This is a genomic window from Halomonas sp. I1 (genome assembly GCF_032334135.1).
GTDB lineage: Bacteria > Pseudomonadota > Gammaproteobacteria > Pseudomonadales > Halomonadaceae > Halomonas.
The window spans coordinates 56,814-112,360 of sequence record NZ_JAVXUS010000010.1; the positions used below are offsets into that span (position 1 = coordinate 56,814).

Here is a 55,547-nt window from a genome sequence, read left to right on the forward strand (position 1 = left end):
CAGTTCATCGCGCCGGGCGATCCGGCACTCATCAAGTCGCTATGGCTGGCTGGCGTTCATTTCGTCGTTGCCAACCTGTGGCAGATCGGCGTGGTGTTGATGGTGGGCAGCGCCGGTCGCTGGCTGGCCAGCCCCGCTTTCTCGCGTTGGTTGAATGGCCTGACCGGCGGTGTCCTGATCGGCTTCGGCGTCAAGCTCGCGTTGACGAGGAGTCCCTAAGAACCACGAGCTTCGAGCTGCGCGGTGCTAACATACTGCTCGCCTCTCGCCTCTCGCCTCTCGCCTCTCGCCTCTCGCCTCTCGCCTCTCGCCTCTCGCCTCTCGCTCAATTCCTCGCCTGCAGCGATCCATCGTATCGCCCTTGTCGTTCCGCTGGGGTGAGCAGGGCTACGCCTTTGGTGTCCCCGCCCCGAGCGAGGCTTTCGAAGATCACTCGATAGGTCATCACGGCCTGCACGTAATGTCGGGTTTCGCGGAAGGGAATGCTTTCGACGAAAAGGTCGAAAGCCTGTGGGGCGTCGCGCAGCCAACGGTCGACACGGTGTGGGCCGGCGTTGTAGGCCGCCGTGGCGGCCAGGCGGTTGCCGCGATAGCGGTCGAGCATTTCGTCGATATAGGTGCTGCCGAGACGAATGTTGAGTGCCGGCTCGAGCACGCCGTAGGGCCCCGGGTCGGGCAGGCCCAGCTTGCGGCTGACGCTGGCTGCGGTACCGGGCATCAGCTGCATCAGGCCTCGTGCACCCACCGGCGACAGGGCGTCGGGGTTGTAGGCGCTCTCGCGGCGGGCGATACCCATCAGCAGATAAGGGTCGACGCCGGTCCGTTCGCCCCAGTGCATGAATTGCGCCCGATAGGCTTCCGGGAAGCGCCAGGGAAGTGCGTCCCACAGCTGGGCAGCGATGGTGGTCTGTACCAGTCGTGCATGCCAGCCACGCTGCTGAGCGTAAGAGGCCAGAGCACGAGCTTCCTCGGTCGAGGCGCGGGCGGCGGCGGCATACCATTCGCTGGCAGCCAGTCCGGGTTCGTCGATGCGCAGCAAGGCTTCGGTACGGCGTACGACAGGCCAGTCGGCGACGCGCTGACGCAATGTCGGGTCCACCTGGGTCGATGACATGTCGAGTGTGTAGGGTTGGCCCAGCCGGTCGGCGGCGGCGAAGCCATAGAAGTCGCGCTCGGTGGCAGCGCGTTCGTAGGCGGAGCGAGCGTCGTCGGTGTTGCCAAGCTGCCCTTGGGCGCGGCCCAGCCAATATTGCCAGCGCGCCTTGTCGCGCTGCTCCATCGCCATCCTGCCGATCCAGCCGATTACGCCACGCCAGTCACGGTCTTCCAACGCCACCCGGGTTCGCAGTTCGAGCAATTCGGCATCGGCCAGTCGCGGCATGGCGTCGTCTACCCAGGCCTGGTTCTGACGGATATCACGAACCAGCGAGTAGAAGGCCAGGTCGTGTTCGATCGAGCGTCGATGGGCCTCGTCGATCGACAGGTGTGGAGAGACCTTGCGCCAGGCCTCCAGTGCCGCCTCGGTATCGGCTCGCGTGAAACCGTGCATGGCGGCAGCGAAAAGCGCGCCGCTGCCCCGGCAGCCGGGGCCGACGCAGGTCGGTATCGTGGTGATGGCCGAGTAGTCGGCCTGCAGGCGGTTCATGGCAGCCTTGCCGTCGCCCCAGTCGGGACCGAGCATGCGGCCCAGATAGTTGGCGAGTCCTGTTTCCCCGTTGCGCCAGGCCAGCATCATGCGCTCCCAGATTGCCAGGGAACCGATCTTGCCGCGGGCTCGCAGGGTATTGAACAACGGGTCGCAGGCATCCGGCTGTGAGTGGCCTTCATGCCATAGTTCTCGCCCACCTTGTGCCGCTGCTGCAGGATCGGTATCGAGCAGGGCGGCATAATAGTGGCATTGGCGCTCGGTGTCGTCGGGCACGCCATTGGCCACGGCAAGCAGGTCGGCGTAGTTTCCGACCTTGCCATAGGCCGAGATGGCCTGGCCTCGCATCCAGCCGGCCAGTGGCGAGTCTTCGTGCGTCCCGATGAAGTGCAGGACGCTGTTGGGGCTGGCCTCGGGAAGGCGTGCCTTGAGGCGGTGATAGTCGACGTAGCCGGCCAGTACATGGTTCTCGATGGCGGCCTGGTCGATGGCATGCCATTGCTGGCTGCGTGCCGCCTGAAGCGCATCATGCATGGCGCGATCATCGGCCGGGGCGGCCATTGGCCAGCACAGCAGGGCAGCGGCCAGCCAGATTTTCCAGGAAGCGAGGGACGGGGACCGGAACATCGGGGGATCTCGTTGGTTCGCCGGCGTGAGCCGTGGGTGAATGACGCGAATAGTGTTCGCTATATGTCGATGTCGTCGACAAGACCGGGGCATCCCGTTGAGGATATCCTATCGTCAGGCAGTGCGCTGAGTTTCCTCAGGAGATCATGATGGCTCGATTCAATGGATTGGCGCTTTTCCAGCGTCTGAAGCACCGCTCCCGAGCCCTGGGACGGATGCGCCGTGCCCTGCGTCTGTTCGTCCCGATGCTAGTCGACGTGGCGCGAGGCCGCTACCGTCCAGTGCCATGGTCCGCGATGGGATGGATGTTGTTGGCACTGGCCTATCTGCTGTCGCCGCTGGACCTGATTCCGGATGTCTTGATGCTGCTTGGCCTGGTCGACGACGTGGTCGTGGTCGGCTGGCTGCTGACGCGCGTCGATCATTCTCTGGAGGCATATCGCCGCTGGAAGGAGGATGGAGGAGGTGCCCTATCCTGATGGCGCTTTCGGATAGATGGGGCAGTCGCTAGCAGGGGGCGTTGGCAAGATGGGCGGGATGAGCTAGTTTGAGTCAAACGTTTGATTAATTAAGGCTGTCCATGTCGCTCCCGACTCCTGATGCCGCCGACTGGCGGCGCGCTATCACGCGCTTCGTCACCGTGATTCCCCACACCCGAGGATTCGGCCTGACGGTGCTCGAGGCGGGGCCCGAGCGGGTGTTACTGGGTTTGCCCTGGCACGATGACCTGCTCGGCGACACGACGCGCGGGCTGCTGCATGGCGGTGTGGCGACCATGTTGCTGGACACGGCCTGCGGCTCGGCGGTGCTGCCGGCACTGCCCGAGCCCGAGGTGTGTCCGACCCTTGATCTGCGCGTCGATCATTATCGCCCCGGCGTGGCGGGGAAGAGGCTGCATGTCGAGGCTAGAGTGGTCTCGGTCACGGCCTCGGTGGTGTTCACCGAGGGGCGGCTATGGCAGGACGCCGAGCGGCCGGTGGCTCGGGGCGTCGCCAATTTCATGCGTCTCGGAGCACGCAATACACCGCCGGGATTCACGCAGGCCCTGTTCGCGGCGGAGAATGACAATGACTGAGTCTTTCCATGATATCGAATGGCTGGCGCGTACTCGGCAGCAGGGAGATGTCGCGGCTTGGCTGGAGCGGATTCCCTATGCCCGCCGAATTGGCGTATCCGTCGAGACAGCAACGGATGGCGAGGGCCTGGTGTTTCGGCTGGCACCGCACGAGGCCAACATCGGCAATGTGCTGTTGCCGGCTCTGCATGGTGGCGTGGTGGCGGCCTTCATGGAAACCGCCGCGACCCTGGACCTGATGCTGGCCGCACGCGAGCCGCGTCTGCCGCGTGTTGTCGATGTCTCCATCGATTATCTGCGCACGGCCAGGGTGGTGCCGACGCTGGCGCGTTGCGAGTTGCTTCGCGAGGGTCGGCGCATGGCCAATGTGCGGGTCTGGGCCTGGCAGAGTGATGAAGGAACGCCGGTGGCGACCGCGCGGCTGCATTTTGCATTGGGCGAAATGACGACGCAGGACGCTTGAAAAACGTGCGGTGAGCCCCATATCGACGACAGTTGTTCACTGGTGGCCGTTGCCACCGCCACTGCTGTCATGTCGAGAAAGGGGTCCAAGATAGATGACCACTGCCACCCATGAGGAAACGCTCGGCTTCCAGACGGAAGTCAAGCAGCTGTTGCACCTGATGATTCACTCCCTGTACTCCAACAGGGAGATATTCCTGCGTGAGCTGATCTCCAACGCCGCCGATGCCTGCGACAAGCTGCGTTATGAAGCGTTGGACAATGACGCCATCTATGAAGGCGACAGCGAGCTGCGCGTCGAGATCGAACATGACCGGGATGCCGGTACGGTCACGCTGCGTGACAACGGCATCGGCATGAGCCGCGACGAGGTGATCGAGAACCTCGGCACCATCGCCCGCAGCGGTACCTCCGAGTTTCTCAAGCAGCTCTCCGGCGAGCAGCAGAAAGATGCCAAGCTGATCGGCCAGTTCGGCGTCGGCTTCTATTCCGGCTTCATCGTTGCCGACGACATCACGGTGCGTACCCGCAAGGCGGGCACCGACGCAAGCGCTGGTGTCGAATGGCGCTCTCAGGGCGAGGGTGAATTCAGCGTGGCGGATATCGAGCTCGAGCGCCACGGTACCGAGATCGTCCTGCACCTCAAGGAGGATGCACGGGAGTTCGCCGACGACTTCCGTCTCCAGAGCCTGGTGCGCAAGTACTCCGATCATATCGATGTGCCGGTGCGCATGCCCAAGGTCGAGAAGGCCCGTGACGAAGAGGGCAACGAGATCGAGGGCAGCGAGACCACGACCTGGGAGACCGTCAACGAGGCCACAGCGCTCTGGGTTCGGCCCAAGGCGGAGATCGATGACGACGAGTACAAGGCCTTCTACAAGCATGTGGCCCATGACTTCTCCGACCCCCTGACCTGGAGCCACAACAAGGTCGAGGGAAAGCTCGAGTACACCAGCCTGCTGTACGTACCGGGCCGCGCGCCCTTCGATCTGTACGAGCGTGATGGTGCCCGGGGCGTGAAGCTCTATGTGCAGCGCGTCTTCATCATGGACGATGCCGAGCAGTTCCTGCCGCTCTATCTGCGCTTCATCAAGGGTGTGCTGGATACGCGCGACCTGTCGCTCAACGTCTCGCGCGAGCTGCTGCAGCAGGATCCGCAGGTCGACAAGATCAAGTCGGCGCTGACCAAGCGTTCCCTGGACATGCTCAAGAAGCTGGCCAAGGACGATGAGGCCTACCAGACGTTCTGGAACACCTTCGGCAGTGTGCTCAAGGAAGGCCCGGCGGAGGACCATGCCAACCGCGAGAAGATCGCCGGCCTGCTGCGCTTCTCCACCACCCACACCGACAGCGCTACCCAGGACCAGTCACTGGCCGATTACGTCGGGCGCATGAAGGACGGGCAGGAGAAGATCTACTACATCGTCGCCGACGGCTTCAATGCGACGAAGAACAGCCCGCACCTGGAGATCTTCCGCAAGAAAGGCGTCGAGGTTCTGCTGCTCCACGATCGTATCGACGAATGGCTGATGAGCCATCTCACCGAGTTCGAAGGCAAGTCCTTCGTCGACGTGGCCAAGGGCGACCTGGACCTCGGCGAGGTCGAGGACGAAGACGAGAAGAAGGCCCAGGAGGAGACTGCCAAGGCCAAGGAGGACCTGGTCAAGCGCGTCAAGGAGGCGCTCGGCGAGGAGGTTCAGGAGGTCAAGGTGACCCATCGCCTGACCGACTCTCCGGCCTGTGTGGTGCTGCCCGAGCACGAGATGGGCTACCAGATGCGTCGCATCATGGAAGCCGCCGGTCAGCCGATGCCCGAGGTCAAGCCGATTCTCGAGCTCAACCCCGAGCATGCCCTGGTGACGCGCCTCGAGAGTGCCGATGACTCGGCCTTCGGTGATCTGGCGCGGATCCTGCTTGATCAGGCGATCATCGCCGAGGGCGGGCATCTCGATGACCCGGCAGCCTACGTCAAGCGCCTCAATGCCCTGCTGAGTGCTTGACGTCCACGTCAAGTCGAAAAAATCTTCGGCGACGCACGACCCTGCTTCGGCGGGGTCGTGTCGTGTCTGGGCGGCGGTTCGAGTCGTCGTCCAGGGGCGCCGTCGACGATGGCATCGGCGTCATTCGCCTTGAGAAAGGTTTCCATCTCAGGTAAAGATAGCCGGCTCGAGTCGTGAATAACGATAAACCTGCAAGGGGAGATCCAACGTGAAGATTGGTGCGCCCAAGGAGTGCGCAGAAGGGGAAGCGCGTGTCGCGTTGACCCCGGAGAGCGCCCAGCATCTCCAGAAGCTTGGACACGAATGTCTGGTAGAAACCGGTGCCGGTGCGGCGGCCGGATTCGATGACACGGCCTATCGCGAGGCCGGCGTCGAGGTCGTCGACGGTGCCGAGGCGCTTTGGGAGACGGCGGATGTCGTCATCAAGGTGCGTGAGCCTTCCGAAGAGGAAGCCGGACGCCTGACGCAAGGCAAGACGTTGATTTCCTTCTTCTGGCCGGCCCAGAACGAGGAACTGCTGGAGCGCTGTCGAGCGACCGGTGCCAGCGTCATTGCCATGGACATGGTGCCGCGTATTTCCCGGGCCCAGAAGATGGATGCCTTGTCCTCCACCGCGAATATTGCCGGTTATCGGGCGGTGATCGAGGCGGGCAATCAGTTCGGGCGTTTCTTTACCGGTCAGGTGACCGCCGCGGGCAAGGTGCCGCCGGCCAAGGTGCTGGTGGTCGGTGCCGGCGTGGCGGGACTTGCGGCCATCGGGACTGCGACCAGCCTGGGGGCGGTGGTACGTGCCTTCGACGTGCGGCCCGAAGTGGCCGAGCAGATCGAGTCGATGGGTGCCGAGTTCCTGTTCCTCGACTTCGAGGACAGCCAGGACGGCTCCGGCTCGGGCGGCTATGCGGCGCCCTCGAGCCCCGAGTTCCGCGAGAAGCAGCTGGCGCTGTTCCGCGAACAGGCGTCGGACGTGGACATCGTCATCACGACGGCACTGATTCCGGGCAAGCCGGCGCCGAAACTGTGGCTCGAGGACATGGTCAAGTCCATGAAGCCGGGGTCGGTGATCGTCGACCTGGCCGCCGAGCGTGGCGGCAACTGCGATCTCACCGAACCCGATCAGCGCGTCGTGACGGACAATGGCGTGGTCATCGTCGGCTACACTGACTTCCCCTCGCGGATGGCGACGCAGGCCTCGCTGCTCTATGCCACCAATGTCCGCCACATGATCACCGACCTCACGCCCGAGAAGGATGGCCAGCTCCATCACGACATGGAGGATGATGTCATCCGTGGCGCCACGGTGGCCCATGCAGGCGAGATCACCTTCCCGCCACCGCCGCCCAAGGTGCAGGCCATCGGGGCGGCCAAGCCGAAGCCCAAGGAGAAGGAGCCGACACCGGAGGAGAAGAAGGCTGCCGAGCATGCTGCCTTCGTCACCCAGACCAAGCGCCAGGTGGGCATGCTGGCCGTCGGCGGTGCGCTGATGCTGCTGCTCGGCCAGGTGGCACCGGCCTCTTTCATGCAACACTTCATCGTCTTCGTGCTGGCCTGCTTCGTCGGCTTCCAGGTCATCTGGGGGGTGAGCCATTCCCTGCATACCCCATTGATGGCGGTGACCAACGCGATTTCCGGCATTATCGTGCTGGGGGCAATACTGCAGATCGGCTCGGGCAGCTTCCTGGTAGGACTGCTGGCGGCGATATCGGTACTGATCGCGACCATCAATATCGTGGGTGGCTTTCTGGTGACACGCCGGATGCTGGCCATGTTCCAGAAATCCTGAACCGCGGGGAGACACTATGTTGAGTCAAGGATTCGTGTCCGCCGCGGCGATCGCGGCGAGTGTATTGTTCATCCTTTCTCTCGGAGGGCTGAGCAATCAGGAAAAAGCCAAGCGTGCGGTGTGGTACGGCATTGTCGGCATGGCCGTGGCCGTGGTGTTCACCGCCTTCGGGCCGGGGATCGGCGGCTACTGGTGGATGGTGCCGATGATGATCATCGGGGCCGTGGCCGGCGTCTATCTGGCGAAAAAGGTCGACATGACCGAGATGCCGCAGTTGGTGGCGGCATTGCACAGCTTTGTCGGTCTGGCGGCAGTATTTGTCGGCTTCAACGCCGACCTCGAACGCCGTCGAGTGCTGGCCGCCCAGCTCGCTGAGCAAGGTAGTGAGGGCTTCTCGGCCTTTGCCGCCCTGGTGGCGCACAAGACGCCGGCGGAGCTCACCTTCCTGCAGATCGAGGTGGTACTGGGGGTGTTCATCGGTGCGGTGACCTTCACCGGTTCGGTGATCGCTTTCGGCAAGCTGGCCGGCAAGGTCGACGGCAAGCCTCGTCAACTGCCGGGCGGCCATCTGCTCAATGCCGGTGCGGCAATTCTGTCGCTGCTGCTGGCCGTTCTCTACCTGAATGGCGCCGGTTTCTGGACGTTGCTGCTGCTGGCGGTACTGGCCTTGTTCATCGGCTATCACCTGATCATGGGCATCGGCGGCGCCGACATGCCGGTCGTGGTGTCGATGCTCAACAGCTACTCTGGCTGGGCCGCGGCGGCCATCGGCTTCACGCTGTCCAATGACCTGCTGATCGTCACTGGTGCCCTGGTGGGCTCCTCGGGTGCCATCCTCTCCTACATCATGTGCAAGGCGATGAACCGCAACTTCGTCAACGTGATTCTGGGTGGCTTCGGTGGCAGTCAGGGGCCGGCCGCCGAGATCGAGGGCGAGCAGGTCGCCATCGACACCGCGGGCGTGGCCAGTGCGCTGAACGACGCCGACAGTGTGGTCATCGTGCCGGGTTACGGCATGGCGGTGGCCCAGGCGCAGAACGCGGTCAGTGAGTTGACCCGCAAGCTGCGCAGCGCCGGCAAGAACGTGCGCTTCGGCATCCACCCGGTCGCCGGCCGCCTGCCGGGCCACATGAACGTGCTGCTGGCCGAGGCCAAGGTGCCTTACGACATCGTGCTGGAGATGGACGAGATCAACGATGACTTCACCGAGACCGACGTGGTGATCGTCATCGGCTCCAACGATATCGTCAATCCAGCTGCCCAGGAGGACCCCAACAGCCCTATCGCCGGCATGCCGGTACTACGGGTCTGGGAAGCCAAGCAGGTCTTCGTCTGCAAGCGTGGCCAGGGTACCGGCTATTCCGGTATCGAGAACCCGCTGTTCTTCAAGGAGAACACGCGCATGCTCTACGGCGACGCCCGCTCGAGCATTGATACCCTGGTACCGATGATCGACTGACCGGCCTCGGGGCCCCGGGTCCCGAGTTCTGCACGTCCTATACGCGCCCCCTAACGGGGGCGTTTTTCGATACAATCGCCGGATCACTTACAGTCTCGGGGCGACTATGTCCGACGATCGCAATCCTGATGATCGCAACACCAGAGTGACGGTGCTCGGAGGGGGCAGCTTTGGCACCGCCCTGGCCAGCATCGCCGCCGACAACGGCTTCGAGGTGCGGCAGTGGCTGCGCGACGCTGAACTCGCCTCGCAGATCAATCTCGAGCACCGCAATGGCCGTTATCTGCCCGGCTATGACATCAACCCCGCCGTATCGGCGCATACCCGACTGAGCGAAGCGCTGGAGGGGGCCGGGCTTGTACTGGTGGCAATTCCTTCAAAAGGGTTTCGCGACGTGGTGCGCCAGGCACGTCCATGGTTGAAGCCGGAGCATATCCTGGTCAGTACCACCAAAGGCATCCAGGAAGAGGGGTTCAAGCTGATGAGCCAGATCCTGGAAGACGAGACCGGGGGACGGCACATCGGGGTTCTTTCTGGGCCCAACCTGGCATCGGAGGTCGCCGACCACCAATTGACCGCCACGGTGATCGCCAGCCATGATCCCTTGACGCGGACTCGTGTCCAGACCGTACTGGGCTGCGACTATTTTCGCGTCTATGCCAGCAACGACCGTTATGGCGTGGAACTTGGCGGGGCCCTGAAGAATATCTATGCCATTGCAGCCGGCATGGCGGCGGCACTGGGCATGGGGGAAAACACTCGCAGCATGCTGATGACGCGCGCACTTGCCGAGATGAGTCGCTTCGCCGTGGCCCAGGGCGCCAACCCCATGACCTTTCTGGGGCTCGCCGGTGTAGGCGATCTGATCGTGACCTGCTCGTCGAGTCTGTCCCGCAATTATCGCGTCGGCTTCGCCCTGGGCGAAGGGCGCAACCTCGATGAAGCCATCGAATCCCTCGGCCAGGTAGCTGAGGGCGTCAATACGGTGCGGTTGGTACGAGATATGGCTCGGCAGGAGGGGGTCTACATGCCACTTGCCGAAGGGCTCTACCAGGTTCTGTTCCGGGATGTGCCGGCCAGGGAGATGGCGCGTTTGTTGATGCAGGGAGAACAGAGCAGCGATGTGGAATTCGTGTTATCACGGGAAAACGTGCAACGCGATCACCGGGACTCGAGAGGCGAGAATGGCTGAAACCTTGTTGATCATGCGCCATGGCGAGGCGCGAGCGGGGATGCCCGATGCCGAGCGTGAACTGACGGCTCAGGGCCACCGTGAGGTGGCCCGCATGGCGGCCTGGCTGGCCGGACGTGACGATCTGGATCTGTCGCGCCTGCGATTGCTGGCGAGCCCGTATCGCCGTGCCCAGCAGACCGCCGAGCACATTTCCGATGCACTTTGCGTGGCCGTGGAGCCCCTGTCGTTGATCACGCCCGACGATCCGCCCGGCGCGGTGCTCGACTGGCTGCTGCAGGCGCCGCTCGAAACGCCGGTCATGCTGGTCAGCCACATGCCCTTGGTCGGCGCTCTGGCTGGGCTACTCGTGGAGGGCCGCAGCGATCATGGCCTCGGCTTGCCGACGGCTGCCATTGCCGAACTGGAAGCCGAGGTGCCGGCGGCAGGCTGTGCACGACTGACGCGCTTCACCATGCCCGACGACCTGCCTGACCCGGAGTGAGCCGATCATGAGCTTCATCGTCAATAACCGTGTCCACGTGAATCCCGGTTACGAGGCCGAATTCGAGGAGCGCTTCCGTGCCCGGGTCGGGGAGATCGACAAGCAGCCCGGTTTCATCGCCATGCGGGTGCTTCGTCCGCAGGGCAATCAGGCCCCTTATGTCGTCGAGACCGAGTGGGAGAGTCAGGAGGCTTTCCGTACCTGGGTGGGCAGCGATGACTTCAAACAGGCCCATGCCAACCCGATGCCGCCGGAGGCCACCCGCGAGGGCGGTGGCCTCGAGCAGTTCGAGGTGGTGGAAGGCACCACTAGATCAGTCCTGCCGCCCGCAGGACGAAGACCCCGACAGTGATCGTGATGCTTGCCATCAGGGTCGTCAGGGCGATGATGTTGGCGGTGAGTGTCTCGTCGCCTCCCATGGCCTTGGCCATGACGAAGGCGGCCGCCGCCGTGGGGCTAGCAAAGAACAGGAACATCACGCCGAGTTCACGTCCTTCGAAGCCGAGCCACCAGGCGACCGTCGTGGCCAGGATCGGGATGCCGACCATCTTCCAGCCGCTGGCTCCCAGTGCTGGTCCATAGCCTTTCTTCAGAGCGCGGGTCGAGAGGGTGGCGCCGATGCAGATCAGGGCCAGCGGGAGCGTCAGCGAGGCGAAATAGTCGCCGGTGGTCGCCAGCCAGTTCGGTAGTCGGACGTCGAGAAGTGCCAGAGGCGTGGCTACCAGGACGGCCAGGATCAGAGGATTGGTCAGTATGTGCTTGGCGATGCTTCGCCATGGGACCTGTCTTGAGCCTTCCTCGCGTGGTCGGTAGAAACTGAGCACGACGACCGAGAGGATATTGTAGGTCAGAATCACGACCCCGAGCAGCAGCCCGCCGATGGACAATCCCACCTCACCGTACATGCCATGTGCCAGGGCCATGCCGACGACACCGCAGTTGCCACGGAAGCCCCCCTGGACATAGACACCACGCAGGACTCGGGGCAGGCGCCAGGCGGCCCACGCCCAGCACAGCAGGAAACTGGCCAGGGTTGCCAGGGCGAAGAAGACGAGCAACCAGGGGTTGAAGGTGTTTTCCAGATCGGCACCGATCAGGCTCAGAAAGATGAGAGTCGGCAGGGTGCCACGGAAGACCAGGCGGGAAGCGGTGTTGACGAAGGCTTGATCGATCCACCCCAGACGCTTGAGGCCGATGCCGATGAATACCATGGCGAACACCGGCAGGGTGATGTTGAGCGTCGAGAGGAAGATATCGATCAGTGACATGCTGACATCCTGTGTCGGCTCCGGCCCGGTCTTCGGGGATATCCTCGCCTCACGATTGACAGGTCATGCGGAGGGCATGTGATGCCGTCGAGGGGGAGGGCAAGAGCTAAAACTTTAGTCCAATTTTACCATGTAGGCGCTTGTCAGTCATCGTACAGCCGTTTAGCTTGTAATTTGTATGATGTATGACATGAGGGCGACGCCTTCCTCATGTCACCCCAAGGCTGACAAGAGGACGAGCCGGTGACCTTTACACGCGAAGATGTCAAGAAAGCGATCAGCGATGGTCTGCTGTCTTTCCCGATTACCGATTTCGACGCCGAAGGGCGTTTCGATGCCGAAAGCTATCGTCATCGCCTCGAGTGGTTCATCAGCCACGAGATCTCGGCGGTGTTCGTCGCCGGCGGCACCGGGGAGTTCTTCAACCTGTCCCAGGACGAGTTCCGCGAAATCGTGCGTCTGGCGGTTGAGGTCGTCGACGGCAAGCTGCCGGTGATCGCCAGCGCCGGTCTGAGCGTGGCCACCGGCAGTGCTTTTGCGAAGATCGCCGAGGAGGAGGGCGCCGACGGCATCCTGCTGATGCCGCCCTACCTGACGGAATGCCCCCAGGATGGCCTGGTGGAGTACGCCCGCCAGATCTGCGATGCGACGTCCATCAGCGTGATCTATTACAACCGTGGCAATGGTGTGATGAAACCTGCCTCGGTACAGCGCCTGGCTGATGCCTGCCCCAACCTGGTCGGCCTCAAGGACGGCAAGGGCGACATGCAGGCCCTCAACCGCATCATCAAGACCGTCGGCGACCGCCTGGCCTACGTGGGCGGCGTGCCCACCGCCGAGATCATGGCCGAGGCCTACCTGGCCGTCGGCGTGAACACCTACTCGAGCGCCGTGTTCAACTTCGTGCCGGACATGGCGGTCACCTTCTACAAGGCGCTGCGGGCCGGCGACACCGACACCGTGCGTCGCATCTCGCGCGAGTTCTTCGTGCCCTTCGTCGACCTCCGCGACCACAAGGCCGGCTATGCGGTCAGCCTGATCAAGGCCGGCGCCGAGATCATTGGGCGTCCCGCCGGCAGCGTTCGTGCGCCGCTGGAGATGCCGAATGCCGATGAGCGGGCTCTGCTTGTAAAGCTTGTCGAGCGTGCTCATTCATTCTAGTTGCACTGGAGTCGAGTCATGTCCCGCATTTCATCGGTCGTCGTCACCCCGGTTGCTTTCCGTGATCCGCCACTGCTCAATGTGAGTGGTATTCATGAGCCCTGGGCCCTGCGTTCGATCATCGAAGTGATAACCGAAGACGGCCGCTACGGTCTCTCCGAGTCGTATGGAGATGAGCAGACACTGTCACAATTGCAGACGGTGGCCTCCCGTTTGCCAGGCGTCGATGTCTTCCACCTCAATGAGTTGAAAGCCATCGTCGGGGAGTCTGTTTCCACTGTGTCTCAAGGGGAAGGCATTGAGCTGGCCCCCGGTACTAACCATGCCACCACAGTGCCGCGCATCTTCGCTGCCTTCGAGGTTGCCTTCCTCGATCTGATAGGCAAGATCACCGAGCGCAGCGTTTGTGACTTGTTGGGCGGGAAGGTCCGCGATGTCGTGCCCTATAGCGCCTATTTATTCTATAAGTATGGTCGTCACCAGTTCAGCCAGGACGATTGGGCTGATGCCTGGGGAGAGATCCTGACTCCCGAAGACGTGGTGCGCTCGGCCAGGCAGATGATAGATCAGTATGGCTTCCAGTCGATCAAGCTCAAGGGTGGCGTTTTCCAGCCTGAACATGAGCTAGCGGCGATCCATGCGCTGCACGAGGCTTTCCCTGAGCATCCTCTGCGTATCGACCCCAACGGCGGCTGGACACCTGAGACCACTAAGCGCCTGCTCCCGCAGATGGAAGGGCTGTTGCAGTATCTCGAGGATCCCGCCCCCGGCAAGGGCGGCATGGCCGAGGTTCACCAGTCGGCCACTATACCGTTGGCCACCAATATGTGCGTGATCGGCTTCTTCGACTTCCCCGAGGCCATCGCCAAACAGTCTGTGGATGTGATCCTCTCTGACCATCACTACTGGGGCGGGTTACAGGCGACCCGGGATTTGGCCCGCGTCTGTGAGACCTGGGGGCTGGGATTGTCCATGCACTCCAACTCTCACCTGGGCATCAGTCTGATGGCCATGACTCATGCCGCCGCGTCGATCGATAACCTCACCTACGCTTGTGACACACATTATCCCTGGCAGGAGGAGGAGGTCATTCTTGGTGGCAAGATTCCCTTCGAGGACGGAAGCGTACGCGTCCCCGATGCGCCCGGGTTGGGCGTCGAGCTGGATCGTAACGCCCTGCAACAACTCGAGCGCAACTTTCAGGAGTGTGGCATCCGTTCGCGCAACGATGTGAAGGAGATGCAGAAGTACGACCCCAACTGGACCGGGAAAGTACCCCGCTTCTGACGCCTCACGTGAGGCTTTCCAATGTTGAATCGACAATAGCTACAAGGATACCAACATGCAGATTCGCACCCTAGCTCATTCCATAGTTCTGGCAAGCGCTGCTCTGACATTTTCCGGTACCACTCAGGCTGCAGATTTGAAAGTGCAGACTTCCTTCAATTCGGGTGATTTTGCCTACCAATACCTGCAGGAAAATTGGGCGCCCAAGCTTGAGAAAGTGACCGATGGAGACGTTTCCATAAATCTGATGCCCATTGGTAGTGTAGTGCCCTATAAGGAAACCATGGAGGCGGTTTCCATGGGCTTGCTGGATGGCGACATGACGGCCCCTGCTTACTTTACCGGAAAGGATCCGGTATTTGCCTTGATGGGCGATTTGATTGCCGGCTACGACAAACCTTCGCAGTTCCTCGACTTCTGCCAGAAAGGTGGGGGAGAAGATGTCTTGCAGAAGGCTATCGACGCTCAGGTTGGTGACAAGATTAAAGTGGTCGGCTGTGGGCCCTACAAGCGCGAGGCTTTGGTGGCTGCTGTTCCTATCCGTAGCGTAGAAGACCTTGAAGGCGTGAAAATTCGGTCGCCAGAAGGCTTAGCGGCGGCAGTGTTTGAGCGTGCCGGGGCGACACCCGTCAATATTCCCTTCTCTGAAGTCTACACCTCGTTGCAGCAGGGCGTGGTCGACGCGGCTGATGCCTCCGCCTACGTCAATAACGATGCCTCGGGCCTTCACGACATCGCCAAGTACCCGATCTATCCGGGCATACACAGTATGTCGTCGCAGCAGTTTACTCTCAATCAGCAGACGTGGGAGTCGCTTAGCGAGGAGGACCAGAAGGCCCTGGGGCAATGGTTTTATAATGCCTTCCACGACCTGGCCAAAGCCGTTCAGGAGAAGGACGAGAGCCTGGTGGCTCGGGACAAGAAGAAGGAAGACATGACCGTCATCGACTGGCCGCAGGAAGAGCGCGACCAGTTCCGCGAGATCGCCCGCGGTGCCTGGGAAGCGTTCGGCGATAAGAGCGAATTGGCGCAACAGGCATTACAAGCTCACCTCGAGTATATGCGTGAAACTGGCCTTCTCAAGGGGGGTGATACAGCTGAAACTGTTGCTGCCTCTCAAGAGAGTCAGGACTGATATCTTACCTTGGGGACCACGACAACGGGCGTTGTCGTGGTCCTTTTTCTGACTGGAGTCTGCTATGCGACTACTCAGCCGACTGGCGGCAGGCATGGACCGGGTCAGCGCTTTCATCGGCTATGCCTGTGCCGTGTTGTTCTTCGCCTGCATTGTGCTGTCCGCTCTTGAGGTGGCCATGCGCTATATCTTTAATTCTCCCACCCAGTGGACCTTCGAGACGGTCATGGCGTTGTGTGCCACCGGCTGGGTGATGACTAGCGGTTATGTGACACAGCGAAAGCGGCATATTGCCATCACGATGATGGAGTTAGTGGTGCCCGTCCATGTTTGGAAGAAGATGGAACTGGTTTCGCTGGGAGTCGCCATTTTTGCTTTGGCAATGCTGATCTGGGCCACCTGGGAGCCTGCGATGACGGCTTTGCATGGTGGTCAACGAAGTGGAAGTTCTTTTAACCCACTTTTGCCAGCATATCTCAAACCGACTCTCGTAGTAGGGGCCTTTCTCTATCTCCTTCAGTTGCTCGCCAATGTGGTTCACTGGTTCGAGGAACGAGCCAAAGGAGGGGCCGAATAATGGGTATTGAAGTCGTCACTTTGTTGATTGTTCTAGCGCTTCTGGCGTTGATGGCTTTCGGTATTCCTCTGGGAGTCACAACACTGACTGTGTCGGTGGTTACCGCACTTCTATATTACGGAACGGATGGTCTATTCCTGGTAGCATCTAATGTCTACCACGTGCTCGAGAAGTATGAGCTTGTTGCTGTACCATTTTTCGTGTTCATGGCCAATGTGCTGGAACGTTCAGGAATTGCCCATGCATTGTTCGACAGCATGTCGATTCTTGGTGGTCGTGCTCGTGGCTCGGTGGCCGTGCAGACTTGTGTGGTAGCGGTGATACTCGCCGCAATGAGCGGCATCATGGGTGGTGAGATCGTCATGTTAGGTCTGATCGCTCTGCCACAGATGCTGCGCCTGGGCTATGATCGAAATCTGTCAATTGGCATCATCTGTGCCGCCGGTGCCCTGGCAACGCTGATTCCACCCTCGGTAGTGATGATTGTCTACGGTCTGGCCGCCCAGGTGTCGATTACTAAATTATTCGCCGCTGGTGCCGTGCCGGGTATGGTCCTGGCTGCCATCTATATTACCTATATATTGATCCGCTGTCGTCTCAACCCGGCATTGGCGCCGATCAATGACATCCCAGAGACTGCGCTACCGTTGCACAAGCGTCTCAAGTACCTCAAGGGAGCGATCCTGCCGTTCATCCTGATCGGCTGTGTTCTGGGAGCGATCTACACCGGCATCACCACGGTAACTGAGGCTGCCGCCATGGGAGCGGTGGGGGCGATGATCGTCGCCGCCATCCTCAAGCAGTTTTCCTACCGGATGATTCGCGACGCCATGCGCCAGACGGCGCTGACTGTAGGCTCAATTATCTGGTTGGTACTGGGGGCGGTAAGTCTCGTCGGCATCTATAATCTGATCGGTGGCGTCAGCTTTCTGACCAACTTCCTGCAGGGACTCGAAGTACCGCCGCTGGCGGTAATTGCCATCATGATGCTGATTGTCATGGTGCTGGGTACCTTCCTCGAGTGGATCGCAATCATCTTCATCACTGTACCGATCTTCGCCCCGGTGGTGGTGGGACTGGGCTACGACCCAGTGTGGTTCGGCGTACTGTTCGCCATGAATATACAGATCTACTATCTATCTCCACCGTTCGGGCCGGCCTGCTTCTTCCTCAAGAGTGTGGCGCCTGAAGGGATTGAGTTGCAGCATATCTTCCGCGCGGTACTGCCATTCATTGGCCTGCAGGTAATCGGCATGGCGCTGATACTGTTTTTTCCACAGTTGGCTCTGTGGCTACCCAACCTGATGTTCGGCTAGAAGGAATTGACCATGAAGCTGCGCAACGACGAACTGACCCGGCAGGACGATGAGTTGACAGTCAGCGATTCGCCCAAAGAGGTGAACCAGTTTCGCTTCGGCTTCTGGCCGGAGGTCGCCGGCCTGGTGGCCTCAGGAATCATCATCTGGATCATGCAGCTGTAATTGGGCGACGTTATTTCCTTATGCACGCCAATGACAGCTCTAACTGGAGCCAAGGGGGAGGGCGTGTGCCCTCTCTGTTGATCGACTGTAAGAGACAACACCTCATGTTTCCCAAGATCACCAAGATGAACGTCGTGCCGATCGCCGGCGAAGACGGCTTCCTGCTCAACCTGAGCGGCGGCCACGCGCCCTGGTTCATCCGCTGCGTGCTGGTGCTGGAGGACGAGTCGGGTAACCGTGGGGTCGGCGAGATCCCCTCCAGCGAAGGCATCCTGAACGGCCTGGAGAAGTGCCGTGGCCTGGTGGAGGGCGCGCGGGTCAACGAGGTCAAGCGGGTGCTCAGCCAGGCCCGTGATCTCCTGGCCCAGGGCGGCCCCGAGGAGCGCGGTCGCCAGACCTTCGATCTGCGCGTGGCCGTGCACGTCATTACCGCCATCGAATCGGCGCTGTTCGATCTCTTCGGTCAGGCGCTGGGCATGCCGGTGGCCGACCTGCTGGGCCAGTACGGTCGCCAGCGCGACGAGGTCGAGGCGCTGGGCTACCTGTTCCTGCTCGGCGACCCGGACAAGACCGACCTGCCGTATCCCCGCGTGGCCGACCCGGTCGACGCCTGGGACGAGGTGCGCTATCGCGAGGCCATGACACCGGACGCCGTCGCCAACCTGGCCAAGGCCGCCTACGACCGCTACGGCTTCAGGGACTTCAAGCTCAAGGGCGGGGTGCTGCACGGCGAGGAGGAGGCCGATTGCATCCGCGCGCTGCACGAGGCCTTCCCCGAGGCGCGCCTGACCCTGGACCCCAACGGTGCCTGGACGCTGGACGAGGCGGTGCGGGTGCTGGAGCCGATCAAGCATCTGCTCAGCTACGCCGAGGACCCCTGCGGCCAGGAAGGCGGCTTCTCCGGTCGCGAGACCATGGCGGAATTCAAGAAACGCACCGGGCTGCCCACCGCCACCAACATGATCGCCACCGACTACAAGCAGTTGCAGCTGGCCGTGCAGCTCAACTCGGTCGACATCCCGCTGGCCGACTGCCACTTCTGGACCATGCAGGGCGCCGTGGCGGTGGGCGAGCTGTGCCACGAGTGGGGCATGACCTGGGGCTCGCACAGCAACAACCACTTCGATATTTCGCTGGCGATGATGACCCACGTGGCCGCCGCCTGCCCGGGCGAGATCACCGCCATCGACACTCACTGGATCTGGCAGGACGGCCAGCGCATCACCAGGGAGCCGTTCCAGATCCTTGACGGCAAGCTGACCGTGCCCAAGACGCCGGGCCTTGGCATCGAGCTGGACGACGACAAGCTCATGGAGGCGCACGAGAAGTACCGGCGCCTCGACGTCACCCAGCGCAACGACGCCATGGCGATGCAGTACCTGATCCAGGGCTGGGAGTTCGATCCCAAGCGTCCCGCCCTGGTCCGTTGAGGCGGATTCGCTGAGATATCCACACCCCATCGCTCGGCGAGTCGGTATGCGCCGCCTCGCCCGACCTGAACGGCGCCGTGATCCGGCGCCCCATGACAGGAGTAGCCGCATGACTCTGGAAGGCAAGCAACTGATCGGCCAGCGGGCCGTGACCAGCGACGGCAAACCGATCCATGCCGTCGACCCCGCCACCGGCGAGACCCTGTCCCCGGCCTACCCCGCCGGCGGCCAGGCCGAGGTCGAGCAGGCCTGCGAGCTCGCCTGGGCGGCCTTCGATGCCTACCGCGAGACCGGCCTCGAGGCCCGCGCCCGCTTCCTCGAGACCGTGGCCGAGGAGATCGAGGCCATCGGCGACGACCTCATCGTGCGCGCCATGGCCGAGTCCGGCCTGCCGCGGGCGCGGCTGGAGGGCGAGCGCGGCCGTACCTGCGGCCAGCTGCGCCTGTTCGCCAACGTCGTGCGCGCCGGCGAGTGGCTCGACGTGCGCCTCGATCCGGCGCTGCCGGAGCGGGCGCCGATGCCGCGCGTCGACCTGCGCCAGCGCCATATCGCCCTGGGCCCGGTGGCCGTGTTCGGCGCCTCCAACTTCCCGCTGGCGTTCTCGGTGGCCGGTGGCGACACCGCCTCCGCGCTGGCCGCCGGCTGCCCGGTGGTGGTCAAGGCCCACGCCGCCCACCCCGGCACCTCCGAGCTGGTCGGCCGCGCCGTGCAGCGCGCCGTGGCCCGCTGCGAGCTGCCCGAGGGCGTGTTCTCGCTGCTCTACGGCTCCGGCCGCGAACTCGGCCAGGCGCTGGTGCGCGATGCGCGCATCAAGGCGGTGGGCTTCACCGGCTCGCGCGGCGGCGGCACCGCCCTGGTACAGGCGGCCCAGGCGCGTCCCGAGCCGATCCCGGTCTACGCCGAGATGAGTTCGATCAACCCGGTGTTCGTGCTGCCGGAAGCGCTCGAGGCCCGCGGCCAGGCGCTGGGCGAGGCCTTCGTCGGCTCGCTCAATATGGGCGCCGGCCAGTTCTGCACCAACCCCGGCCTGGTGATCGCCGTCAAAGGCGAGGCGCTCGATGACTTCGTGGCGTCTGCCGGCGAGGCGGTGAAGGCCTCCGCGGCCCAGACCATGCTGACCCCGGGCATCCATGACGCCTACGTGCAGGGGGTCGACGGTCTGATGGCCAGCAGCCAGGCCCGCGAGGTCGCCCGCGGCGCGGCCGGCGACGGCCCCAACGCCTGCCAGACCGGGCTGTTCGTGGCCTCGGCCGAGGACTTCCTACGTGAGGAGGCGCTGCAGGCCGAGGTCTTCGGCGCCACCTCGCTGGTGGTCGAATGCGCCGACCTCGACGAGGTCAAGCGCGTGGCCGAGGCCCTGGAAGGCCAGCTCACCGCGACCCTGCAGATGGACGACGGCGACCTGGACGCGGCTCGCGCCCTGCTGCCGACCCTGGAGCGCCGCGCCGGGCGGGTGATGGCCAACGGCTGGCCGACCGGCGTCGAGGTGTGCCACGCCATGGTCCACGGCGGGCCCTATCCGGCCACCTCGGACGCGCGCACCACCTCGGTGGGCAGCGCGGCGATCCACCGCTTCCTGCGCCCGGTGTGCTACCAGAACCTGCCCCAGGGGCTGCTGCCCGAGGCGCTGCGCGACGGCAACCCGGCCGGCGTCAGCCGCCTGGTCGACGGCCAGCGCGAGGCCTGAGGCAAGGCGTTCACGTTCAGATTGGCAAGCGGTAAGTGTCTGGCGGCCTTCGGGCCGCCTTTTTTATGGCCTCCTGCCGCGCCGATCCGTGCGTTCCAGCAACCAGTCGCGGAAGGTCACCAGGGGAGGGAAGTCGGCCTTCTCCGGCGAGTAGAGCAGGTAGTCGCGGTGTCAGCTGTCGAGCCCGGCATCCAGGGGGCGATTTGGTTTGGCCAGGAAAGGTCTCCACGTCGGAGCGGGGTACCGAGCATATTCACACTTTGGTCTAAATCTGTCCGATCTTCCTTGTAAGCCGAGTGAAGGCTGGCTAGCTTGTCATTCATATGATGTATGATATTAAAAAAGACCGGCCAGAGTCTCCTGGCCGACCGCAAGAAGCATAAAAAAAGTTCACCTGAACCCGTAAGTAAGGAGCGCTTCATGCTGACCAACAAGACCACTAAAAACAGCAAGATCCTGAAAATGACTGCCCTGGCCGGTGTCGTCTCGGTCATCTCGATCCCGGCCCAGGCCGAACAGTGGCGAGGGTGGAACATCCACCCGCCGTCCTATCCGAACAGCGTCGCTCTCGAGAGCTTTGCCGAGGAAGTCGCCGAGAAGACAGAGGGGAGAGTCGAGCCCAAGGTCTACCATAATGCCGTGCTGGGGGATCAGCCGGATGCCATCGAGCAGACGCGCAACGGGGCCCTGGATTTCGCCAACTTCAACATGGGGCCGATGGGACCGATCGTCCCGGCCACCAACATCCTGTCGCTGCCGTTCATCTTCCAGAGTCCCGATGACATGTATCGCGTCATGGACGGCGAGGTCGGCGATCGCTTCGCCGATGCGCTGGCCGAGAAGAATCTCGTCGCGCTCTCCTGGTTCGGCTCGGGGGCCCGCAGCCTCTACAATACCGACCATCCGGTCGAGACGCCGGCGGACGTGGAGGGCCTGAAGGTCCGCGTCATGAACAACGATCTCTATGTGCAGATGATCGACGAGCTGGGCGGCAATGCCACGCCGATGGCCTACAGCGAGGTCTACCAGTCGCTCAAGACCGGCGTCATCGACGGCGCCGAGAACAACTATCCCTCCTACGAATCCAGTGGCCACTACGAAGTGGCGACATACTATTCCCTCACCGAGCATCTGATCCTGCCGGAGTGCCTGTGCGTGGCGGAGTCGACGTGGCAGGAACTGTCCGAAGAGGATCGCGGCATCGTGCGCGAGGCGGCGCAGAATGCCGCCGAAGAACAGCGCCAGCTCTGGGAAGAGCGTGCCCAGAGCAGCCGTCAGATGGTGCTCGACGCCGGCGTGGAGATCAACGAGGTGGAGGACAAGGCCGCCTTCCAGGAGAAGATGCAGCCCATCTATGACGGTTTCGTCCAGGAACACCCCGACCTCGAGGCGCTGGTCGAGGATGTTCGGGCCGCGCAGGGGTGATTCTGTCCATTCCCACTCGGGGCTCCGGTGCCGGAATCGGGCCGGGGCTCCTCGAAAGGACTGCACAAAGTGAGCACATATTCTGATCGAGTCCCCGCGGGAGAGGGCGTCGCGACGCCCTCCGCCGTGGACAGGACGCTGGATGGCATCGCCCACGCCTGCATCGTCGTGTCGGGCGTGCTTCTCGTCTTCCTGATCGCTTCCTTTGGCTGGCTGGTCTTCGGCCGTTACGTGCTCAACGACACCCCGACCTGGGTCGAGCAGTCATCGCTGCTCATCGTGGTGTACGTGACCTGCCTGGGGGCGGCCGCCGGCGTGCGCAACAAGACCCACCTCAGCATCGACTTCATCCGCGAGGGGCTGCCGGCGATTCCCCGGGCGCTGATGCGCCATGTCGCCGATGTCTTCGTGGTCCTGTTCGGCGCCTTCATGGCCTGGCAGGGCGGCATCATGGTGCTGGACAACATCGGGCGTCCCATTCCCATGATCGGTCTCTCCGAGAGCTGGCGTGCGCTGCCACTGGTCATCTGTGGTGCCCTGATGGTGCTGTTCTCCTTCGTCAATATCGTCCAGCGTCTCGTGACGCCTTCCGGGAGTTAACCTCATGGGCCTGCTGATTCTTTTCGGTGTCTTCTTCCTGGGCCTGGTCGTCGGTGCGCCGGTGGCCTTCGCGGTGGGACTGGCGTCCGTTGTCACCTTTCTCTATGAAGGGTTACCGCTGTTCGTCGGTTTCCAACGCATTCTTTCGGGCATCTCGGTGTTTTCGCTGCTGGCGATTCCCTTCTTCATCTTCGCCGGCGAGCTGATGCTCCACGGCGGCATCTCCAATCGCCTGGTGCGCCTGGCCTCCGCCGCCGTGGGCCGGGTGCGCGGCGGACTCGGGCTGGTCAACGTCTCTTCCTCGATGCTGTTCGGCGGCATCTCCGGGTCGGCGGTCGCCGATACCTCGGCGCTCGGCTCGATCCTGGTGCCGGTGATGAAGGAGAAGGGCTATGACGCTGACTATGCGGTCAACGTGACCGTGACCTCGTCGGTCGCCGGGGTGGTGATTCCCCCCAGCCATAACATGATTCTCTACGCCGTGGCCGCCGGTGGCGGCATCTCGGTGACCCAACTGTTCATCGCGGGCATCGTGCCCGGCATCCTGATGTGCCTGGCCCTGGCGGTCGCCGCCTATGTGGTGGCCGTCAAGCGGGGCTATGCCGGCGAGACCTTCCCGGGCTGGCAGGCGCTGATCGTCAGCTTCGCCGCGGCGCTGCCCGGCCTGCTGACGGCGGTCATCATCGTCGGCGGCGTGCTGTCCGGCATCCTCACGGTGACCGAGTCCGGCGCCTTCGGGGCCATCTACGCCATCGTGGTCACCGGACTGGTGTATCGCGAGCTGCGCTGGGCATCGTTCAAGCAGGCCGTCTACCAGTCGGTGCGCACGACCTCGCTGGTGATGATCCTGGTGGGCTGTGCCTCGGCCTTCTCCTATCTGCTGGCGCTGTACAGCGTGCCGGAGCTGCTCAGCAACGCCCTGCTGGCGATCTCCGACAACCCCTACGTGATCCTGCTGATGCTCAACCTGCTGCTGCTCGGGCTCGGCATGATCATGGACATGGCGGCGCTGATCCTGATCTGCACGCCGATCTTCCTGCCGGTCGCCGCCCAGTTCGGCATGGATCCCATCCAGTTCGGCATCATCCTGATGATCAACCTGGGACTGGGGCTGTGCACGCCGCCGGTCGGCTCCTGCCTGTTCGTCGGCAGCGTGATCGGCAAGATCAAGATCGAGCAGGCGGTGCGCACCATCTGGCCCTTCTATCTGGCGCTGTTCGCCGTACTGATGCTGGTGACCTACGTGCCCGCGGTCTCGCTGACGCTGCCGTCCTTCTTCCAGTAACGCTTCTCGCACCCGTTGGGACAGGAAACCACGATGAAGATCGAACGCGTGCACACGCACATCCTCGACTACCAGCTCGACCAGGCCTTCGAGAGCGCCTCGATGCGCTTCGAGCGGCGCCAGCATTGCCTGGTGGAGATCGTCTGCGACGACGGCACCGTGGGCTGGGGGGAGTGCCTGGGCCCGGCCAGGGCCAACGCCACCATCGTCGGGCTCTATGCCGGCGCCCTGGTCGGGGCCGACCCGCTCGAGACCGAGAAGCTGTGGCTCGAGCTCTACAACCGGCTGCGTGATCAGGGCCAGCGGGGCCTGACCATGACCGCCCTGAGCGGCATCGACATCGCGCTCTGGGACATCAAGGGCAAACGCTACGGCGCGCCGATCAGCGAGCTGCTCGGCGGGCGCTTCCGCGAGGAGGTCCGCGCCTATGCCACCGGTTCGTTCCGCCGCGACGGGGTGGACCGGGTGCAGGACGTCGCCGAGGAGGTGGCCGGCTATGCCCGAGAGGGCTTCCATGGCGTCAAGATCAAGATCGGCTTCGATGTCGAGGAAGACCTGCGCGCCATCGCCGCCGTGCGCGAGGCGATCGGCCCCGAGCGCCGGCTGATGATCGACGCCAACCACGGCTATGACCCGCTCGAGGCCATCGAGGTCGGCAAGCGCGCCGAGCCCTTCGGCATCGACTGGTTCGAGGAGCCGGTGCTGCCCGAGCAGCTCGACGCCTACCGCGCCGTGCGCCAGGGTCAGCAGATCCCCGTGGCCAGCGGCGAGAACTGGCACGGCCGTTACGCGATGCTCGAGCCGCTGTCGACCCGCGCCGTGGACATCGCTCAGCCCGACGTCTGCGGCGTCGGCGGGTTCAGCGAGATGCGTCGGGTCGTCGACATGGCGGCGATGTTCGGCGTGCGCCTGGTGCCGCACGTCTGGGGCACGGCGGTGTGCATCGCCGCCAGCCTGCAGTGCATGGCGGCGCTGCCGCCCAATCCGCCGCGTCGCCGGCCCCTCGAGCCGATCCTGGAGTTCGACCGCACCACCAATCCCTTCCGCCAGGCGGTGGTCGAGACGCCGCTCGAGCATCGGGACGGCGTGGTGCGCATCCCCGACGGCCCGGGGCTGGGGGTCACCATCGATCGCGACGCCCTGCAGCGGTTCGCCCTGAAGGAGGAGGAATGACCGTGTCCGAGGTTCCCGCCAACACCCGGCCGCTGGATGGACCGGCGCCTCGACTGCAGGCGCCGCCGGGGGCCACCGATTGCCATATCCATCTTTACTTGCCGGGCCATCGGGCCCGGCCCGGTGGCCCGGCGATTCCCGAACTGGCCACGGTCGAGGATTACCGCCGCGTGCAGCGTCGGCTGTCCCTCGAGCGGGTGGTGGTCACCCAGTCCAACGCCTATCAGCGCGACAATGCGGCCCTGCTCGAGGCCCTGGCCGAGCTCGGCCCCGAGAAGGCCCGCGGCGTGGCGGCGGTAACGCCGGAGACCTCGCCCCGCGAGCTCGAGGCCTGGCACGCCCAGGGCGTGCGCGGTGCGCGCATCATGCAGCTGCCCGGCGGTGCGGTGACGATCGACCGGATGGGCGAGGTCGAGCGGCGCATCCGGCCGCTGGGCTGGCACCTGATGGTGCAGTTCAACGGCCGCCACCTCGACGACCATCGGGACGCGCTGCGCCGCCTCGAGGGCGACTACATCATCGACCACATCGGCAAGTTCATGGACCCGGTGCCGGCAGACGACCGGCGCGTCGACGAGATCCTGCGGCTGCTCGATCGCGGCAACGCCTGGTTCAAGATCTGCGCCGGCTACGAGGCCAGCCTGGCGGGCGGGCCGCACTACGCCGATGTCGGCGCCATCGCCCGGCGCGTCATCGCCCATGCCCCGGAGCGTATCCTGTGGGGCAGCAACTGGCCCCACGTCGGGGTGCCGCGTGCGCAGTATCCCGACGATGCCGAGCAGCTCGACGTGCTGCTGGAATGGGCGAGCCCCGAGGCGCGCCAGAAGATCCTGGTCGACAACCCGGCCGCGCTGTACGGCTTCGGTGCCTGATGCACCCGTCTGCACTCGGCCCCATCTTTCCCGGAGGCCCCGCCACGGGGCGACTCGCTATCGAAGGAGATCACTGATGCTGAATCGGATTCTGGTCACCGGCGCCGCCGGTGGCGTGGGCAAGGCCATTCGCCCCCATCTCGCCCGGCTGGCCCATCGCGTGCGGCTGTCGGACGTCGCCGACCTGGGCGAGGCGGCCGAGCACGAGGAGATCGTGCCCTGCGACCTGGCCGATGCCCAGGCGGTCAACGCCCTGGTGGCGGACTGCGACGGCGTCGTCCACCTGGGCGGGGTGTCGGTGGAGAAACCCTGGGAGGGCATCCTCCAGTCGAACATCATCGGGGTCTACAACCTCTATGAGGCGGCGCGGAACCTGGGCAAGCCGCGCATCGTGTTCGCCAGTTCGAACCACACCATCGGCTTCTATCCGCGCACCACGCGGATCGACAATCAGGTGCCGCACCGTCCCGATTCCCTCTACGGGGTCTCGAAGTGCTTCGGCGAGGACCTGGCCAGCCTCTATCACGACAAGTTCGGCGTCGAGACGCTGAGCGTGCGCATCGGCTCCTGCTTTCCCAAGCCGGCGGACACACGGATGATGGCGACCTGGCTGAGTGTCGAGGACTTCGTCGCCCTGCTCGAGCGTGCCTTCGTGGCCCCCAGACTGGGGAACACCGTGGTCTATGGGGTATCGGCCAATCACGAGACCTGGTGGGACAACACCAGCGCTTCGTTCCTCGGCTGGGCCCCTCGCGACAGCTCCGAGCCCTGGCGGGCCGAGGTCGAGGCCGCCGCCGGCACCATCGATCCCGATGATCCGACGGTCGTCTATCAAGGCGGAAAATTCGTCGCACAGGGCCACCCCGACGACTGAGCGGCGGTTCTGGATTGGCCCTCACGGTGTTCGAGCCCGATCACCGTGAGGGCCCCATGGCAAGGAAAGGAGAGGCGCTCGATGGCGGATACCGTCGATCTGACACTGGAGGAACTGGAGACGCTGAGCCGGGAGGTGCTGACGCGGCATGGCTTCGACGAGGCGCATGCCGGTGCCATCACGCGCAGCGTCGTGGCGGCGCAGCGCGACGAATGTCATTCCCACGGGGTGTATCGATTGATCGGCTGCATCGAGACCCTGCAGAAGGGCGGCGTGAGCCCCGATGCGGTCCCCGAGATCTCTCGGGCGGCACCCGGTATCGTGCGTGCCGATGCCCGCCGGGGATGCTCGCTGCTGGCGTTCGAGCGGGCGCGGCCGACCCTGATCGAGACGGCGAGCACCAACGGCGTGGCGTTGCTGGCGATCAACAACGCCTTCCACTTCTCGGCGCTGTGGCCCGAGGTGGAGTCCCTGGCGGAGGCGGGGCTGGTGGCCCTGGCGATGACGCCGAGCCATGCCTTCGTCGCCCCGGCGGGCGGCCATGCGCCCTTGCTGGGCACCAACCCCATCGCCTTTTCCTGGCCGCGCCCCGGGACCTTTCCCTACACCTTCGATTTCGCCACCAGCGTGGTGGCGCGAGGGGAGATCGAGCTGCATCGTCGCGCCGGGGACGCGATCCCCGAAGGCTGGGCCATCGACGCGGATGGGGGATCGACCACCGATCCCGTCAAGGCGCTGGAAGGCGCGATGCTGACGTTCGGGGGCTACAAGGGCTCGGCGCTGTCGATCATGATCGAGCTGCTGGCGGGGCCGCTGATCGGCGACCTGCTGGGGCATGAGACCCGGCCGGCCAGTGACGATGGGGACGGGCGGCCCTGGCACGGCGAGCTGATCCTGGTGATCGATCCGCGGACCCTGCTCGGCGACGAGGCGGACGACCACCTGGCGCGTGCCGAAGCGTTGTTCGAGGGCGTGCTGGGGCAGGGGGCGCGGTTGCCCTCACAGCGACGCCATGCGGCGCGCCGGCGCAGCCGCGAGCGGGGTGTCACGATTCCCGAGGCGTTGTACCAGGAGCTGGATGACTTGCGTCGTCGGGTATAGCGATGGCTTGTGACGTCTGCCGACGCGCTCTCAAGACACGAGCCGGGGTGCGAGGAACGGTGAAGTCATCTGGTGTGATATATGATGAAATGGGGAAGGCTTCCAGCCTCGATGACGTCATGATGGTTGAAGCAAGGTAGGCAATGAGAGGTAACACAATGGCGATGGGTCTGCGCCGTGTCGATATCAAGGGGCGAGGAGTGATCGCTGATCCGAGCACTCGGCTTTGCCGCGCACAGTGGCGCGGTGGTCAATGTCAAAAGGATGTGAGATGACGGTATCGAATTCATGGGGCGTCAAACGCATCACTCGCGAAGGCAGCCTGTCCAAGGCGGTTCTGGAGCAGCTCGAGCGACGGATCACCTCGGGGGATGCGCCGGTGGGCAGCAAGTTGCCCACCGAGAGCGAATTGTGTGATGCCTTCGGCGTCAGTCGTACGGTGATTCGCGAAGCGATCACTCATCTCAAGTCGCTGGGGTTGGTCGAGACCCGCCGAGGGGTCGGGACGACGGTACTGCGCACCGATGTGGCCGAGCCGCGACCGGCCGTGCACATTAGCCCCAGGACCGTTGAGGATATTCTCCAGGTTCTGGAGCTGCGGTTGACGCTGGAACCCAGTGCCGCCGAACTGGCCGCGTTACGGCATGACGGTGATGACCGCACGAGGCTCGAGGCGCGGCATGCGGAGTTCGCCAAGGTGCAGGCCGGCCAGTCCCAGGCACGTCGCGAGGATTTTGCCTTTCACCATGCCATCGTCAAGGCGACGCACAATGTGTTCTTCGACCGCTTCTACGAGCCCTTGAGCGACAGCATGATCCCTCGCTCCAAGCTGCTCAGTGTCGATATCGACCCCAGCGCCTCGGCACGTTACCTCGAGCTGGTGCATCAGGAGCATACCCGGATCCTGGAGGCCATTCTCGATCGTGACGGCCAGGCGGCGCGCACGGCGATGCATGAGCACCTCGATCGCGCGCGGGACATGTACGCCCGCTATCGGGACAGCTGACGCGGGGGCTCAGCGGGCCAGCCAGAGTCCGACGACCACGGCAATGGCCACGGTGGTGAAGAAGACTCGGTTGCGCAGGCGGGTGTCTCGGCGGGGCTTGTCGGGGCGGTGCGTCACGATGACTCCTGGGGTCGGTGGATGATCAGGGCGAAAGGTGACTTGGCGCACCATGGTATTCCCGTTAGCCTGCTATCACCAGACGGCCCGCCGAACCGGAAGATGCCATGCCCCAGCCCGATATCGCCGCCCCCCTTGTCTTTGCCCATGCCAACGGCTTCCCTGGTCGAAGTTATCGTAGTTTCCTGACGCCGCTCGCGTCACGGTTCGATGTGCTCCCCGTGGAGCAGCTCGGTCACCATCCCGACTTTCCCGTGGGACACAACTGGCTGGCGCTGCGCGACGAGCTGCTGGCTCAACTGCGGGAATGTTCCGGCCCGGTGATCGGCGTCGGTCATTCCATGGGGGGGGTACTGACGGCCATGGCGGCCGAGCAGGAACCGGAACGCTTCCGTTGTGTGGTGATGCTCGATCCGCCCTTGATGCTGGGGCTCGACGCCATGGCCATGAAGGTGGCCAAGCGTCTCGGTTTTGTCGACCGGGTCACTCCGGCGGGTCGGACCCTGGGACGCCGCTCCCGTTGGTCGGACCGCACGGCCATGCGTGATTATCTGCGCCGTCGCGGCCTGTTTCGCCGTTTCACCGATCAGGCCCTGGACGACTATATCGAAGGCGGCACCCAGGAACTCGAGGATGGGAGCGTGGTACTGCGCTACGACCCCGGTATCGAAGTGGATATCTTTCGCCACCTGCCTGACCACTTGAATGACCTGCCCGGCAACGTGACGGTACCGCTGGGGGTATTGGCCGGTAGCGAGTCTGAGCTGCTCACGCCTCGACGACAGCGCCGCCTGGGGCGCCGAGGTGTCGGTGTCGCCAAGGTGCCCGGTGGCCACATGTTTCCCATGGAGCATCCGCAGGCGACCCGTGAGGCCTTGCTGGCCATGCTCGATACCCTGCTGGGAGGTGCCGGGCGATGATTCCGGAAGCGTCCATGCGTCTCGCCGACGGTCGGCTGGCCGCCCTGTCCTGGGGCGATGCGCGGGCACCGACCTGGCTCGCGCTGCATGGCTGGCTCGACAATGCCGCCAGTTTCGTACGGCTCGCGCCTCTGCTGGTCGAGCGCCTGGGAATCCGCATCGTGGCGCTGGACTTCGCGGGCCATGGCCATTCCCGTCATCTGACCGGGGAGGGACATTATGCCCTCTGGGACTACTGTCACGACGTGCTGGATGCTCTTGATGCGCTGGGGCTGGAGCGTACGCCGTTGCTGGCGCATTCGATGGGCGCCGGGGTGGCCTGTCTGCTTGCGGCGAGCCTGCCGGAACGGGTCGAGAGCCTGACCCTGATCGACGGCCTTGGTGCGGTCACCACTGACCCATCGGCCTCGTCGCGTCAACTGCGCAAGGGCCTGATGGCTCGTCGGCGGTCACGCTCGACGGCGCCACGCTATGCTGATATCGAAAGTGCTGTGGCGGCACGGGTGGCCGGCAGTGCCACGCCGATCGATGCGGTGACTGTTGCGCCGCTGGTCGAGCGGAATCTGGAGGCGCTGGCATGGGGCGAATGGCGGTTGCGCAGCGACTCACGCCTTCGCTGGGCCTCGCCGGTTCGGCTCACACCCGATCAGGTGTTGGCCGTGCTGGGCGCCATCCGTTGCAGTGTGCTGTTGATCGAGGGAGAGCAAGGCATTCTGGCCGAACGCGAGGGCATGGCGCGGGGAAGGGCAGCGGTCCCCGAGCTGACGAGGCGAGTGTTGCCGGGCGGTCACCATCTGCATCTGGAGCCGGAGCGGGTCGATGCCGTCGCCGCGGTGATCGCGGCGCATGTGCAGGGCGCTGATCGATCCTGAAGGAGGAGATGACCATGGCCGAACGACATGCCGATGAGGAAACCGGTCGGCGCGTGGTGCTGGCACTGGGCAGCGGTGGTGCTCGTGGCTATGCGCATATCGGGGTCATCGAGGAGCTCGAGGCACGGGGCTACGAGATTGTGGCCTTGTCGGGCTGTTCCATGGGAGCGCTGGTGGCTGGTGTCTATGCGGCGGGTGAGCTGGAAGCCTATCGTGACTGGGTCTGCCGCCTGGACTACTTCGACGTGCTGCGCATGGTAGACGTCACCTGGAGCCCGATGGGGGCCATGAAGGCCAGCAAGGTGATGAGCAAGCTCGAGGAACTGGTCGGTGATACCTTGATCGAGGACCTGCCGATTCCGGTGACCACCGTGGCCACCGACCTGACCCGGCAGCGTGAGGTATGGTTCCAGTCCGGGGCGTTGTTGCAGGCTATTCGGGCCTCCATCGCGGTGCCGGGCGTGATCACGCCGGTCTATCGGGGGAGCCAGGTGCTGGTGGACGGTGGCCTGCTAAATCCCCTGCCGGTGATGCCGGCGGTGGGAGTGCGTGCGGATTTCCTCATGGCGGTCAACGCCACTGCTCACACCTCGCGGCCGGTGACGCTGGAATCCTTGTTGCCGCCCGAGGAAGCCGCTGAGGAGCAGGCTCGCGAGAAAGAACGTGACCGTTCCGGTGCGGTCGATTTCGGCGGCTGGATGGAGGGCGTGCGGGGTGCGACCCGTCGACTCTTCGATGGGTTCGGTAGCGGGGATGACGACGCCGAAAAGGGCAAGCAGGAGCGCGATCGCCATGCCTGGGGGCGCCTCGACATGATGCTGGCCTCCTTCGATATCGCCCAGGGCGCGATCGCCAATTACCGGCTGGCGGGCTATCCGCCGGACGTGCTGGTCGAGATCCCAAAGACGGTTTGCGGTGCCTACGAATTCCATCGTGCCGAGGCGCTGATACGCCTGGGGCGGCACCTGGCCAGGGAAGCACTGGATCGGCGCGAGCGTGAGCTCGGGGTGGGCACGTCGCCTCCTTAGGAAATACTGAATAAATCGCTGGGCACCGCGTAACAACGCGATTTGCATGCGCCGGCATTGAAGCACTGTTTCCCTTAACGTTGACGTCGCAGCAGCACATAGACCGCGCCGGTACCGCCATCGACATCGGTGGCCGAACAGAAGGCCAGTACGCTTGGCCATTCGCGCAACCAGGCATTGACGTGGCTCTTGATCACCGGGTAATCGGAGGTGGCGCCCCAGGCCTTGCCATGCACGACCAGCACGCAACGGGCTCGCTCGGCTTCGGCATCGCGCAGGAAGGTTTCGAGTTCCAGCCGGGCTTCGTCGACGGTATGGCCATGCAGATCCAGCCCCGCTTCCCAGGCGATCCGGCCTCGCTTGAGCTGGCTGCGGGTGCGGTAGGGGAGGTCGGGCAGGGCGAAATCGAGATACGCCGAGGGTCTGACGGCCTCGACGCGACCATCGGAGGTGCGACCGGTGGCGTTGTCCGAGCCGGCGGCGGTAGCCGCCGCGCGTCGTGCCCGGGCGGCTTCGTCTTCCCGGCGCGGACGACCCGGGTCGGCGCGGTTGCTCTGCAGCGGACGCACGCCGGCCTTGCTCAGCGCCTGGCGGAAGGCGCTGATGTCATCGGCGTCCGGCTGGTAGCGGCGTCGGCTCATGTCGTGGCTCGCATGGTCCTGAAAAGGGGCCAGTATACCGGCCCTGGCGTGGCTGTGAACCGCCGCCGAGGGTACAATCAGGGGCCAGTCGCTTCCCATGCAACCGCGAACAGGATCTCCCGTGGCCGAATCCGTCTGCTCTTCATCGACTTCCACCCTGGCGCTCGACGACGCCGAACTTGCCGAGGGGCTGATCTCCCTGCGGGATTGCCTGCGCTGGGCCACCAGCGAGTTTCACCTGGCCGGCCTGCATTACGGCCATGGTACCGATTCCGCCTGGGACGAGGCGGTGGCCCTGACGCTCGGCGCCTTGCATCTGCCATGGAACGTCGATCCCGGCGTACTCGATGCGCGCCTGTTGCCCATGGAGCGTCGTCGTATCATCGGGCTCGTCAGGGAGCGCATCGGCAGCCGTCGTCCCTTGCCCTATCTGTTGGGTGAGGCCTTCTTCGCCGGTGTGCCATTCAATGTCGACGAGCGGGTGTTGATCCCGCGGTCGCCCATCGCCGAGCTGATCGAGCATGGTTTCGGTGCCTGGTTCCCCGTCGAGCCGCCGGCACGGGTGCTGGATCTGTGCACCGGCTCCGGCTGCATCGGCATCGCGACCGCCTTGCATCTGCCCACCTGTGAGGTCGATCTGGCCGATGTCAGTGCCGACGCCCTGACGGTGGCGCGCCAGAACGTCAGCCGCCATGATGTCGGCGACCGAGTGCAGGCCGTCGCGTCGGACGTCTTCGACGGCCTCGAGGGCCGACGCTACGACCTGATCGTCGCCAATCCGCCTTATGTCGATGCCCGGGATCTGGCCACCATGCCCGCCGAGTTTCGCCACGAGCCGGGGTTGGCGCTGGGGGCCGGGTCCGATGGCCTGGACATCGTGAGGCGCATCCTGCGCCAGTCCCGCGAGCACCTGACCGACGATGGCGTGCTGATCGTCGAGGTCGGCAACTCCGATCACCACCTGGAGGCCGCCTTCCCCGAGGTTCCCTTCCTGTGGCTGGAATTCGAGCGCGGCGGTCAGGGGGTGTTCGCGCTGACCGCCGCGGAACTCGACGCCCATGCGGCGTCCTTCGCCTGATTCGTCATTGAGGAACGCCCATGTCCGGCAATACCTTCGGCAAGCTGTTCACCGTCACTACCTTCGGCGAGAGCCATGGCCCGGCGCTCGGCGCCATCGTCGATGGCTGCCCGCCGGGTGTGCCGATCGACGAAGAGACTCTGCAGCGAGATCTGGACCGGCGTCGACCGGGCTCCTCACGGCATACCACCCAGCGCCGCGAGCCCGATCGGGTGCGCCTGTTGTCCGGCGTCTTCGAGGGGGTGACCACGGGGACGGCCATCGGGCTGTTGATCGAGAACACCGACCAGCGATCCAAGGACTATTCGAAGATCAAGGATCAGTTCCGCCCGGCCCACGCCGACTATACCTATCATCATAAATACGGCATCCGCGACTACCGTGGCGGCGGCCGTTCCAGTGCCCGTGAAACCGCCATGCGGGTGGCGGCCGGCGCCATCGCCAAGCAATATCTGGCCAGCCAGGGTATCCGGGTTCGCGGTTACATGAGCCAACTCGGTCCGATCGCCATCGACTTCAAGCAGTGGGAATCGGTGGACGACAATCCTTTCTTTTGCCCCGACCCGGACAAGGTGCCCGAGCTCGAGGCCTACATGGACCAGCTGCGGCGTGACCAGGACTCGGTGGGGGCGCGAATTTCGGTGGTCGCCGAGGGCGTGCCGCCGGGCCTGGGGGAGCCGGTCTTCGATCGTCTCGATGCCGAGCTGGCGCATGGCCTGATGAGCATCAATGCCGTGAAGGGCGTGGAGATCGGCGACGGCTTCGCCTCGGTGGCCCAGCGGGGCAGCGAGCATCGTGATGAGATGTCGCCCGAAGGCTTCCTCTCCAATCATGCCGGTGGTGTCCTGGGCGGGATTTCCAGTGGCCAGACGGTCATCGCACACCTGGCACTCAAGCCGACCTCCAGCATCACCATTCCGGGACGTTCCATCGATGTCAGCGGTGCCCCGGTGGAGGTGGTCACCCGAGGGCGCCACGATCCCTGTGTCGGCATTCGTGCCACGCCCATTGCCGAGGCGATGATGGCACTGACCCTGATGGATCATCTCCTGCGGCATCGTGGCCAGAATCAGGACGTTGAGGTGTCGACGCCCAGACTGGCCTGAGTGGAATGTCCTGGTCGGCCGGACTGCTACACTTGGCAGTGTCACCTCATTCACTTCGGCCAGGCGAGGCGCCCATGAAGATCAATGTCGAGTTCGATTTGACTCCCGATGAATTCCGCCGGGCTCTCGGGCTGCCCGATGTGGAAGCGTTTCAACAGGACTTGCTGGAGCGCATCCAGAAACAGATGGAATCCGGCGTCGAGGGCTATGATCCGATGAGCCTGATGCAGCCCTTCCTCCAGCAGCCTCTCTTTCAGCAGGGCATGGCCAACTTCGGTAACTATCAGCAGATGATGATGGATATGCTGAGCCGTGCCGCTTCGGGGGCTGGCCAGGGACAGGGGGGCGGCCCGGATGAGGCTCCCTCCGGTGGATCCGAACAGGGAGGCGGCCAGTCGTCCTCGGCCAGCGCGAGGTCGCGGAGTCGGCGCAATAGCTGAGCCACCCAACCGCTGACGCAACACGTCGTCATTATCTTGCAACGGTCGGCATGCCAGACTAGTCTTTGTGCAGTGCAGCACGCGTTTCATCCGCTTTCCTCGAGGAGGAACTGGCCATGCAAGACAAGATGATCGATGCGTTCAACGAGCAGGCGCGTGAGTTCTTCACGCCGATGCGCAAGCTCAATACCCTGATGCTGGACAACATGGAGCGAGTGACCCAGTACCAGCTGGATGCCATGAAGCGTTACAGCCAGATGGGAAGCTCGCGCCTGCGGGATGCCGCCGATGTCAGCGACGCCGAACAGTTTCGTGACTTCGGGACCCGCCAGGTCGAGATGATGACGGAACTCTCCAACCAGATGCTCGAGGATGCCCGAGCCATGAGCGAGATGAGCCTGCGCTTCAAGAGCGAACTGGAAGCTCTCTACGGCGAGTCGAGCCAGGTAATGGCAGAGTCGATGTCAGAGTCGGGTGCCGAAGCGCCGAAGGAAGCAACCGGGCCGGCCAAGGCAACCAGTCAGGCGTCGCGCAAGCGTAGCTGAGCGGTTTCCACACGATCAATCAGGCGTTGCCCGAGACATCTCGACCAGTGCAGCCCCTTCTCGGGCAATGCCCAGGACGCCGTCATCCGCTGGTCGATCGGGTGGCGGTTGTGTGTTCAGGTCACGGGAGGGAGTGATGCAGCCAGGGAATCATGCGCCATCGCAGGCCGACCTCGAGGCATGGGGGGAGCAGGCCAGGCTGATCGGCGAACAGTATCGGGCCCTGATCGAGGATGTGATGCCACGTCTGGTGCCTGATGCCGCCGCCGAATCCGTCTATGCCGACATGCACGAAAGCTTTCGTGCCGGTGCCGAGGCACTGAATCGCGATCCTTCCCTGCTGTGGCAGACGCAGGCACGCCTGATGGAGGACCAATACCAGTTGTGGCAACACGGTCTCAAGGCGCTGTCCGGCGAATCGGTGACACCGCTGGTCACGCCAGGGAAGGGCGATCGGCGTTTCCAGGACGACGCCTGGCATAGCGACCCCTTCTACATGTCGATCATGCAGCAGTACCTGCTGTTCGCTCGCCGCGTCGAGGCGCTGGTGGACAGTCTCGAGGGCCTGTCGGATGACCATCGTCGCAATCTCGCCTTCTATGCACGGCAGATGGTCAATGCGGTCTCGCCGACCAACTTCGTCACCACCAACCCGGAGGTGATGCGGCGCACCCAGGAAACCCGCGGCCAGAACCTGGTGGATGGTCTCGCTCGGTTGCGCGAGGATCTTGCCAACTCCGCCGAGGGCCTCAATGTCACCATGACCGACCGTAGTGCCTTCGAGATCGGCAACAATATCGCCGTCACGCCAGGGGCGGTGATCTTCGAGAACGAGCTGATGCAACTGATCCAGTATGCACCCAGCACCGAGAAGGTCTTCAAGACGCCGTTGCTGGTGGTGCCGCCCTGGATCAACAAGTATTACGTGCTCGACCTGCGCCAGGAAAACTCGCTGATCAAGTGGCTGGTGGATCAGGGGCACAGTGTCTTCCTGATCTCATGGCGCAACCCGGGCCCCGAGCAGCGTGATCTGACCTGGGCCGACTACATGCAGATGGGGCCCATCGCCGGGATGGAGGCCATCGAGCAGGCCATTGGCGAGAAGTCGGTCAACCTGCTGAGCTACTGTGTCGGCGGCACCCTGACGGCTTCCACGGTGGCCTATCTGACCAGCACTCGGCGCGGCCGAAAGGTTCGTTCGGTCACCTACATGGCGACCCTGCAGGACTTTCGCGACCCCGGCGAACTGGGCGTTTTCCTTACCGAGCCGGTGCTCAAGGGCATCGAAGACAAGCTCGAACAGGATGGTTATCTGGATGGTCGAGTCCTGGCCTACTCCTTCAACCTGCTGCGCGAGAATGACCTGTTCTGGTCGTTCTACATCAACAACTACCTCAAGGGAGACGCGCCGGCTCCCTTCGACCTGCTGTATTGGAATACCGATGGCACCAACCTGCCGGCGGGAACCCACGGCTGGTATCTGCGGCACCTTTACCGGGAAAACCGCCTTGTCGAGCCGGATGGCATCGAGCTCGACGGCGTGAAGATCGACCTGCGCAAGATCTCGGCGCCCAGCTACTTCGTGTCTACCCGCGAGGACCACATCGCCAAGTGGAACAGCACCTATTACGGCGCCCTGCTGCCCAAGGGGCCGGTCACCTTCGTGCTGGGCGGCTCCGGTCATATTGCCGGCATCGTCAACCCGCCCCACAAGAACAAGTATGGCTTCTGGACCAATGAGGAACTCCCGGACGACCATGAGGCCTGGCTCGAGGGAGCCGAAGCACACGAAGGCTCCTGGTGGCCGCACTGGCAAGCCTGGATGACCGACAATGGCTATGCCGATCCGGGCAAGCTCGTACCGGCCCGTCAGCCAGGAGAAGGTCAGCTCGACATCCTCGAACCGGCGCCGGGGCGTTACGTGAAGACGACCATTCCGGAAGTGCTAGGGGAAAACCAAGCCTGAAGCTGGAAGAGCCGGGCTTCGCCCGGCTCGGCTTCGCCGGGAGCTGTAAGCTATAACCGGGCTTTGCCCGGAGCTGTAAGCCTTAAGCTGTAAGCTTTAAGAAAAACCAACCGGGCTTCACCCGGAGCTGTAAGCCTTAAGCTGTAAGAACCCCCAGGGCTCGAAAAGGGCAGGGGGTATGCTGCCTACGAGCTACGAGCTACGAGCTACGCTGCCTTGGGGTTGCCCTTCGAATCTCGTAGCTCGATGCTCGCGGCTTACAGCTTACAGCTTACAGCTTACGGCTTACGCCGTAGCCCCGGCAGCACCAGCAGCGCGGCCAGCAGCCATACCGGCCAGCTGCCGGTGCGGGTGAAGGGTGTCAGGCCTTCCATGGGGGTGTATTCACCGATCAGGGTGGCGGCTTCGAACTGGGGCAGGCGATCGGTGGTGCGTCCTCTTGGATCGATGATGGCGGTGACGCCGTTGCTGGTGGCCCTGACCACGTAGCGACCGTTCTCCAGAGCGCGTAAACGGGCCATCTGTAGGTGTTGCTGGGGCCCCAGGGAGTCACCGAACCAGGTATCGTTGGAGAGTGTGAGGAGCACCTCGGCGTGGCGAGCCTGATTCGCGACCAGGTCGGCGTAGATGATTTCGTAGCAAATGGCATTGCCGATGCGGGTGCCGGCGGCGACCATCGGCGCCTGACCATCGGGGCCCGGTGTCATGGCCGGCATCGGCAGGTCGAAGAAGGCAATGGCGCCGCGCAGCAGGCTTTCCAGTGGCAGGTATTCACCGAAGGGCACCAGGTGGCGCTTGCGGTACTCGCCTTGCACGCCGTTCAGGCCGATCACGCTGTTGTAGAAGTTGCCCTCCCCGTCGCGTTGCAGAATCCCGGTGAGCAGCTGGGTCTCGGGTGACAGACTCGCTTGGGCGCTGTCCAGCACCGGCCGGGCCTGGTCCTCGAACATCGGCAACGCTGCTTCCGGCCAGATCACCAGGTCGAGAGGTGTATCGTCCAGGGCTTCAGTCAAGTGCCGATAGGTGTCGATGGCGGTACGCTGGCCCTCCGGGGTCCACTTGATCAACTGCGACAGATTGCCTTGCAGCAGGGCGACACGCACGGGCTCGCCGGCAGGTTGGGTCCACTGTTGCGGCAACGCCAGGGGGACCAGCCAGAGGCTGGCAAGGGGCAGGGCAGCCCACCAGCGGCGGCGCAGCAGCTCCACACCCAGGGCGCCGCTCAGGGCGGCGATCAGTGACAGCAGATAGACGCCTCCCACTGGCGCCCAGGACGCCAGCGGCGAATCCACCTGGCCGCTGCCCAGCAACAGCCAGGGAAACCCGGTGAACAGCCAGGTGCGCAGGGCCTCGCCCAGGACCCAGGCCCCGGCGAAGGTGAGCACGGCGAATCGCGGCCCGGCAAGGCGTCGATAGAGCCAGAGCGTGACGGCGAAGAACAGCGCCAGGGCAACCACGAACAACGCCGTCAAGGCCACGGCCAGGGGGACGCCGGTATAGCCGTAGTCGTGAATCGAGACGTAGACCCAGGAGGTGCCAGTACCGAACAGGCCGAGACCGTAGCTCCAGCCGCGCCAGGCCGCCTGTCGTGGTGACAGGGCGGGCAGGCCTGCATAGAGCAGGCCGGCGGCCACCGGGGCGAGCCACCAGAGCATGAAGGGGGCGGCGGAGAGCGTGGTCAGCACACCGGCCGCCACGGCGGCCAGGCAACCGATGAGGGAACGGGAGCGAAAGGCAGGCATGGTTCCGTCCATGGTCGTCAAATCCGAGGGCTAGGGCTCACCGGTCGTCGTCGCTATCCCGTTCGGCTTCCAGCAGGCGGATGCGGCGGTTGTCGGCGTTGAGCACGGTGAAGCGCCAGCCGCCGATCTCGGTGTGTTCGCCGCGCCCGGGCAGGTGGCCGAAGCGCTGCATGACGAGGCCACCCAGGGTGTCGAATTCCTCGTCGGAAAGACGGGTGCCAAAATGTTCGTTGAAGTCTTCGATGGGGGTCAGGGCACGAATGGCATAGCGGCCATCGCCCAGGTCGCGTATGTCCGCCTCTTCGTCGGTGTCGTGTTCGTCCTCGATGTCGCCGACGATTTCCTCGAGGATGTCTTCGATGGTCACGATGCCGGCGGTGCCGCCGTATTCGTCCACCACCACGGCCATGTGGTTGTGGGTGTCCCGGAACTCCTTGAGCAGGCTGTTGAGGCGCTTGGATTCCGGCACGAACATCGCCGGGCGCAGCACTTCTTCGAGCTGGAAGGTGTGGCCGTTATCCTGGCCGTTGCGCAGCAAGGGAAGCAGGTCCTTGACCAGCAGGATTCCCTTGACCTCGTCGAGGTTCTCGCCGATGACCGGATACCGCGAATGACCGGTCTCGAGAATCACCGGCAGGTATTCCTCCAGTGGCTGGTCAAGGTCGATGGCGTTGACCTGGGAGCGTGGAATGAGCACCTCGCGAACCTGCTGGTCGCTGATGTTCAGGGCGCCTTCGATGATCATCATGGCGTCCTGATCGAGCTTGAGCCGGGTTGCCGCCTGGTTAAGGAATGCCAGGAGTTCGGCGCGGGAGCTGGGTTCGTCGCTGTCGCTGGAAAGGGCGCTGAACAATTTATCGAGCCAGGACTTGCTGCCCTGGCTACTCGATCGGTCTTCGCTCATGCGTCGGCTCTCTCATCCTCGGTATCGATGTCGCGCGGGGGAGGGCTGGGGGTTGCATAGGGATCGGCGATGCCCAGTCCGGCGAGTATGTCTCGTTCGAGGGCTTCCATGACCTCGGCTTCATCGTCTTCGATATGATCGTAACCCAACAGGTGCAGCGTGCCATGCACGACCATGTGGGCATAGTGATCGATCAGGGATTTGTGCTGCTGCTCGGCCTCGGCGACGACGACCGGATGGCAGATCACCAGGTCGCCGAGCAGGGGAATAGGGACCGTCGGCGGGCACTCGAAAGGAAAGGAGAGCACATTGGTCGGACGGTCACGGTCACGATAGTCGCGGTTCAGGGTCCGGCTTTCCTCGGCATCGACGAAACGGATCGTCAGCTCGTGCCGTGCCTCGCCGGGGTGGCGAGACAGCACGCCGGCCACCCAGGTCTGGAGGTCCGCCAGTGGCGGCAGGTCCTCGGCGTCGAGAGCAGCTTGGCGATCGATATCCGGCGAGCTCATGAGCCTTCCGTTTCGCCGTCGTCACGGCGCTCCTGTCGTTGCTGACGCTGTGCTTCGCGCTCCTGCTCACGGGCTTCTCGCTTGGCCCTGGCCTCGGCTTCCTGTTCGGCCTCGAAGACATCGTAGGCTTCGATAATGCGTTGCACCAGAGGGTGGCGCACCACGTCCTTGGCGGCGAAATGCGTCACGCCGATACCGGGGGTATCCTTGAGCACATCGAGGACCTGAATCAACCCCGAGGTCTGGCCGCGCGGCAGGTCGACCTGGGTGATATCGCCGGTGATCACGGCCGTGGAGCCAAAACCGATGCGCGTCAGGAACATCTTCATCTGCTCACGGGTCGTGTTCTGACTCTCGTCGAGGATGATGAAGGCGTTGTTGAGCGTGCGACCGCGCATATAGGCCAGCGGCGCGATCTCGATGATCTGCCGCTCGATGAGCTTGGCGACCTGTTCGAAGCCGATCATCTCGTAGAGGGCGTCGTAGAGTGGCCGCAGGTAGGGGTCGATCTTCTGGGCCAGGTCGCCGGGCAGGAAACCGAGCTTCTCGCCGGCCTCGACGGCGGGGCGGACCAGCAGGATACGGCGTACCTCCTGCTGGTTGAGCGCTTCCACGGCAGCGGCGACGGCCAGATAGGTCTTGCCGGTGCCGGCCGGGCCGATACCGAAGTTGATGTCGTGGGCCCGGATGCTCGAGACGTAGCCCTGCTGGTTGAGCCCGCGCGGCTTGATCAGCGCCTTGGGGGTTCGAATCAACACCTCGGCTTCGTCGCCTGCCCTTTCTTCCTCTTCTTCCAGCGCCTCGAGTCCCGATTCCTGTAGGAAGAGGTGCACGGTATCCGGCGTCAGCTCACTGGCTTCGGCTTCCCGATAGAGGTGCTCGACGACATTGGACGCAGCCTTGACTCGAGGCTCCGGCCCGGCGAGTTGAAAGGTGTTGCCGCGATTGCGCAGCGTGATGCCGAGCCGGGCCTCGATCAACTTGAGGTGCTCGTCGCGTTGCCCGCAGAGGTTGGCCAGGCGGCGCGGGTCATTGGGCTCGAGGTTCAGCGTGATGATGCGATTGGCCGGTGTGGATGACTGGCTCAAGACAGGCGGGTCCATGGGTTGATGAGTGATCGCTGCCAGCTTACTGCCACCTTGGGTGCCGGAGCAATGAGCGGGGCAGGGGCCATGAGCGGTTGTGCGTCGTCACCGGATGTCATTTCGTGGCCGACATGACGGTGGCAGATGCGCGGGCCCGCGAGAAGCGGGCCTGGACGTTGCTCGTGATGAGTGACCATTTTTCGGGAACTGGCGTCAGAAACGCTCCGGAGATGCCAGGTCGCCACGCAAGGAGTTGGGCAGCGCCTCGGTGATCTCCACGTCGACGAAGTAGCCGATCAGCTCGGTGGGGTTGGGAGCGCGAAAATTGACCACCCGGTTGTTCTCGGTGCGCCCGGATAACTGGCCAGGGTCCTTGGGCGAGAAGCCGGTGACCAGGATGCGTTGGGTCGTGCCCACCATGCGCCGGCTGATCTGCATGGCCTGCTGGTTGATGCGTTCCTGCAGGATGGCCAGACGCTGCTTCTTGACCGCTTCCGGGGTCTCGTCGGGCAGGTCGGCCGCCGGCGTACCGGGGCGTGCCGAGTAGACGAAGCTGAAGGAAACATCGAAGCCGATGCGATGGATCAGGTCCATGGTCGACTCGAAGTCCGCCTCGGTCTCGCCGGGAAAGCCGATGATGAAGTCCGAAGAGAAGCTGATGTCCGGGCGCAGGGCACGAATGCGTTCCAGCTTGTCGACATACTCCTCGACGGTATGGCCACGCTTCATGGCCGCCAGGACGTTATCAGAGCCGGCTTGCACCGGCAGGTGAAGATGGCTGACCAGTTCCGGAATTTCGCCATAGGCCTCGATCAGGCTGTCGGAGAACTCCACCGGATGCGAGGTGGTGAAGCGGATGCGGTCGATGCCCTCGACGGCGGCCACACAGCTGATCAGTTCGGCCAGGTCGATCTCGTCGCCGAGCTGATTCTCGCCGCGATAGGCGTTGACGTTCTGGCCCAGCAGGTTGATCTCGCGGACTCCCTGATCGGCCAGGTGGATCACCTCATCCATCACGGTCTCGAAGGGCCGCGACACTTCCTCGCCCCGTGTGTAGGGCACCACGCAGAAGGTGCAGTACTTGGAGCAGCCCTCCATGACCGAAACGAAGGCGGTGGCGCCGTCGGAACTCGGCTTCGGCAGGTGGTCGAATTTCTCGATCTCCGGAAAGGTGACATCGACCACCGAGATCTTGTCGTCCTGTCGAGCGTCGAGCATGGACGGCACGCGGTGCAGGGTCTGAGGGCCGAACACCATGTCCACCTGGGGCGCACGCTTGCGCAGGGCCTCGCCTTCCTGACTGGCCACGCAACCGCCGACGCCGATCACCAGATCCGGATTGGCATCTTTCAGCTTTTTCCAGCGACCCAGCTGATGGAAGACCTTTTCCTGTGCTTTCTCACGGATCGAGCAGGTGTTGAGCAGGATGACATCGGCATCATGCTCGTCGTCGGTGAGTTCCAGCTGATGGGATTCGCCGAGCAGATCCGCCATGCGTGCGGAGTCATACTCGTTCATCTGGCAGCCGTGTGTCTTGATGAAGAGTTTCTTCGCCATAAGAGTCTGGTCGTGGCGTCTAGGCCCGACGGATTGCACCGGTGGATGAGGATTCGCGGGATGAGACGTGCTGTCTTCCGAGGCGGCAATTATACGCGTGGCCGCCGCCGGGGGCCAGTATCGTGCGCTGCCGGTGGCGCCACGTCTATGGTACCTTTGACGCCTGTGTCGGTTACGGAAACACTGCTTAAATGCCTACGCATGCAAATCGCGTCGTTACGCGGTGCTCGAAAGCTCGCCTAACCCCTCGTTATGTCTCGCTTTCTGTGCTCCGTGCGCCTTGCGCTTCACGATGCTCGGCGATTTATTCAGTATTTCCTTACGGCGGGGATGCTCGACTGGTCATGATCTGATCGATACCGCGATCATGCCGGCAGCTCGCCGCCTGGCCGGTGGTTTCCAGCGGTTTTCCCGATACTTGTCCACAGCAACTGTGGATGATCGCTCCCCGGGGGCGTTGTGCTCATCACGGGCCGGGTCGGAAGGGAGTCCGGCGCCACCCTCATCGCCGTGGGATACTGCAGATAGAGCCTTGGACAGCCAGGATGACGGCATGACGATGCAACGAAGCAAGAGAGTGACACTGGGCGTGCTGCTCGGGGCCCTGGCCCTGCCGGTTCTCGCTCAGCAGAATGATAGTGAAGACGATGCCTCGCGTTGGGTGTCCGATGAACTGACCACCTATGTCCGCAGCGGGCCCACCGACGGTTATCGCATTGTCGGCAGCCTGACCGCCGGCGAACCGGTGGAAGTGCTCGGCACCGAGGGTGATTACACGGAAGTGCGCAGCGAGAGTGGCGATGAGGTCTGGGTGCCTAGCGACCAGCTTCAGGACACCCCCAGCGCTCGCGTTCAGCTGCCGGAAATGGCCTCTCGTGTCGAGGAACTGAGCGAGGAACTGTCCGGCATCAATGAGACCTGGGAGGGTCGCATCAATGCGCTCAGCGAGACGCTCGAGGTGCGTGAGCAACGCATCGCCGAGCTCGAAGGGCGCAATCACGAACTCGCTACCGAGGCTGAGCAGTCCCGCAGTACCGTCCGTAACCTGCAGGCTCGCCTGGAAACCCAGGAAGAGGATCTGTTGATGCGTTACTTCATGTACGGAGGCGGTGTGGCAGGTGCCGGTCTGCTGGTAGGGCTGATCGTGCCGCACTTGCCGCGTCGACGTCGAAAGCGCGATCGCTGGTTCTGAGCGAGGGCGACATGAACGAAGATTGGCGACAGCGTTGGCGGGAAGGGCGCATCGGCTTTCACCGCGAGGCGGTGCATCCCGCTCTCGAGCGCCATTGGCCCGAGCTGGGCGTCGGCGAGGATGCCAGGGTACTGGTGCCCTTGTGTGGCAAGAGTCTGGACATGCGCTGGTTGGCCGAACGAGGCCATGCAGTGCAGGGCATCGAACTGGCCGAGACCGCCATCGAACAGTTCCTGGCCGAGGGTCAGGGCGAGGTGTCTCGCTACCATCATGAGTGCTTCGCTGTCAGCCGCCAGGGGCGAGTGGCGTTGTGGTGCGGCGACTTCTTCCATTTCCACATCGATGACGCGGCGGAGATCGGGGCCTTCTATGATCGAGCGGCCCTGATCGCCCTGCCCGAAGCTCGGCGACAGCGTTATGCCTTCCACCTTGCCCAATTGCTCCCGCCCGGGGGGCGCGGGCTCTTGATCAGCCTGACCCGGGCGCCGGGTGATACGGGTGGGCCACCCTTTGAGGTGACCGCCGACGAGGTGCATGAACGTTTCTCGCCCAATTTCGAGGTCACTCACCTGGAGGATGGCGACCCCGAACCCGGAAGCGGCTTTCGGGAGAGCGTCTGGCATCTGGTCCGGCGCGGCCCGGGCCGCTAGGAAAACCCTGAATAGCCGAGCATAGTGAAGGCTAGGCCCGTTCCCGACGGGCCATCGCATTTCCCGCATCCACGTGGGTCACGCAAGGCGCACGGAGCACAACTCTTAACCCGGCAAGCTTTGATGTCGGGTTAATCGCGGCACAGGGATGTGCCGCCGCCGGCCGTCAGGCCGGCGCGAGCCCGCGCCACACCAGAAGATCCACGCATCTGCGCCAGCGTGGTGCGGGCGACAATCAGATAGATCAGGACGATCTATTTGATTGCCAGGTTAATAGAAGCGGCTGACGATCAGGGAGGCATTGACGCCGCCGAAACCGAAACCATTGCACAGCGCATGCCGGGTCGATTGTTCGCGTGACGAGCCGGGAATGAAGTCCAGGTCGTGCATGTCGTCGTCAACGGTGTCCAGGTTGAGGGTCGGCGGTAACCTGCCGTGCCTCACCGCCAGGCTGGTGATCACACTCTCGACGCCGCCAGCGGCACCCAGCAGATGGCCGGTGGCCGATTTGGTCGAGGAGATGGGGACCGCGCCGAGTCCTTCGCCGAATACCCGTCGGAGCGCCGCGATCTCGGCCCGGTCACCGACCGGTGTCGAGGTGGCATGGGCGTTGACGTAACCGATCTCTCTGGCGGGCAGTCCGGCCATGCGCAGAGCGGCCTGGATGGCGGCGGCGGCCCCGGCGCCGTCCTCGGGGCCGGCGGTGATGTGGTGGGCGTCGGCGCTGGTGCCGTAGCCGCTGAGTATGGCGAGTGGCGTGGCGCCGCGTGCCTCGGCGTGGGTCAGGGTTTCGATCACCATCAAACCCGCGCCTTCCCCCATGACGAAGCCATTGCGCACCTTGTCGAAGGGGCGAGAGGCGCGTGTCGGGGTGTCGCGCTCCGTGGAAAGGGCCTTCAAGGCGTGGAAACCGGCCAGCGATAGCGGGTCGACGCAGGCTTCGGCGCCGCCCACCAGGGCGACTTCGGCCTCGCCGCTGCGCAGTAGACGCATGCCATCGCCGATGGCCTGGATGCCTGCCGCACAGGCCGTGACGGGACATCCCAATGGCCCGGTGAAGCCATGGCGAATCGACAGGTTGCCCGCGGCCATGTTGGCCAGGAAGGCCGGTACGGTGAAAGGCGACAGGCGCCGGTGACCGCGGTTCGCCAGGGTTTCCTGCGCTCGAGTGATGGTGGGAAAGCCGCCGATGCCCGAGGCCACGATGGTGGCAGTGGCACTTCGGTCGGCAGCATTCCCGGGGAACCAGTCGGCCTGCTCCAGGGCCTGTTGCGCGGCGGCCATGGCATAGAGGCTGAAAAGATCGAGCTTGCGGCGTTCCTTGGCGTCGGCGATGGTGTCGGGGTCGAAGCCCGCGTCGTGGTCTTCGTCGAGGTCGGGGACCAGGCCGGCGATGGTGATCGGCAACTCGCCGGTATCGAAGCGCGTGATGGGGCCGATGCCGGAATGGCCCGCCAGCAGGCGCTCCCAGGTTGCCTTGACGCCATTGCCGAGCGGGCCGATCATGCCCATGCCAGTGATGACGATAGGGGACGTCATGGTGCCTCCTGAAGATTCGTGAGTCGCGGCCAACCTAGCACCGGGCTATATATGATCAAGGTAATATTCTGTCGCGCGAGGACGAGGTTTCCATGCCGTATTCCGCTGCTCACAAGGCGCGGTCTCGAGAGCGCATCCTGACCGCCGCCACGGAATTGTTCTGTCGCCATGGCTTCGACAAGGTCTCCATCGGGCAGATCATGAAGCAGGCGAAGATGACCCATGGCGCTTTCTATGCGCATTTCGCGTCGAAGGAAGCTCTTTATGACGCCTCCATCCGTGAAGCGCTCAAGAACAGCCGTGCGGCGCGCCTGGTCAAGGGCCCCTTGTCGGTGAAACATCTGACGGCCCTGGCGGCCAACTGCTGGAACCTGCAGGAACTGGAGCGCAAGCGTGCGCCGGGCCCGGAGACGGTACTGTTCAACGAGATCGGCAATGACAATGCCGAGATCAAGACGCTGTTCGAAGCCTCCTATCTCCGCATGCGCAAGATGCTGGAGACGCGGCTGATTGCCTTGAGCCGTCTGAAGAAACTCCCTTTCGAGCCGGATCGTGAACTGATCGCCGAGAAGTCCCGGACCATCCTGGCCTCTCTGGTGGGAGCCGTCGCCATCGCCAAGAGCCTTCCCGACGAGGCAGAGCGGCGTCAGCTGCTGGAGGCTTCCCAGCGGCAGATCTTGCGCATGCTGGGGGTCGATGATCACGAGCTGGACGGTCTGTCCGGCGCCATTGAGTGAGAGACTCGGAGGTGCCGTGCGCGATGCTTCCCCGCTGAAAGTCTACTATGACGCAGCCTGCCCGCTCTGCCGTCGCGAACGACGTCGCTATGAGCGGCTGGCGCGGTACTCGGAATCGGTGGAATGGCTGGATGCCAATACCCACGAGGCCGTGTTGAATGAGCACGGCGTCACGGTTCAAGAGGCCTTGCTCTCGCTGCATGTGGAGGATGCCGAGGGTGCGCTGCACCGGGGCATGGATGCCTATATCCTGCTGATGCGCCGTATTCCCGGGTTGCGCCCCCTGGCCGTGCTCATCGGCCTGCCCGTGCTCAAGCCCGTGCTGACCTGGTGGTACGATCGCTGGGTCAGGCGGCGACTGGCTCGGCAAGGTCGGTTATAGCCGACGTTACTCGGGACGCCATTCGACCGGCAGAGACTCGATCAGAAACGTCATGAAGGCCCGGACTTTCGGGGTCAGGTCGCGTCGGTCGCCGACGCACAGGTAGATATCCATGGGCTCCGAGACGGCGCGCGCCGAGGTGCGGCGGTTCGTCTCGAACAGCGATATCAGGTGTCCCCGGTCGAGATGCGGTCGGGCGATGAATGCCGCCAGCCGCGTGATGCCGCCTCCTTGCAATGCCATCTGGGCCAGGACATCGATGTCGTCGCTGATCATGGCGACGCGCGTATCGGGCTCGAAGCGCAGGCCATCCCGGATGAACCCCCAGCTTAGAAAACGGCCGTCCCGAGGGAAGCGGAAGACCAGGCAGTCGTGTTCCTTGAGGTCTTCCGGTTCGCGAGGCGTACCGGCGCGTGCCAGGTAGTCAGGGGAGGCGCAGAAGAAGAAGGGAATCGAGGCAATGCGTCGGGCGACCAGCCCTTCCTCCAGTTGCGGCGCGAAGCGCACGCTGACGTCGACGGTTTCACCGATATGGTCGACGTGACGATCAGTGGTGAGTATCTCGAGGGAAAGATGGGGATAACGGCGTGTGAAGTCGGGGATCAACGGTGCCAGCACGTGTCGTCCGAAGGCGGCGGTGGAGGCAATGCGCAGATGGCCGCGAGGTTCGTGACGCAAGCTGGCGATGGCGTCGTGGGCCCGTTCGATGTCCCGGGCAATATGCTTGACTCGGGCATAGTAGGCGGTCCCGCTGTCGGTGAGTCCCAGGCGGCGTGTGGTACGGGTCAACAACCGGGTATCCAGATGGGCCTCCAGGCGGGCGAGTTGTTGACTCGCGGCTGCCGGGCTGATGCCCAGTCGCTTGGCGCCGCCGGCAATGCTGCCGGCTTCCACGGCGCTGGTGAAGCAGGTAATGGCGCGCAAGGTGTCCATATGGTTTTCCGACGTATGAGAAGGGTTATTCGTAAGCAGACGTTTATAGTGAGATTGGCGGTGGGCGTCTAGTGAGAGACCCAGGGCTGGGCTAGGGTAACGCTTTCCGAGAACGAGCCACCGAGGAGAAACGATGAACCGATCGATGATATCCCCGCGACACGAGCGCTCGAGAGGAGTGCGTCGGCTGGTGGCCAGGCGTGGGCTGCCAAGCCGGTTCACGCCGGTGGTGTTCGCCTTCTACATGGCATCGATCATGGCGTTTCTGATGACGCTGGTGATCACTCTGATCAACGAGGGCATGGCGCCGGGGTTCATGGGCCGTGTACTGCACGCCTATATCCTGGCCATGCCGGTGGCTTTCGTGTGCGTCCTGATCGTCAGGCCGCTGGTCGTGCGGCTGGTCGCCTTGACCATCGAGAAGGAGCAGAATTGATGCGACACCTGTCTGGACACTCGCCTTCCACTCGACAATGACAGTGCCTTATCGCCGTGGCCGAGGCATTCGACTGCCGTCTTGTCGCCGCGTAGGCGTTGACGCCTTTCATGTCTTCCTTCGTATCGCGTTCGCTGCGGGGGCGTCCTGGGCAAGGGCGCCCTTGGAATGTCATTCATGGCAATACCGTTTGGGTCCAAGCATCGAGGGGCGTAGGTTCAGCCCCACCAGCATGACCAGGATAATGGCAGGCATCAGAGGCCATGGACGTTGTGTCGAACGATCGGTCAGGGTGGTTTCCATGATGGTCTCTCGAAAGACGGGGTGGGATGGCCGGGCTTGTGCCGGGGGGTGACGTTCGGCACGATATTTCCTCAACCAGACTTGAGGTCAAGGCAGGAAGGATGATGACGAATCGCAGGCTGAATCCTCGAAAGCAGTCGTTGACGGTGGGAGATGTCGCCCGACGCAGTGGCGTCGCGGTATCCACCGTGCATTTCTACGAGGCCAAGGGGTTGATCGAGAGCACTCGCAACGCGGGTAATCAGCGGCGCTTCTCCCGGGATGTGCTGCGCCGCGTGGCCGTGATCAAGATCGCCCAGCGCACGGGAATGCCGCTGGCCGAGATCAAGGCCTCGCTGGATGACCTGCCCACGTCCCGCACGCCCGATGCCGAGGACTGGCGACACTTGTCGGAGCAGTGGCGTAGTGCGCTGGATGAGCGAATCGACTGTCTGATCGCGTTGCGCGATCAGCTCGATGGATGCATCGGCTGTGGTTGCCTGTCGTTGAAGAGCTGCCCGTTGCGCAATCCCGGGGATGTGCTGGCAGATGCCGAGGAGGGGGAAGCCTCGTCATCGTCCCCCGGGACTTGCGTGCCCCGCCGATGACGAGGGCGCGTGGTATCAGTCGGCGTGCAATCGATTCAGGGTGGTGACCAGCCGCTGGCAGAGTCCATCCAGTGCGTCGCCCTGAGCGGTGTTGGCGAGGCGGCCTTCGGCATCGAAGGCGTCACCGGCCTTCGCGACGGCAAGCTGGTCGGGGAGTACCGTCACGCCGATATTGGTGAGCAACTGGCGCAGGTGATTCAGGGCGCGAAGACCGCCCAGGCCGCCGGGGGAGGCGGCAACGAGGCCGGCGTGGCGCTCCTTGAACAGGGCGAGCCCGCTCTCGCCCTGATGGGGACGAGTGAGCCAGTCGATGGTGTTGGTCAACAGCGGCGTGACGAAGCCGTTGTATTCCGGCGAGGCGATCAGCAGGCCTTGATGCTCGGCGAGCAGTTCCCTCAACGCCAGGGCATTGTCGGGCAGTCCCTCCGCCTCCTCCAGATCGCCGTCATAGAGCGGCATGGGATAGTCGCGCAGGTCGATGAAGGTAGGCTGGCCACCGAGCGCTTCGATGCGTGCCGCAGCGAGCTTCGCCAGACGCTTGTTGAAGGAGGCCTCGCGGGCACTGCCGGCGAATACCAGAATACGTGGAACGGCCATGGATACACTCCTTTCCAGAATCACGGGTTCAGAGGGTGATCTTCCATGGTCGTGGCGATGGTGACAAGCCTGGCCCATCGGGTCGGGAATTTCTCCGCCACGCTCCCGGCCGGCTTGTCCGAGTTCGGCACGGAGGCCACGGCACGCACCGTGGCCTCCTTCGGAATGGGGTCAGGCCTTGTCGGCGCCCCTGGGCCAGGCCTTGGGGTCGATGCGATCATTCAGCCGCGGGAAGCGACGCGGATCGAAGTTGGGCTCCAGGCCATCCTTGAGCTGGCGCTCGTAATCCCGGAACAGGGCAATGGCCACCGGCGAGAGCAGCAGGATCGCCACCAGGTTGATCAATGCCATCATGCCCATCGACAGGTCGGCGAAGCTCCAGATCGGGCCGAGGTTTGCCACCGCGCCGATCATTACCATGGCCAGCACCGCCAGCCGATAGATCAGGATGGCGCCGGGCGCGTATCGGGCGCCGGCCAGATACTCCACGTTGGTTTCGCCATAGGAGTAATTGGCGATCACCGAGGTGAAGGCGAACAGCAGGATCGCCACGGCAATGAACATGCTGGCCCAGTCACCGATCTGATGCGACAGCGCGATCTGGGTGAGCTGGATGCCGTTGGCTTCGTCACCGGCGAGCAGCTCTGGACCCGCCATGATGATGATGGCGGCGGTGGCGGTACAGATGACCAGGGTGTCGAAGAAGACACCGAGCATCTGGATGAAGCCCTGGGCGGCGGGATGGTTTGGCTGGGTGGACGCGGTGGCAGCGGCGTTGGGGGCCGAGCCCATGCCTGCCTCGTTGGAGAACAGGCCGCGCTTGATGCCGTTCATGATGGCCTGGGAGATGGCGTAGCCGGCAGCGCCTCCGGCAGCCTGGTCGAGGCCGAAGGCGCTCTTGAAGATGGTCATGATGGCCGCCGGCAGCTCGGTGATGTTGAGCAGCACCACCACGACGGCCAGCAGCAGGTAGATGGCGGCCATGACCGGCACGATCAGTTCGGCGACCCGGGCGATGGACTTCAGGCCACCGAAGATGATCGGCGTTACCGCCACGACCAGGACCACGCCGACGGCCCAGGGAGGAAGGGAGAAGGCTTCCTCCATGGCCAGCGCGATGGAGTTGGACTGCACGCTGTTGAAGGCCAGGCCGAAGGCGATGATCAGGCAGATGGAAAACAGCGCTGCCAGCCAGCGCAGCCCCAGGCCCTGCGAGATGTAGCGGGCCGGGCCGCCGCGGAAGGTGCCATCGCCGTGGTCTGTCTTGTAGGCCTGGGCCAGGGTGGATTCGACGAAGCTGGTGGCCATGCCGACCAGGGCCGTCATCCACATCCAGAAGATGGCACCGGGGCCGCCGAAGTAGATGGCGACCGCGACGCCGGCCAGGTTACCAGTGCCGACCCGGGCGGCGAGACTGGTGGAAAGCGCCTGGAAGGAGGAGATGCCGCCGTCGGCGCTGCGTGAATGGCGCAGCAGCTTGAACATGTGGCCGAAGTAGCGGAACTGGATGCCACGTGTCATGACGGTGAAGTACAGGCCCGCACCGATCAGCAGATAGATCAGCAAGGACCCCCAGATCAGGCCGTTGCCGGCGGCCATCAGGTCCTTGAAAAGTTCGGAAAGTGAGAATGCCATGATGTCGATATGCTCGTGATCTCAATGAATGCGGGGCCATTCTTCATGGATGCAAAAAAATGGCAAGGATTGCTGTCGAAAATCCATTGATTGGCCTAATCATCCAGTGATATCGCGAGTATCGAGCAATTGATGCTTTCGTGCGCTTGCAGCGCTCATGGCGACGGACCTTCGAGCTGGCGATAGGGTGGGGCTCGACGTAGGCTGGAGTGGATGGATTAACCCAGTCAGCGAGGAGAGTGTCGATCATGGACCATTTCATGCAGGCCGCCCTGGACGAAGCTCGTGCGGGGCTCGACGAGGGCGGTATCCCCATCGGCTCGGTCCTGGTGCACCGCGGAGTGATCATCGGCGGCGGCCGCAACCGTCGAGTCCAGCTCGGCAGCACCGTCCTGCATGGCGAAATGGACGCGCTGGAAAACGCCGGGCGCCAGTCCGCCGATATCTATCGCGATTCGACGCTCTACACGACACTGTCGCCCTGTGCGATGTGCACGGGCGCGATCCTGCTGTACGGCATTCCCAGGGTAGTGATCGGCGAGAACCGGACCTTCCAGGGCGAAGAGGCGCGTCTGCTCTCGCATGGCGTCGAGGTCGAGGTGCAGCAGGAGCCGGCGTGCATTGCCCTGATGGAAGGCTTTATCGCTTCTTCCCCCGATCTATGGTTCGAGGATATCGGTGAATCGTCGGGCCCCCGGGCCTTGTGACGTACCTTGTCGGTGCGCCGTGAGGCACTCGCTGGCGCCTGTCTCGACGAACGCGAAGCGGAGTCGCCCCTATGCTTGCTGAAACTCCTGAACCGCCGTATTACGCGGTCATCTTCTCGTCACGGCGTACCGATGTCGTGGCCGGCTATGACGAGACGGCCGAGCGCATGATGCGACTGGCGTCGCAGCAGCCCGGCTTTCTCGGCGTGGAGTCGGCGCGCGAGGCGATCGGCATCACGGTGTCCTACTGGGCGGATCTCGATTCGATCCGGCGCTGGAAGGCCCAGGTCGAGCATCGCGAAGCACAGCGCATGGGCCGAGAGGTCTGGTACTCGCACTACCGGGTGAGGGTGGCGCGGGTGGAGCGCGAGTACGGGCTGTCGTAGCGGCGGGTCAGGCGTAGGTGTTGAGTTGTGTGCCCAGAGGGCCGTCACTGGCCAGCCGAGGCTCGACGGATGCCGATTCCATCAGCGCCGTCACCTGCTGCTGCTGGGTATCCAGCGCCGACTTGAAGATCTGCATCTGAGCCTGCTGGGCGGTCTGGGCCTGCTGCATGACCAGGGACTGGGTGACGACATTGTTGATCGAGGTATCCATCGTCTTCTCCTTTATAAGGGGGTGTGCTCTACGCTAGCAGTTTTCTCCCCGGTCGGGTAGCTGGCGGTAAGTGCCGCCCCGACAATCATCCTCTCGGCAGGCAGTCCGGCAGGCTTTCCCGCAAGGCCCGGGGACGAATTCCCAGGTCGGCGAAGGTGCCCACGCCCTCGCTGACTCGGTTGTCGCTTTGCATGAGAATGACCTGATCGCGTGTCAAGGGAGGGGAGGGCAACCCGCCGAGTCCGAAGGCCAGTGCATGCCAGGCGGCGAAGGGCAGGGGTACGAGCGGACGTTCTCGCCCCAGGTGTTGCATCACCAGGGTGAGCGCTTCGCGATAGCTGAGAATATCGGCGCCGCCCAGTTCGAAGAGATAGCGTCGTGGCCGGTCGGCGGCGGTGAGCCTGACGATGGCACGGGCCACGTCCACGACATGCACCGGCTGCAGTTGGCTGCGACCACGCCCGAACAGCGGGATCGCGGGGAGGCGCGTGAGCCCCGCCAGGCTGGACAGGAAGGCGTCGTTCCGCCCGAAGAGGACGCTGGGCCGCAGGATGATGGCCTTGGGCAGGATATCCAGCACCGCTGTCTCGCCGTGTGCCCGGGCGCGAACATAGGCCGAGGGCGAGTCGAGGGTGGCGCCGATGCCGGATAGTTGTACCAGTCGGTCGATACCGGCCGCCCGTGCCTGCCGGGCCAGCTCGGCCGCCGCCGTGACATGAATATCCTCGAAGCCGAGTCGCCGCGACGGAACATACAGACTGGTCGTGTTGACCACTGCACCGGCCCCTTCCAACACCTCGGCAACGCGATGCCCATCGCGGATGTCAGCCTCGAGAACCTCCAGGGGGTCGCCGTCTTCCGCCCATGATGGCCAGACGGGGCGGCGTGCCACCAGGCGTGTCGGCCGGCCGCTCTCCACCAGTTCTCGCACCAGGGTGGCACCGAGAAATCCGGTGCCACCGAAGACCACGGTCGGGGATGTCGTCATGGGGCGGTACCGTCTTCTCCTCATCGAGTTGTAGATGCGGCGCGTGACGCCTGATGTCGCACCCTACACCCGAGTCCTGACGATGGAAAGTCACGGGACAACCATGATGGGGACTAAAGTCTAAAAGCATTGTGTCCGATTTTATCCGAAGCTATGTCCGACATAGATAAAATGAAGTCAGACACATCGATCGATTCTCAACCCGTACAGGCACGCCATGTCTTCTGCCGCTTCCGACCCTCGACGCGCGTCGAGCCCTGATATCGCCGACTTCCTCGCCGAGGCCATCTTTGCGGGGGAGTATGTGCCGGGTGACTTCGTGCCCAAGGAACTGGATCTCTGCGAGCGCTTCGGCGTCAGCCGCAGCACGGTGCGCAGTGCTCTGCAGACTCTGGTGGCGGCGGGCCTGCTGACGCGCATTTCCGGGCAGGGCTCGCGGGTGCGTGCCCTGCAGGAATGGCACCTGCTGGATCCGCGTGTCAGCGGTTGGATGGCACGCTTCGCTCAACCGAACCCACGTATCCAGCGTGAGATCTTCGCCTTTCGGGTGGCGGTGGAGCCCTATGTGGCGCGTCTGGCGGCGGAGCACGCCACAGCGGCGGACTTGTTGGCCATCGAATCCGCCCATGAGGGCATGATTCGCGCTCTGGAGCATGATGACCTGCACT

Annotated in this window: 58 protein-coding genes (2 of these 58 cut by a window edge); 43 read left to right on the plus strand and 15 right to left on the minus strand. The window is 63.8% G+C overall.

The annotated features are described in order from the left end of the window. Positions 1 to 219, plus strand: the 3' portion of a protein-coding gene (locus RSO41_RS11655; RefSeq protein WP_315619276.1) for a LysE family translocator. It extends 423 nt beyond the left edge of the window; the window shows 219 of its 642 coding nt (coding positions 424-642); its start codon lies beyond the left edge, outside the window; the stop codon is at positions 217 to 219. Positions 220 to 325: 106 nt separating this feature from the next. Here the strand turns inward: RSO41_RS11655 and RSO41_RS11660 are convergent, their stop codons facing one another. Further along, the gene (locus tag RSO41_RS11660) at positions 326 to 2,272 is read right to left on the minus strand and encodes a transglycosylase SLT domain-containing protein (RefSeq protein WP_315619277.1); all 1,947 of its coding nucleotides are present in this window, start codon (positions 2,270 to 2,272) and stop codon (positions 326 to 328) included. 149 nt (positions 2,273 to 2,421) lie between these two features. Between RSO41_RS11660 and RSO41_RS11665 the strand changes: the two genes are divergently transcribed. The 9 genes from RSO41_RS11665 (at position 2,422) to RSO41_RS11705 (ending at position 11,076) form a co-directional block, all read left to right on the plus strand. Then, on the plus strand, positions 2,422 to 2,751 hold the full coding sequence (locus tag RSO41_RS11665) for a YkvA family protein (RefSeq protein ID WP_315619278.1): 330 nt from the start codon (positions 2,422 to 2,424) through the stop codon (positions 2,749 to 2,751). 101 nt (positions 2,752 to 2,852) lie between these two features. Further along, entirely contained in the window at positions 2,853 to 3,347 is a 495-nt protein-coding gene (locus RSO41_RS11670; protein ID WP_315619279.1) for a PaaI family thioesterase, read from the plus strand. Next, on the plus strand, positions 3,340 to 3,810 hold the full coding sequence (locus RSO41_RS11675) for a PaaI family thioesterase (protein ID WP_315619280.1): 471 nt from the start codon (positions 3,340 to 3,342) through the stop codon (positions 3,808 to 3,810). The genes RSO41_RS11670 and RSO41_RS11675 overlap by 8 nt, the downstream gene beginning before the upstream one ends. A gap of 94 nt (positions 3,811 to 3,904) precedes the next feature. After that, entirely contained in the window at positions 3,905 to 5,809 is a 1,905-nt protein-coding gene (htpG, locus tag RSO41_RS11680) for a molecular chaperone HtpG (RefSeq protein WP_315619281.1), read from the plus strand. Between the two features lie 208 nt (positions 5,810 to 6,017). After that, positions 6,018 to 7,589 carry a Re/Si-specific NAD(P)(+) transhydrogenase subunit alpha gene (locus RSO41_RS11685; RefSeq protein WP_315619282.1) on the plus strand — a complete coding sequence of 524 codons (1,572 nt, stop codon included), beginning with the start codon at positions 6,018 to 6,020 and terminating at the stop codon, positions 7,587 to 7,589. A gap of 16 nt (positions 7,590 to 7,605) precedes the next feature. Further along, complete coding sequence (locus tag RSO41_RS11690; RefSeq protein ID WP_315619283.1) at positions 7,606 to 9,048, plus strand: NAD(P)(+) transhydrogenase (Re/Si-specific) subunit beta; 1,443 nt, start codon at positions 7,606 to 7,608, stop codon at positions 9,046 to 9,048. Positions 9,049 to 9,154: 106 nt separating this feature from the next. Further along, positions 9,155 to 10,240: an NAD(P)H-dependent glycerol-3-phosphate dehydrogenase gene (locus tag RSO41_RS11695; RefSeq protein WP_315619284.1), complete on the plus strand. Its 1,086-nt coding sequence runs from the start codon at positions 9,155 to 9,157 to the stop codon at positions 10,238 to 10,240. After that, complete coding sequence (gene sixA, locus RSO41_RS11700) at positions 10,233 to 10,724, plus strand: phosphohistidine phosphatase SixA (RefSeq protein ID WP_315619285.1); 492 nt, start codon at positions 10,233 to 10,235, stop codon at positions 10,722 to 10,724. Before RSO41_RS11695 ends, sixA begins: the two co-directional genes overlap by 8 nt. 7 nt (positions 10,725 to 10,731) lie before the next feature. Beyond that, positions 10,732 to 11,076, plus strand: coding sequence for an antibiotic biosynthesis monooxygenase (locus RSO41_RS11705; RefSeq protein ID WP_315619286.1), 345 nt, complete (start codon positions 10,732 to 10,734; stop codon positions 11,074 to 11,076). Here the strand turns inward: RSO41_RS11705 and RSO41_RS11710 are convergent. Then, positions 11,033 to 11,992: an AEC family transporter gene (locus RSO41_RS11710; protein WP_315619287.1), complete on the minus strand. Its 960-nt coding sequence runs from the start codon at positions 11,990 to 11,992 to the stop codon at positions 11,033 to 11,035. The genes RSO41_RS11705 and RSO41_RS11710 overlap by 44 nt on opposite strands. Positions 11,993 to 12,235: 243 nt before the next feature. Between RSO41_RS11710 and kdgD the strand changes: the two genes are divergently transcribed. From kdgD to RSO41_RS11805, 19 genes are all read left to right on the plus strand, one after another. Then, the gene (gene kdgD, locus RSO41_RS11715) at positions 12,236 to 13,153 is read left to right on the plus strand and encodes a 5-dehydro-4-deoxyglucarate dehydratase (protein ID WP_315619288.1); all 918 of its coding nucleotides are present in this window, start codon (positions 12,236 to 12,238) and stop codon (positions 13,151 to 13,153) included. A gap of 18 nt (positions 13,154 to 13,171) precedes the next feature. Further along, a complete protein-coding gene (locus tag RSO41_RS11720) occupies positions 13,172 to 14,440 on the plus strand; it encodes a glucarate dehydratase family protein (protein WP_315619289.1) in 1,269 nt (422 codons plus the stop codon). Between the two features lie 55 nt (positions 14,441 to 14,495). Continuing rightward, positions 14,496 to 15,575, plus strand: coding sequence for a TRAP transporter substrate-binding protein (locus RSO41_RS11725; RefSeq protein WP_315619290.1), 1,080 nt, complete (start codon positions 14,496 to 14,498; stop codon positions 15,573 to 15,575). 64 nt (positions 15,576 to 15,639) lie between these two features. After that, a complete protein-coding gene (locus RSO41_RS11730; RefSeq protein WP_315619291.1) occupies positions 15,640 to 16,152 on the plus strand; it encodes a TRAP transporter small permease in 513 nt (170 codons plus the stop codon). Then, positions 16,152 to 17,468, plus strand: coding sequence for a TRAP transporter large permease subunit (locus RSO41_RS11735; protein WP_315619292.1), 1,317 nt, complete (start codon positions 16,152 to 16,154; stop codon positions 17,466 to 17,468). Before RSO41_RS11730 ends, RSO41_RS11735 begins: the two co-directional genes overlap by 1 nt. A gap of 12 nt (positions 17,469 to 17,480) precedes the next feature. Then, positions 17,481 to 17,633, plus strand: coding sequence for a hypothetical protein (locus tag RSO41_RS11740; protein ID WP_315619293.1), 153 nt, complete (start codon positions 17,481 to 17,483; stop codon positions 17,631 to 17,633). A gap of 104 nt (positions 17,634 to 17,737) precedes the next feature. Further along, positions 17,738 to 19,063, plus strand: a complete 1,326-nt coding sequence (locus RSO41_RS11745; protein ID WP_315619294.1) for an enolase C-terminal domain-like protein — start codon at positions 17,738 to 17,740, stop codon at positions 19,061 to 19,063. Between the two features lie 109 nt (positions 19,064 to 19,172). Next, complete coding sequence (locus RSO41_RS11750) at positions 19,173 to 20,750, plus strand: aldehyde dehydrogenase (NADP(+)) (RefSeq protein ID WP_315619295.1); 1,578 nt, start codon at positions 19,173 to 19,175, stop codon at positions 20,748 to 20,750. Between the two features lie 420 nt (positions 20,751 to 21,170). Beyond that, entirely contained in the window at positions 21,171 to 22,175 is a 1,005-nt protein-coding gene (locus RSO41_RS11755) for a TRAP transporter substrate-binding protein (protein ID WP_315619296.1), read from the plus strand. A 69-nt stretch (positions 22,176 to 22,244) separates the two neighbouring features. Continuing rightward, positions 22,245 to 22,775 carry a TRAP transporter small permease gene (locus RSO41_RS11760; protein ID WP_315619297.1) on the plus strand — a complete coding sequence of 177 codons (531 nt, stop codon included), beginning with the start codon at positions 22,245 to 22,247 and terminating at the stop codon, positions 22,773 to 22,775. Between the two features lie 4 nt (positions 22,776 to 22,779). Further along, positions 22,780 to 24,060: a TRAP transporter large permease gene (locus RSO41_RS11765; RefSeq protein ID WP_315619298.1), complete on the plus strand. Its 1,281-nt coding sequence runs from the start codon at positions 22,780 to 22,782 to the stop codon at positions 24,058 to 24,060. A 33-nt stretch (positions 24,061 to 24,093) separates the two neighbouring features. Further along, on the plus strand, positions 24,094 to 25,233 hold the full coding sequence (locus tag RSO41_RS11770; protein WP_315619299.1) for a mandelate racemase/muconate lactonizing enzyme family protein: 1,140 nt from the start codon (positions 24,094 to 24,096) through the stop codon (positions 25,231 to 25,233). A 2-nt stretch (positions 25,234 to 25,235) separates the two neighbouring features. Beyond that, positions 25,236 to 26,105: an amidohydrolase family protein gene (locus tag RSO41_RS11775; RefSeq protein WP_315619335.1), complete on the plus strand. Its 870-nt coding sequence runs from the start codon at positions 25,236 to 25,238 to the stop codon at positions 26,103 to 26,105. A gap of 76 nt (positions 26,106 to 26,181) precedes the next feature. Then, positions 26,182 to 26,979 carry an NAD(P)-dependent oxidoreductase gene (locus RSO41_RS11780; protein ID WP_315619300.1) on the plus strand — a complete coding sequence of 266 codons (798 nt, stop codon included), beginning with the start codon at positions 26,182 to 26,184 and terminating at the stop codon, positions 26,977 to 26,979. Positions 26,980 to 27,060: 81 nt separating this feature from the next. Beyond that, positions 27,061 to 28,080, plus strand: coding sequence for an Ldh family oxidoreductase (locus tag RSO41_RS11785; RefSeq protein WP_315619301.1), 1,020 nt, complete (start codon positions 27,061 to 27,063; stop codon positions 28,078 to 28,080). Between the two features lie 271 nt (positions 28,081 to 28,351). Beyond that, positions 28,352 to 29,086 (plus strand): FadR/GntR family transcriptional regulator, encoded by a 735-nt coding sequence (locus RSO41_RS11790; protein ID WP_315619302.1) that lies wholly within the window; start codon positions 28,352 to 28,354, stop codon positions 29,084 to 29,086. Positions 29,087 to 29,310: 224 nt separating this feature from the next. Next, positions 29,311 to 30,123: an alpha/beta hydrolase gene (locus RSO41_RS11795; protein WP_315619303.1), complete on the plus strand. Its 813-nt coding sequence runs from the start codon at positions 29,311 to 29,313 to the stop codon at positions 30,121 to 30,123. 14 nt (positions 30,124 to 30,137) lie between these two features. After that, on the plus strand, positions 30,138 to 30,995 hold the full coding sequence (locus RSO41_RS11800) for an alpha/beta hydrolase (RefSeq protein WP_315619304.1): 858 nt from the start codon (positions 30,138 to 30,140) through the stop codon (positions 30,993 to 30,995). A gap of 14 nt (positions 30,996 to 31,009) precedes the next feature. Continuing rightward, complete coding sequence (locus tag RSO41_RS11805; protein WP_315619305.1) at positions 31,010 to 32,023, plus strand: patatin-like phospholipase family protein; 1,014 nt, start codon at positions 31,010 to 31,012, stop codon at positions 32,021 to 32,023. 74 nt (positions 32,024 to 32,097) lie between these two features. On the opposite strand, the gene RSO41_RS11810 is transcribed toward RSO41_RS11805, so the two are convergent. Then, positions 32,098 to 32,664 (minus strand): Smr/MutS family protein, encoded by a 567-nt coding sequence (locus tag RSO41_RS11810; RefSeq protein WP_315619306.1) that lies wholly within the window; start codon positions 32,662 to 32,664, stop codon positions 32,098 to 32,100. Positions 32,665 to 32,761: 97 nt separating this feature from the next. On the opposite strand from RSO41_RS11810, the gene prmB reads away from it, so the two are divergent. The 5 genes from prmB (at position 32,762) to phaC (ending at position 37,799) form a co-directional block, all read left to right on the plus strand. Then, the gene (gene prmB / locus RSO41_RS11815) at positions 32,762 to 33,742 is read left to right on the plus strand and encodes a 50S ribosomal protein L3 N(5)-glutamine methyltransferase (RefSeq protein ID WP_315619307.1); all 981 of its coding nucleotides are present in this window, start codon (positions 32,762 to 32,764) and stop codon (positions 33,740 to 33,742) included. Between the two features lie 20 nt (positions 33,743 to 33,762). After that, entirely contained in the window at positions 33,763 to 34,848 is a 1,086-nt protein-coding gene (aroC, locus tag RSO41_RS11820; RefSeq protein ID WP_315619308.1) for a chorismate synthase, read from the plus strand. Between the two features lie 74 nt (positions 34,849 to 34,922). Further along, complete coding sequence (locus RSO41_RS11825; protein ID WP_315619309.1) at positions 34,923 to 35,288, plus strand: DUF6489 family protein; 366 nt, start codon at positions 34,923 to 34,925, stop codon at positions 35,286 to 35,288. 116 nt (positions 35,289 to 35,404) lie between these two features. Further along, on the plus strand, positions 35,405 to 35,833 hold the full coding sequence (locus tag RSO41_RS11830) for a phasin family protein (protein WP_315619310.1): 429 nt from the start codon (positions 35,405 to 35,407) through the stop codon (positions 35,831 to 35,833). 136 nt (positions 35,834 to 35,969) lie between these two features. After that, the gene (gene phaC / locus RSO41_RS11835) at positions 35,970 to 37,799 is read left to right on the plus strand and encodes a class I poly(R)-hydroxyalkanoic acid synthase (protein ID WP_315619311.1); all 1,830 of its coding nucleotides are present in this window, start codon (positions 35,970 to 35,972) and stop codon (positions 37,797 to 37,799) included. 278 nt (positions 37,800 to 38,077) lie between these two features. On the opposite strand, the gene lnt is transcribed toward phaC, so the two are convergent. From lnt to miaB, 5 genes are all read right to left on the minus strand, one after another. Further along, positions 38,078 to 39,541, minus strand: coding sequence for an apolipoprotein N-acyltransferase (gene lnt / locus RSO41_RS11840; RefSeq protein WP_315619312.1), 1,464 nt, complete (start codon positions 39,539 to 39,541; stop codon positions 38,078 to 38,080). A 37-nt stretch (positions 39,542 to 39,578) separates the two neighbouring features. Then, positions 39,579 to 40,445: an HlyC/CorC family transporter gene (locus RSO41_RS11845; RefSeq protein WP_315619313.1), complete on the minus strand. Its 867-nt coding sequence runs from the start codon at positions 40,443 to 40,445 to the stop codon at positions 39,579 to 39,581. Then, the gene (gene ybeY / locus RSO41_RS11850; protein WP_315619314.1) at positions 40,442 to 40,954 is read right to left on the minus strand and encodes an rRNA maturation RNase YbeY; all 513 of its coding nucleotides are present in this window, start codon (positions 40,952 to 40,954) and stop codon (positions 40,442 to 40,444) included. Before ybeY ends, RSO41_RS11845 begins: the two co-directional genes overlap by 4 nt. After that, on the minus strand, positions 40,951 to 42,057 hold the full coding sequence (locus tag RSO41_RS11855) for a PhoH family protein (protein WP_410000332.1): 1,107 nt from the start codon (positions 42,055 to 42,057) through the stop codon (positions 40,951 to 40,953). The genes ybeY and RSO41_RS11855 overlap by 4 nt, the downstream gene beginning before the upstream one ends. A gap of 195 nt (positions 42,058 to 42,252) precedes the next feature. Then, entirely contained in the window at positions 42,253 to 43,596 is a 1,344-nt protein-coding gene (miaB, locus tag RSO41_RS11860) for a tRNA (N6-isopentenyl adenosine(37)-C2)-methylthiotransferase MiaB (protein WP_315619316.1), read from the minus strand. A 553-nt stretch (positions 43,597 to 44,149) separates the two neighbouring features. Here miaB and RSO41_RS11865 point away from each other — a divergent pair. Together RSO41_RS11865 and RSO41_RS11870 are read left to right on the plus strand one after the other, a co-directional pair. Further along, the gene (locus RSO41_RS11865) at positions 44,150 to 44,788 is read left to right on the plus strand and encodes a TIGR04211 family SH3 domain-containing protein (protein WP_315619317.1); all 639 of its coding nucleotides are present in this window, start codon (positions 44,150 to 44,152) and stop codon (positions 44,786 to 44,788) included. An 11-nt stretch (positions 44,789 to 44,799) separates the two neighbouring features. Further along, positions 44,800 to 45,438 (plus strand): thiopurine S-methyltransferase, encoded by a 639-nt coding sequence (locus tag RSO41_RS11870; RefSeq protein ID WP_315619318.1) that lies wholly within the window; start codon positions 44,800 to 44,802, stop codon positions 45,436 to 45,438. 270 nt (positions 45,439 to 45,708) lie between these two features. Here RSO41_RS11870 and fabF read toward each other — a convergent pair whose 3' ends face one another. After that, positions 45,709 to 46,977 carry a beta-ketoacyl-ACP synthase II gene (gene fabF / locus RSO41_RS11875; protein WP_315619319.1) on the minus strand — a complete coding sequence of 423 codons (1,269 nt, stop codon included), beginning with the start codon at positions 46,975 to 46,977 and terminating at the stop codon, positions 45,709 to 45,711. 92 nt (positions 46,978 to 47,069) lie between these two features. Here fabF and RSO41_RS11880 point away from each other — a divergent pair, with 92 nt between their 5' ends. Beyond that, a complete protein-coding gene (locus tag RSO41_RS11880; protein WP_315619320.1) occupies positions 47,070 to 47,714 on the plus strand; it encodes a helix-turn-helix domain-containing protein in 645 nt (214 codons plus the stop codon). 16 nt (positions 47,715 to 47,730) lie between these two features. After that, positions 47,731 to 48,096 carry a DUF393 domain-containing protein gene (locus RSO41_RS11885; RefSeq protein ID WP_315619321.1) on the plus strand — a complete coding sequence of 122 codons (366 nt, stop codon included), beginning with the start codon at positions 47,731 to 47,733 and terminating at the stop codon, positions 48,094 to 48,096. 6 nt (positions 48,097 to 48,102) lie between these two features. On the opposite strand, the gene RSO41_RS11890 is transcribed toward RSO41_RS11885, so the two are convergent. Next, positions 48,103 to 49,029: a LysR family transcriptional regulator gene (locus RSO41_RS11890; protein WP_315619322.1), complete on the minus strand. Its 927-nt coding sequence runs from the start codon at positions 49,027 to 49,029 to the stop codon at positions 48,103 to 48,105. Positions 49,030 to 49,162: 133 nt separating this feature from the next. Between RSO41_RS11890 and RSO41_RS11895 the strand changes: the two genes are divergently transcribed. Beyond that, entirely contained in the window at positions 49,163 to 49,465 is a 303-nt protein-coding gene (locus RSO41_RS11895; RefSeq protein WP_315619323.1) for a DUF2798 domain-containing protein, read from the plus strand. A gap of 171 nt (positions 49,466 to 49,636) precedes the next feature. On the opposite strand, the gene RSO41_RS11900 is transcribed toward RSO41_RS11895, so the two are convergent. Next, entirely contained in the window at positions 49,637 to 49,768 is a 132-nt protein-coding gene (locus tag RSO41_RS11900; RefSeq protein ID WP_315619324.1) for a hypothetical protein, read from the minus strand. 104 nt (positions 49,769 to 49,872) lie between these two features. Here RSO41_RS11900 and soxR point away from each other — a divergent pair, with 104 nt between their 5' ends. Next, positions 49,873 to 50,355, plus strand: coding sequence for a redox-sensitive transcriptional activator SoxR (gene soxR, locus RSO41_RS11905; protein ID WP_410000333.1), 483 nt, complete (start codon positions 49,873 to 49,875; stop codon positions 50,353 to 50,355). Positions 50,356 to 50,370: 15 nt separating this feature from the next. Here soxR and RSO41_RS11910 read toward each other — a convergent pair whose 3' ends face one another. Beyond that, positions 50,371 to 50,952, minus strand: a complete 582-nt coding sequence (locus RSO41_RS11910; protein WP_315619325.1) for an NAD(P)H-dependent oxidoreductase — start codon at positions 50,950 to 50,952, stop codon at positions 50,371 to 50,373. Between the two features lie 171 nt (positions 50,953 to 51,123). Then, positions 51,124 to 52,587: a sodium:alanine symporter family protein gene (locus RSO41_RS11915; protein ID WP_315619326.1), complete on the minus strand. Its 1,464-nt coding sequence runs from the start codon at positions 52,585 to 52,587 to the stop codon at positions 51,124 to 51,126. A gap of 248 nt (positions 52,588 to 52,835) precedes the next feature. Here RSO41_RS11915 and RSO41_RS11920 point away from each other — a divergent pair, with 248 nt between their 5' ends. Together RSO41_RS11920 and RSO41_RS11925 are read left to right on the plus strand one after the other, a co-directional pair. Continuing rightward, positions 52,836 to 53,294: a nucleoside deaminase gene (locus RSO41_RS11920; protein ID WP_315619327.1), complete on the plus strand. Its 459-nt coding sequence runs from the start codon at positions 52,836 to 52,838 to the stop codon at positions 53,292 to 53,294. Positions 53,295 to 53,365: 71 nt separating this feature from the next. Next, complete coding sequence (locus RSO41_RS11925; RefSeq protein ID WP_315619328.1) at positions 53,366 to 53,680, plus strand: antibiotic biosynthesis monooxygenase; 315 nt, start codon at positions 53,366 to 53,368, stop codon at positions 53,678 to 53,680. Between the two features lie 7 nt (positions 53,681 to 53,687). Here the strand turns inward: RSO41_RS11925 and RSO41_RS11930 are convergent, their stop codons facing one another. Both RSO41_RS11930 and RSO41_RS11935 read right to left on the minus strand, forming a co-directional pair. After that, a complete protein-coding gene (locus RSO41_RS11930) occupies positions 53,688 to 53,891 on the minus strand; it encodes a putative motility protein (protein WP_315619329.1) in 204 nt (67 codons plus the stop codon). Between the two features lie 85 nt (positions 53,892 to 53,976). After that, positions 53,977 to 54,879, minus strand: coding sequence for a complex I NDUFA9 subunit family protein (locus RSO41_RS11935; protein ID WP_315619330.1), 903 nt, complete (start codon positions 54,877 to 54,879; stop codon positions 53,977 to 53,979). A 217-nt stretch (positions 54,880 to 55,096) separates the two neighbouring features. Between RSO41_RS11935 and RSO41_RS11940 the strand changes: the two genes are divergently transcribed. After that, positions 55,097 to 55,547: the 5' portion of a FadR/GntR family transcriptional regulator gene (locus tag RSO41_RS11940; RefSeq protein WP_315619331.1), read on the plus strand. It continues 347 nt past the right edge of the window; 451 of the gene's 798 nt are visible here — the first part of the coding sequence; its start codon is at positions 55,097 to 55,099; its stop codon lies beyond the right edge, outside the window.

Bases quoted from the DNA above. Each gene is read 5' to 3' on its own strand.
- RSO41_RS11660 (WP_315619277.1), bottom strand. From the start codon at position 2,272: ATGTTCCGGTCCCCGTCCCTCGCTTCCTGGAAAATCTGGCTGGCCGCT.
- RSO41_RS11665 (WP_315619278.1), top strand. From the start codon at position 2,422: ATGGCTCGATTCAATGGATTGGCGCTTTTCCAGCGTCTGAAGCACCGC.
- RSO41_RS11670 (WP_315619279.1), top strand. From the start codon at position 2,853: ATGTCGCTCCCGACTCCTGATGCCGCCGACTGGCGGCGCGCTATCACG.
- RSO41_RS11675 (WP_315619280.1), top strand. From the start codon at position 3,340: ATGACTGAGTCTTTCCATGATATCGAATGGCTGGCGCGTACTCGGCAG.
- htpG (WP_315619281.1), top strand. From the start codon at position 3,905: ATGACCACTGCCACCCATGAGGAAACGCTCGGCTTCCAGACGGAAGTC.
- RSO41_RS11690 (WP_315619283.1), top strand. From the start codon at position 7,606: ATGTTGAGTCAAGGATTCGTGTCCGCCGCGGCGATCGCGGCGAGTGTA.
- RSO41_RS11695 (WP_315619284.1), top strand. From the start codon at position 9,155: ATGTCCGACGATCGCAATCCTGATGATCGCAACACCAGAGTGACGGTG.
- sixA (WP_315619285.1), top strand. From the start codon at position 10,233: ATGGCTGAAACCTTGTTGATCATGCGCCATGGCGAGGCGCGAGCGGGG.
- RSO41_RS11705 (WP_315619286.1), top strand. From the start codon at position 10,732: ATGAGCTTCATCGTCAATAACCGTGTCCACGTGAATCCCGGTTACGAG.
- RSO41_RS11710 (WP_315619287.1), bottom strand. From the start codon at position 11,992: ATGTCACTGATCGATATCTTCCTCTCGACGCTCAACATCACCCTGCCG.
- RSO41_RS11720 (WP_315619289.1), top strand. From the start codon at position 13,172: ATGTCCCGCATTTCATCGGTCGTCGTCACCCCGGTTGCTTTCCGTGAT.
- RSO41_RS11725 (WP_315619290.1), top strand. From the start codon at position 14,496: ATGCAGATTCGCACCCTAGCTCATTCCATAGTTCTGGCAAGCGCTGCT.
- RSO41_RS11730 (WP_315619291.1), top strand. From the start codon at position 15,640: ATGCGACTACTCAGCCGACTGGCGGCAGGCATGGACCGGGTCAGCGCT.
- RSO41_RS11735 (WP_315619292.1), top strand. From the start codon at position 16,152: ATGGGTATTGAAGTCGTCACTTTGTTGATTGTTCTAGCGCTTCTGGCG.
- RSO41_RS11740 (WP_315619293.1), top strand. From the start codon at position 17,481: ATGAAGCTGCGCAACGACGAACTGACCCGGCAGGACGATGAGTTGACA.
- RSO41_RS11745 (WP_315619294.1), top strand. From the start codon at position 17,738: ATGTTTCCCAAGATCACCAAGATGAACGTCGTGCCGATCGCCGGCGAA.
- RSO41_RS11750 (WP_315619295.1), top strand. From the start codon at position 19,173: ATGACTCTGGAAGGCAAGCAACTGATCGGCCAGCGGGCCGTGACCAGC.
- RSO41_RS11755 (WP_315619296.1), top strand. From the start codon at position 21,171: ATGCTGACCAACAAGACCACTAAAAACAGCAAGATCCTGAAAATGACT.
- RSO41_RS11765 (WP_315619298.1), top strand. From the start codon at position 22,780: ATGGGCCTGCTGATTCTTTTCGGTGTCTTCTTCCTGGGCCTGGTCGTC.
- RSO41_RS11770 (WP_315619299.1), top strand. From the start codon at position 24,094: ATGAAGATCGAACGCGTGCACACGCACATCCTCGACTACCAGCTCGAC.
- RSO41_RS11780 (WP_315619300.1), top strand. From the start codon at position 26,182: ATGCTGAATCGGATTCTGGTCACCGGCGCCGCCGGTGGCGTGGGCAAG.
- RSO41_RS11785 (WP_315619301.1), top strand. From the start codon at position 27,061: ATGGCGGATACCGTCGATCTGACACTGGAGGAACTGGAGACGCTGAGC.
- RSO41_RS11790 (WP_315619302.1), top strand. From the start codon at position 28,352: ATGACGGTATCGAATTCATGGGGCGTCAAACGCATCACTCGCGAAGGC.
- RSO41_RS11795 (WP_315619303.1), top strand. From the start codon at position 29,311: ATGCCCCAGCCCGATATCGCCGCCCCCCTTGTCTTTGCCCATGCCAAC.
- RSO41_RS11800 (WP_315619304.1), top strand. From the start codon at position 30,138: ATGCGTCTCGCCGACGGTCGGCTGGCCGCCCTGTCCTGGGGCGATGCG.
- RSO41_RS11805 (WP_315619305.1), top strand. From the start codon at position 31,010: ATGGCCGAACGACATGCCGATGAGGAAACCGGTCGGCGCGTGGTGCTG.
- RSO41_RS11810 (WP_315619306.1), bottom strand. From the start codon at position 32,664: ATGAGCCGACGCCGCTACCAGCCGGACGCCGATGACATCAGCGCCTTC.
- prmB (WP_315619307.1), top strand. From the start codon at position 32,762: ATGCAACCGCGAACAGGATCTCCCGTGGCCGAATCCGTCTGCTCTTCA.
- aroC (WP_315619308.1), top strand. From the start codon at position 33,763: ATGTCCGGCAATACCTTCGGCAAGCTGTTCACCGTCACTACCTTCGGC.
- RSO41_RS11825 (WP_315619309.1), top strand. From the start codon at position 34,923: ATGAAGATCAATGTCGAGTTCGATTTGACTCCCGATGAATTCCGCCGG.
- RSO41_RS11830 (WP_315619310.1), top strand. From the start codon at position 35,405: ATGCAAGACAAGATGATCGATGCGTTCAACGAGCAGGCGCGTGAGTTC.
- phaC (WP_315619311.1), top strand. From the start codon at position 35,970: ATGCAGCCAGGGAATCATGCGCCATCGCAGGCCGACCTCGAGGCATGG.
- lnt (WP_315619312.1), bottom strand. From the start codon at position 39,541: ATGCCTGCCTTTCGCTCCCGTTCCCTCATCGGTTGCCTGGCCGCCGTG.
- RSO41_RS11845 (WP_315619313.1), bottom strand. From the start codon at position 40,445: ATGAGCGAAGACCGATCGAGTAGCCAGGGCAGCAAGTCCTGGCTCGAT.
- ybeY (WP_315619314.1), bottom strand. From the start codon at position 40,954: ATGAGCTCGCCGGATATCGATCGCCAAGCTGCTCTCGACGCCGAGGAC.
- RSO41_RS11855 (WP_410000332.1), bottom strand. From the start codon at position 42,057: ATGGACCCGCCTGTCTTGAGCCAGTCATCCACACCGGCCAATCGCATC.
- miaB (WP_315619316.1), bottom strand. From the start codon at position 43,596: ATGGCGAAGAAACTCTTCATCAAGACACACGGCTGCCAGATGAACGAG.
- RSO41_RS11865 (WP_315619317.1), top strand. From the start codon at position 44,150: ATGACGATGCAACGAAGCAAGAGAGTGACACTGGGCGTGCTGCTCGGG.
- RSO41_RS11870 (WP_315619318.1), top strand. From the start codon at position 44,800: ATGAACGAAGATTGGCGACAGCGTTGGCGGGAAGGGCGCATCGGCTTT.
- fabF (WP_315619319.1), bottom strand. From the start codon at position 46,977: ATGACGTCCCCTATCGTCATCACTGGCATGGGCATGATCGGCCCGCTC.
- RSO41_RS11880 (WP_315619320.1), top strand. From the start codon at position 47,070: ATGCCGTATTCCGCTGCTCACAAGGCGCGGTCTCGAGAGCGCATCCTG.
- RSO41_RS11890 (WP_315619322.1), bottom strand. From the start codon at position 49,029: ATGGACACCTTGCGCGCCATTACCTGCTTCACCAGCGCCGTGGAAGCC.
- RSO41_RS11895 (WP_315619323.1), top strand. From the start codon at position 49,163: ATGAACCGATCGATGATATCCCCGCGACACGAGCGCTCGAGAGGAGTG.
- RSO41_RS11900 (WP_315619324.1), bottom strand. From the start codon at position 49,768: ATGGAAACCACCCTGACCGATCGTTCGACACAACGTCCATGGCCTCTG.
- soxR (WP_410000333.1), top strand. From the start codon at position 49,873: ATGACGAATCGCAGGCTGAATCCTCGAAAGCAGTCGTTGACGGTGGGA.
- RSO41_RS11910 (WP_315619325.1), bottom strand. From the start codon at position 50,952: ATGGCCGTTCCACGTATTCTGGTATTCGCCGGCAGTGCCCGCGAGGCC.
- RSO41_RS11915 (WP_315619326.1), bottom strand. From the start codon at position 52,587: ATGGCATTCTCACTTTCCGAACTTTTCAAGGACCTGATGGCCGCCGGC.
- RSO41_RS11920 (WP_315619327.1), top strand. From the start codon at position 52,836: ATGGACCATTTCATGCAGGCCGCCCTGGACGAAGCTCGTGCGGGGCTC.
- RSO41_RS11925 (WP_315619328.1), top strand. From the start codon at position 53,366: ATGCTTGCTGAAACTCCTGAACCGCCGTATTACGCGGTCATCTTCTCG.
- RSO41_RS11930 (WP_315619329.1), bottom strand. From the start codon at position 53,891: ATGGATACCTCGATCAACAATGTCGTCACCCAGTCCCTGGTCATGCAG.
- RSO41_RS11935 (WP_315619330.1), bottom strand. From the start codon at position 54,879: ATGACGACATCCCCGACCGTGGTCTTCGGTGGCACCGGATTTCTCGGT.